Genomic DNA, 48,209 nt, shown 5'->3' with positions numbered 1-48,209 from the left:
TCACAAACACCGCAACAGCGGCAGCGAGGCCTGAAGTATCTCTCACTCGCAACAAAAGCTGTAGTTAGACTACATATGGTTATCCCGCAAATCATCGCAAGCCATTGATTTTCAATGATTCAATCCGATTACTTCGATGTTTTCCCTGTTGTTGAATCGGTCAATACGAATGTATATTGTCTACATACCGAGCGCCCCGTGCGCCGGCGAACAGACCCAAGACAGAGACAAGCAGCCAGGCCGGACGCCTGGCTGTGCAAAGGACAAAACGTGGCGGACGTAAAGCTGCAAGGCGTGAGCAAGGCCTATGGCGCGACTCGGATCCTGCATGGCATCGACCTGGATATCCGCGACGGCGAGTTCATGGTGTTTGTCGGCCCCTCAGGCTGCGGCAAGTCGACCTTGCTGCGCACCATCGCCGGCCTGGAAGACATCACCGGCGGCGAGATGCGCATCGGCGGCGTGCTCGTCAACGAGGTGCCGCCGGCCGAGCGCGGCATCGCGATGGTGTTCCAGTCCTATGCGCTGTACCCGCATATGAATCTGTACGACAACATGGCTTTCGGCCTGAAACTGGCCAAGGTGCCGCCCGCCGAGATCGATGCCGCAGTGCGCCATGCCGCGCGAATACTGCACATCGAGCATCTGCTGGAGCGCAAGCCCAAGGACCTGTCGGGCGGCCAGCGCCAGCGCGTCGCCATCGGCCGGGCCATCGTGCGCAAGCCCGAAGTCTTTCTGTTCGACGAACCGCTGTCCAACCTGGACGCTGCGCTGCGCGTGCGCATGCGCTATGAATTCGCCAAGCTGCACGAGGAACTGAAAACCACCATGGTCTATGTCACGCACGACCAGGTGGAGGCGATGACACTGGCGGACCGCATCGTGGTGTTGCAGGCCGGCCGCATCGAGCAGGTCGGAACGCCGCTGGAGCTGTACGAACATCCGGCCAATCTCTTCGTCGCCGGCTTCATCGGCAGCCCCAAGATGAACTTCATCGAGGCTGAACTGGTCGAGACCTTGGCCCAGCCGCCGGCACAGCGATCAGGCGACGACAGCACCTGCACCTCGACGCAGCAGGCTCTGCTGCGTCTGCGCGATGGCAGCCTGCTGTACGCCTTTGTCGATGCCTCGCGGGCGAAAGTCGGCGACAAGGTGACGCTGGGCGTGCGGCCCGAGCACATCCGGCTCGGCGGCGACGTCAACACGGTGAGCAGCAAGGTCAGCTTTGTCGAATGCCTGGGCAGCGCCACCTTTGCCTATTGCAACTTCCCCGGCACCGACGAGCCACTGACCTGCCAGTTCGAGGGCCGCAACGGCCATGACCGCGTGCGCAGCGGCGATGCGCTGCAGTTGCATATCCCCCCCGAAGCCGCCTATGTCTTCGATGCCCAGGGCCAGGCCATGCGCCGCCTGGCTGCGCCGGAGCTGGTGGCATGAGCAAGCTCGGCCTGACAAGCCTGCTGCTGGCCGGCCTGCTCAGCAGCGCCGCGCAGGCCCAGAGCACCGCGCCCAAGCTGCTGGTCTGGATCAATGGCGACAAGGCCTACAACGGACTGCAGAAGGTGGGCGACACCTTCGAAAAGCTGTCCGGCGTGCGGGTGGTGGTCGAGCATCCGGTCGACGCCACCGACAAGTTCCAGCAGGCAACCGGTGCCGGCAAGGGGCCGGACATCTTCTGCTGGCCGCACGACCGCGTCGGCGAATGGGCCAAGTCCGGACTGCTGACGCCACTGCGGCCCAGCAAGAAGCTGCTGGCGGAGAACGAGGCCACGGCCTGGCAGGCGCTGTCCTATCAGGGCCGCATCTGGGGCTACCCCATCGCGATCGAGACCACCGGGCTGATCTACAACAAGGCACTCGTCGACAAGCCGCCAGCCAGCTTCGACGAACTGCTGCAACTCGACAAGAAGCTGGCGGCCCAGGGCAAGCGCGCCATCCTGTGGGACTACAACAAGAGTTTCTTCAGCTGGCCGCTGCTGGCGGGCGCGGGCGGGCAGATCTTCGGCCGCAATGCGCAGGGCGATTTCGACCCGGCCCAGGTCGGCGTCAACAATGCCGGCGCGCTGGCCGGTGCCGAGATGATCCAGCGCCTGCTGCGAGACGGCCACATGCCCAAGGGCGCACGCTACGCCGAGATGGAAAGCGCCTTCGCGCGCGGCGAGGTGGCGATGATGATCTCCGGGCCCTGGGCCTGGGACAACGCGCGCCGCGCCAAGATCGACTTCGGCGTGGCGCCGATTCCCGCCGTGCTGCCCGGCAAGCCGTCCAAGCCCTTTGTCGGCGTACTGGGCTGCATGATTGCCGCGCCCTCCAAGCACAAGGACATCGCCCGCGAGTTCCTGGAGCAGCATCTGCTGCGCCCCGAGGCACTGAAGGTGCTGGACGCCGACGTGCCCATCGGCGTGCCGGCCAACAAGGCCTTCTACGCCGAGCTGGCGGTCAACCCGCTGATCAAGGCCAGCATGGAGAACGCCCGGCTGGGTGAACCGATTCCCAACATCCCCGAGGTCGGCCGTTTCTGGACCGCCATGGACGCCGCGCTGGAAGCCATCACCAACGGACTGCAGTCGCCCAAGGACGCGCTGAACGGCGCGGCCGCCCGCATGCAGCTCAAGCCATGAACGCCGCCACCGATTCCGCTCCGGCCCGCAGCGCGCCGCTGCGCAGCGCCTACGGGCGCCTGCCGGACACCCTGCCGCAGCGCCTGGGCCGCCTGCTGCGCTGGCCACTCACCGCTGCCGCCCTGCTGGGCGCGCTCTACCTGGTGTTTCTGGTCTATATGGCCGGCCAGACCAGCTGGGCGCTGGGCACGCTGACCTTGCTGGCCGCCGGTTTCTACGCCTATCTCAGCCGGGCCAGCTTTGCGCTGCGCTACCTGTTTCCCGGCATCGCCGGCATGCTCGTGTTCGTGGCGTTTCCGCTGGTCTATACGGCGCAGATCGGCTTCACGAACTATTCATCGGCCCATCTGCTCAGCGAGGAGCGCGCACGCGACTACCTGCTCGACCAGCATGAGGTGGTGGAAGCCCAGGTGCTGAGCTTCACGCTGCACGCCGATGCGGCCGATGCCACCCAATACCGCCTGCTGCTCAGCGACCCCGAGCTGGCGACGCCGCTGTGGCTTTCCCCTTCGCTGACACTGACGAGCAGCGCTCCGATCCGATTGACGATGCAGGCCGCTGCCGACGCCACGCCGCCGGCCGCTGACACGGCACTGCCGCTGCGCGAGTTGATCCGCCATCGCGACGCGCTGCGCGGGCTGACGCTGCAAGTGCCTGGCCATCCTGAGCTGCGCTATCTGGGCCTGCGCGAGTTCGGCCCGATCCAGCAGCACTGGCAAGCCGCGGCCGATGGCAGCCTGACGCGCCACAGCGATGGTCAGGTCTTCAGGCCGGACCGCGAGCGCGGCAATTTCAGCAGCGCCAGCGGCGAACTGCTGCAGCCCGGCTTCAAAGTGATGGTGGGCTGGCGCAACTACGCCCGCATGGTGCTGGACGCCGATTTCCGCGGCCCCTTCCTGGCCATCTTCAGCTGGACCGTGCTGTTCTCGGCCCTCACGGTGCTGTTCGCCACCGCAATCGGCATGCTGCTGGCCGTGCTGCTGAACTGGGAGGACCTGAAGTACCGCGCCACCTACCGCACCCTGCTGTTCCTGCCCTATGCAGTGCCGGGCTTCATCTCCATTCTGGTGTTCAAGGGTCTGTTCAACCAGAACTTCGGCGAGATCAACGCCATCCTGGACGCCTTGCTGGGCGTCAAGCCGGCCTGGTTCGCGGATCCGCTGCTGGCCAAGGTCATGCTGCTGATCGTCAATGTGTGGCTGGGCTATCCCTACATCATGATTCTGTGCGCCGGCCTGCTGAAGGCGATTCCGGCCGATCTGTATGAGGCCTCGGCCATAGCCGGCGCCGGTCCGCTGACGAACTTCTTCAAGATCACCGCGCCGTTGATCATCAAGCCGCTGGCGCCGCTGCTGGTCTCGGCCTTCGCCTTCAACTTCAACAACTTCGTGCTGATCGCGCTGCTCACCGACGGGCGCCCCGACTTCCTGAACACCAAGATTCCCGCCGGACAGACCGACATCCTGGTGTCCTACACCTACCGCATCGCCTTCAAGGATTCGGGCTCGGACTTCGGACTGGCCGCGGCAATCTCCACGCTGATCTTCTTCCTGGTGGCAGCCCTGTCGCTGCTGAATCTGCGCCTGATGCGCAAGACACAAGACTGAGACCCACACACCATGGCCATCGTTCGAGGCAAACAAGCTCGCTGGCGCGTCTTCGCCGCGCATGCGCTGCTATGGGCCTTTCTCGCGCTGACGCTGTTTCCGCTGCTGGCGGTGCTGTCGATCTCGCTGCGGCCCGGCAACTTCGCCACCGGCAGCCTGATCCCCACCGAGATCAGCCTGGAGCACTGGAAGCTGGCGCTGGGCATCCCCTATCAGGCCGAGGACGGCAGCTGGGTGCAGCCGCCCTTCCCGGTGCTGCTGTGGCTGTGGAACTCGGTCAAGATCGCTACCGTCTCGGCGCTGCTAATCGTCGCCATCTCGACCACCGCGGCCTATGCCTTCGCGCGGCTGCGCTTTCGCTTCAAGCTGCCCTTGCTGAACAGCATGCTGCTGCTGCAGATGTTTCCGCCGGTTCTGGCCCTGGTGGCCATCTACGCGATCTTCGAGACCCTGGGCACCCACCTGCCCTGGCTGGGCATCGAGACCCATGCCGGCCTGGTGCTGGCCTATCTGGGCGGCGTGGCCACGCACATCTGGACCATCAAGGGCTATTTCGAGACCATTCCGGTGGAGATCGAGGAATGCGCCAAGGTGGACGGCGCCACGCACTGGCAGGCCTTCCGCCGGGTGTTGCTGCCGATGGCCGTGCCCATCCTGATGGTGGTGTTCGTGCTGGCCTTCATCGGCACCATCATCGAGTACCCGGTGGCCTCGGTGCTGCTGCGCGAGGAGGCCAACCTGACGCTGGCGGTGGGCTCCAAGTACTTCCTGCACGACCAGCGTTTCCTGTGGGGCGACTTCGCCGCGGCGGCCGTCTTGTCGGGCCTGCCGATCACACTGGTTTTCTTGCTCGCGCAGCGCTGGATCGTCTCCGGGCTGACGGCCGGCGGCGTCAAGGGCTGAAGCGATGGTCTGTCGACTTTTTGCAGCCACGCTGCTGGGCCTGGCCCTCCTGCCCCAGGCCATGGCCCAATCCCAGGCCACCAACTGCAAGCCCAGCCCGCTGGGCGCACGCGAGCTCTACCTGCGCGGCACGATGAACGGCTGGGCGGCATTGGACGCCTATCGCTTCCAGTACCGCTGTGACCGCTACGAACTGCTCGTCGAACTGAAGGGCGAGCAGCGCTTCAAGGTGGCCGACGAGGACTGGTCGGCCGATGCCGACTTCGGCGGCAGCCTGCAAGGCCTGCAAGCCAAGGGCGGCGAGCTGAGCCAGCGCTTCGCTCCCGGCCACTACCGGCTGCAACTGCGCATGGACGACAAGCACAAGACAGCGCAGGCACTGAGCATCAGCGCCTGCCCGACAGCACCGCTGGGCGACACCACGCTCTACCTGCGCGGCACGATGAACAACTGGGCCGCCCTGGACGACTATGCCTTCCAGTACCGCTGCGATGCCTACGAACTGGACCTGCAGCTGAGCAGCGCGCATGAGTTCAAGATCGCCGACGCCGCCTGGAGCCCGGGGACGAGCTTCGCGGCCGCAAAAGGTGGCAACCACAGCCTGCGATTCGACGGTGCGCACACGCTGCGCATGGAGCTGGACGAGCGCAAGCGCCCTCGTCTCACGCTGCTGCCGCGTCGAGCCAGCGCCGCGGCCAGCACTATCAGCGACCCTTTGGCGCTGAGCGTGCACTACAACTCGCGGTCCGGCGCACACAAGGCGCCGTTCGGTGCGCAGCCCGCGGGCACGCGCTTCGACTTCATGCTCGACGCGCTGCCCGGCGTCGAGTCCGTCGAGCTGGTGATCGAGCGTCGCCGCCTTGAGGGCAACCAGGAGCTGCTCGAATACACCGAGCTGGCACGCCTTGCGATGCAACGCAGCACGGTGGGCGGGCGCGAGCAGTGGCGCGCGCAGCACCGCTTCAGCGAGCCGGCAATCTACGGCTACTACTTCGTCGTCAGCATCCAGGGTCGGCGCTACCTCTACCAGAACAACAAGGACAGCATCTACTGGACGCGCGAGAAGGGCTCGATGGGCACCGGCCTGATCGAGGAGCCGCCCGCAGATGCCAAGCGCATCCGCCGCTACCGCCAGACCATCCATGCGGCCGACTTCCAGGTGCCGAGCTGGGCGCGCGACATCGTCTACTACTACGTCTTCCCCGAGCGCTTCCGCAATGGTGAAAAGGGCAACGATCCGCGGCCCGGACGCGACCGGTACCAGCGCCACAGCGTCGAGCTGCACGAGCGCTGGAACGAGAAGCCCTTCAAGCCGGGCAGCGGTGACGGCTCGGACAGCGTCTTCAACAACGACTTCTTCGGCGGCGACCTGCAGGGCATCATCGACAAGCTGGATTACATCCGCGAGCTTGGCGCCAACACCCTGTACATGACGCCTGTATTCCGCGCCCCCAGCAATCACAAGTACGACACCGCGGACTTCAAGCAGATCGATCCCGCCTTCGGCAGCAACGCCGACTTCAAGCGCTTGACGCAGGAAGCGGCGAAGCGTGGCATCCGCGTGATTCCCGACAGCTCGCTCAATCACGTCGGCAGCGACTCGCCCTACTTCAACCGCTTCGGCAATTACCCGGCCGGCGGCGCGTTCGACGGCGGCCGACTCAACCCGGCATCACCCTACGCCAACTGGTTCAAGCTGGACCCGAGCCAGCCCAATCCCGAGGACCAGTACCAGGGCTGGGTCGGCGTGAAGGACCTGCCGGAACTGGACAAGCAGTCGAAGGCCTTCCGCGCCTTCGCCTATGGCGAGCCGGACTCGGTAATGAAGCATTGGCTGGACCAGGGCGCAGCCGGTTGGCGCATGGACGTGGCGCCCTGGGTGCCGGACGACTTCTGGCGCGAATGGCGCGCCGCGATCAAGGCCCACAAGCCCGACGCTCTGACGATCGCCGAGACCTGGTTCGACGCCAGCAAGTACTTCCTGGGCGACAGCTTCGACTCGACGATGAACTACATCTTCCGCAATACGGTGCTGGACTATGCAGCCGGCGGCGCGGCCGACAAGCTCTACGCCAATCTGGAACTGCTACGCGAGGCCTATCCGCCGCAGGCGCTGTACGCGCTGATGAACCTGCTGTCCAGCCACGACCAGCCGCGCGCGCTGCACCACTTCGGCCACCAGGACGACGCCAATGCCAAGACGCTCGCCGAGGCGAAGCAGCGCCTGCGCCTGGCGCTGCTGTTCCAGATGATCTATCCCGGTGCGCCAACCATCTACTACGGCGACGAGGTGGGTCTGGGCGGTGGCGACGACCCGGACAACCGCCGCACCTACCCCTGGGCCGATGAAGGAGGCCAACCCGACACGGCGCTTCTGGCCGACTTCAAGCGCCTGACGCAGATGCGCCAGAGCCACCCGGTGCTGCGCCACGGCAGCCTGCAAGCGCCCTTGTATCTGGATGCACATGTGATCGTGCTGGCCCGCCAGTCGGGCCAGAGCTGGGCGCTCACGGCGACCAACAACGCGACAACGACGCGACGCCTGCGGCTGGCCTTGCCCGAGGCGCTGCAGCAGGCCGAGTGGCGCGACGCGCTCGATGGCCGCGTGCTGCGGCCCGTGGACGGGCATCTGGAGCTGGAAGTCCCAGCCCTGTTCGGCCGCGTGCTGCTGTGGAACTGAGGCCGCTCGGGCGCAGCGGCCTCCGGGTGTCGGCCCTGGGCTTCGGCGCCATGCATGTGAACGACGAGCGCATCAGCGAAGCGGAGGCCGGCCACCTGCTCAATGCGGTGCTGGATCTGGGCGTGAACCTGATCGACACTGCCCGCAGCTACGGGCTCAGCGAAGAGCGCATCGGCCGCCACCTGGCCCACCGGCGCCAACAGTTTCTGCTGTCAACCAAGGTGGGCTACGGTGTCGAAGGCGTGCCCGACTGGAGCTATGACTGCATCGTCCTCGGCGTGGAACGGGCCTTGCGCCTGATGCACACCGACGTGATCGACATCGTGCATCTGCACTCCTGCCCGCTCAGCGTGCTGCAGCAGGGCGAGGTGACCCGCGCGCTGCTGGATTGCCAGCGCGGGGGCAAGCTGCGCGTGGCGGCCTACTCGGGCGACAACGCCGAGCTGGACTTCGCGCTGCAAAGCGGCGCCTTCGGCTCGGTGCAGACCTCGGTCAGCGTGTGCGACCAGGTCAACTTGAATGGCAGGCTGGGCCAGGCGCAGCGCCTGGGCATCGGTGTGCTGGCGAAGCGCCCGCTAGCCGGTTCGATCTGGCGCCAGCCGCAACGCCCGGCCGATGCGGCAGAAGCTGCGTACTGGGATCGTTGGCAACGCCTGGGTCTGCCAGCCACACTCCTGCAAGCCGCAGGAGAAAACGACTGGCCCGGCCTGGCGCTCCGCTTTGCCGCCCATGCGCCAGGCATCAGCAGCGTTTTGATGGGCACTGCCAGCTTGACACATCTGCGCGCCAACCTCGCCGCTGTCCGCCGCGGACCTTTGCCAGACGGTGTGCTGGCGCGACTGCATCGTGACCATAGCCCGGATTGGGCCGGCATGATCTAGGGCCCTGCGCCTCATGTTCCGGCACATGGGGCCGCGTCTTCTGCGGCATTCAGGCGCACGGACTGCTGCGCCTGCGCGACCTCTACAGCAGCTCATCGCCGCGCTGCGGCAGCCACCGCAGGCACAGCAGCGCCAAGCTGGCGCTCATCTGAAAAGTTCGTCTCGCTCAAGAAACTGCTGGCCCAATGAAAAAGGCCCCAGAGCGAATCTGCGGCCAAGGCTTCATCGAACCGGCCCTGCGGCCGGAGAAGCAGATCAGAACTTGTAGCTGGCACCCACAAGCACGGTGCGACCCCACTTCATGTACTCCAGCGGACGATCCTTGGTGCCAGCGTAGGTCTGGTACGCAGCGTCACCCAAGTTGTTCACCTGCAAGGTCAAGCCGAGGCCCTTCAAGCTGCCTTCGTTGAAGTTGTAGCCCACCTGCGCATCGGTGATGTTCTCGCCCACCACATAGCGCAGCGCACGCACGCCGTTGAAGTTGCCAATCTCACCGATGAAGTCCGAACGCTTGCGCTGGCTGATCCGGAACTCGAAGCCCTTGTTCTCGTAATAGAAGGTGAGATTGCTGACGCGCTTGGACAGGCCAGGCAGGGTGATTTCGCCGGAGCCGACGCTGCTGGCACTTTCCGGGTCACGGATCTTGATGCCACTGCTGGTGAAGCTTGCGCTGGCCTGGATGCCGAAGCCATTCAGAGCCGGCGACAACAGGGCGAACGGCAGCGAGGCCGACAACTCGACGCCAGACAGGCGGCCGCCCTTGCCATTCTCGGGCGCGGTATAGGTTCCGGTGGCCTGGAGCGGGATCGGCCGACCGTTGGCGCCCAGCACCGGGGTCACGTCACCGAGGTAGTTGGAGAAATCGTAGCCCGAGATTTTCTGGGTGTAGATGTAGGTCTTCAAGTCCTTGTGGAAGTAGGCCGCGGCCACATAGGCCTTGTTGCCAAAGTACTTTTCATAGGACAAATCGAAGGCCACAGCGCGCCAGGGATCAACCTTGGCATTGCCGCCGCTCGCGCCAGGTTCCCGGTTGCCCTGCGCGTTCGGCGTGTCGCCGACGCCGAACTCGATGGCTGAGCGCAGCTGGTCCACGCGCGGGCGGGCCACCTGCTTGGCCAGGCCCACACGCACCGCCTGGTCATTGGCTAGGCCAAAGACAAGGTTCATGCTGGGCAGCGCATCGGTGAAGGTCTTGCCGTCAGTGATCGGCTTGGGGTTGCCGCCATTGGTCAGGCGGATCGCGTCGGACGATTGGTCGACGTGCTGCAACTGCAGACCCACATTGCCTCGCACATCAACGCCACCCCACTTGGTGTCGATCTGACCCTTCACGAAGCCCGTGGTGATCTTCTCGTTGACGTCCCAGGACTTGGCGACCAGGTAGGCCGCGGAAGTCGAACTGGGTTCGAAGGTCATGTACTTGCCCACGGCGCCTGGCACATTCCAGGCCGGTATCTGGCCAACGCCAGCGAAGCTCAGATCGACCAGACCATACTGGAACTCCGACCCGATGGCAGTAATGCCCTGCGCACCGAGGTTGATGTTGCCTTCCGGTTGGCGTTTCTTCTTCGAGCGGTCAGCGTAGTTCACGCCGAAGTCGACGTCGGAGAACAGTCCGCGCACCAAGGCCGGTGCCGGCATAGTGCCTGCGAGCTTGAAGCTCTTCAGCTCGTCTTCAACGCTCGGCACCTTGCCGTAGCCAGAGCCGTATATGGTGCCGCGAAGCAGGAGCTTGCTCGGGTCTGAGTAGCTCTTCAGCGGATCCATCAGCGAGAAGCCGCCGGTGGCGTAGTTCAGCGTCAGGGTGTCCAGTTGCCCATTACCGGCGACAGGAGCGAGCTGCGTGTTGTTCTCGAGATTGAGTTCGTTCCGCTTGGCCTTCGAGAAGCTGACATCGGCGACGACAGTGAGGTCGCCGAAGGTGAACTTATTGTTCCAGCCGGCTGCGTCGATTGTGTCATCGCGCTTGTTGTACATGCCCCGCACCAGGGGGTACAGGTTGGCGACAACGCCACCGGTGAAGGTCTTGCTGCCGTTCACGACGGGCGAGGTGATGTTGATACGACCAAAACCGCCGTTGTAGTCGCCGAGATTGACCTCGAACTGGTTGGCGGTGTCCACCTGCTTGGCCGTCGTGTGATAGACGTCCAGCACGCTCGTCCATTCCTTGGACGCGCGCAGTTCCAGCGTACCCATCACGGCGTCGCGCTTGGTCACGCCGGTGCGACGCAAGGCCTTGATACCGTTTGAGTAGAAGGTACCTGCGGACAGGCCCGGGCGCCAGCCATCTCCGATGGCCTCCCAGGGCTCGTACAGGCCGACCTGATTCTCCTGCACCGGGGTTTCCTGGTGGGCGTAGCCCAGCACCCAGCCCACTTTGCGGTCGGCCGACTGGTCGATGTAGCTGGCGCTGAGGCGGTTGCCAGTGGCCTTGGCATCAGCCGCCGCGCCCAGCGAGTTGCGTTGGCCGCGCACATTGACGGCCACCACACGGTTGGCGAAGTTCAAGGGCCTCACGGTTTGCATGTCCAGCGTGCCGGACAAGCCCTGACCGATCAGGCCTGCATCCGGTGTCTTGTAGACGGTCACGCCACTCAGCAGCTCGGAGGGGTACTGGTCGAACTCGACACTGCGGTTGTCGCCTGTGCTGACCAGCTCACGGCCGTTCAGCAGACTGGTCGCGAAGTCGGGCGACAGGCCACGCACGCTGATGACCTGGGCACGGCCGGCGACCCGCTGGGCCGACAGGCCCGGCAAGCGCGCCAGCGATTCGGCGATGCTGTTGTCTGGCAGCTTGCCGATGTCTTCTGCCGAAATCGCCTCGACGATGGAGTCAGAGTTTTTCTTGACCGAAATGGCCGCTTCGATGCCCTTGCGGATGCCGGTCACGGTGACGGTGTCCAACGTGGTGGACTGCTGAGCCTGCGCGGCCTGAGCCGCAAGCAGCAACAGCACCGTGCAGCCGGCCGCGACCGGACTCATCTTGCCCACAGAAGCCCGCGCCACCTGGCGCACGTCGGACCTGAATTTGGAACTCTTCATTGCTTGTCTCCTACTTGATCTCTATCGCAGCCACACACGCTCTGGAGACCGGCTTTCCGGACCGGCCTACAGAAAATCTTCTGTTCTTGTCTTGATCAGGTTTGTACCAAAACTAGATTGTTTGCAACATCAGCCAAATCCCTAGTAATGACTTTTTTCACCGCTGAAAGTCATTCGGCTTTTGAAATACACAGGGCTTTTCATAGGCAAGATGACCACGATCGCCACTTGTTGCAGATTTCTTCGGCAGAACAATTAGTATCTAAACTACAACCATCCAGGACGCAGCGTCGCCGACAGCGTCAAGCCCGGTGCTGATCGATCGCCAGCGCCGCACCACCCAGCGCAGCCAGCGTGTCGGTGATCAAGGCTGTCGGGATCGATTGCAGATAGGGGCTCAGGCGCCCCTTGGCCTCAAAGCGCTGGCGGAAGTCCGACTCAAAGAAACGATTCGCAAGCCGCGGCACGATGCCGCCGCCGATGTAGACACCGCCACGTGCACCCAGCGTCAGCGCCACACTGCCGGCAAAGCCGCCCAGCAGCGCACAGAACACATCGAGCGTCTGGCTGCAGGTCTTGTCAGCGCCACTCAGGCCGAGTTCGACAATGCGCTCAGATGCCAGACAAGGCGAGGCGTGCCCGATCAGGGCCGCCACCGCCCCATGCAGCACCGGCAGCCCGATACCCGAGAGCAGACGCTCGGCAGACACATGCGCATGCTCACGCCGCACATGGGCCAGCAGCGCCGATTCGAAGTCGTCTGTGGGCGCCAGCGAGGCATGCCCGCCTTCCCCCGGCAAGGCCAGCCAGCCCTGAGCGGTCTGCACGACGCCCGCCACGCCGAGCCCGGTACCCGGACCAATCACCGCCAGCATGCCTGCGGGGTTCGGCAGCGGGCCATGAGCGTGCAGCTGCGAGGGTTGCAATCCGGGCAGGGACAGCGCCAGCGCCTCGAAGTCATTCAGCATCAACAGCAGGTCCAGGCCGAGTTGGCGCTGAACCTCGCTGCGCGAGAAGCGCCAGTTGCTGTTGATGAGATCAACCTCGTCGCCGGCCAAGGCGGTCGCAACGGCAAACGCGGCCCGCCTGGGCCAGCTAAAACCCGGCCCTAACTCAGCAGCCAGGCCATCAAGATAGGCTTGCGCCGCCTCGACCGGCCCGCCACAAGTCGCGACAGCCACCGTGCGGACATGGGAGACCCGTCCGGCCACCGCCCAGCCGAAGCGCGCGTTGCTGCCACCGATGTCAGCCACCAGACAGGGCGGCGGCGAAGCGTCCATGCGCTGCTGCTTCGCCATCTCGATACGCTCACTCGTCATGAATCAGCCTCCGCTTCAAGGCGCGGAACGGCGCGGAGCACCGCCATGCTCGGCTCAAGCGCTTCAGGGGCGTTGCAAAACTTCTCATTTCCATGCCATCAAGGTAGCAAAACTACATTTGAATGACAAGAGAGTCTTCACCAAAACTACATTTCCGCCGGCGTTCGGCACAGAACACTTGCTGAGGCAACCCCCTCCGCCTGCATGCGAGCGCATGCTGCGAAGCGGCGCACGGGGCCGCACCCGGGGGCTACACCGACTTGCTCTAGGGCTGTAGTGCAGCTACACAGCATTCCTGAAATGCCACGCTGGCGCCGCAACTGACGGTGACTCGCGGGCCGCATAATCGCGCGCAGCCAAGCCGCCGCCCCAGGGCCTCAGGACAAGAACCACTTATGCATCCTTTCGACAGCCCTCGCCTGATCGCCGACATCGGCGGCACCTATGCCCGTTTCGCGCTAGAAACGACGCAGGGCCAGTTCGAACACATCGCCTCGCTGCGTTGCGCCGACCATGCGGACTTCCATGCCGCCATCAAGGCCTACCTGGCCACCTTGCCCAAGGTGCAGATCCAGCATGCGGGCGTGGCGATCGCCAACCCGGTCGAAGGCGACCAGGTGCGCATGACCAACTACCACTGGCAGTTCTCCATCGAGGAGATGCGCCAGCGCTTGGGTCTGGACACGCTGGTGGTGGTCAACGACTTCACCGCGCTGGCCATGGCGCTGCCGCGGCTGTCGGCCCGTGATGTGCGCCAGATCGGCGGCGGCGCGGCCAATAAGCAAAGCGTGATCGGCCTGCTGGGCTCGGGCACCGGCCTGGGCGTCTCAGGCCTGATTCCGGCCGGCGAGGGCTGGATCGCGCTGGGCACCGAAGGCGGCCACACCAGTTTCTCGCCACGCGATGAACGAGAGATTGCCTTGCTGCGCTTTGCCTGGAAGCAGTTCCAGCATGTGTCCTTCGAACGCCTTCTGTCGGGCCCGGGCCTGGAATTGATCTACCGCGCGATGGCCGACTACGCCGGCCGCAGCGCCGAAGATCTGCAGGCGCCGGAGATCACCCAGCGAGCCCTGGACGGCAGCGACCCGGTCTGCGTCGACACGCTGGACCTGTTCTGCGTGCTGATGGGAACGGCCGCCGCCAACCTGGCCGTGACGCTCGGCGCGCTGGGTGGCATCTACATCGGCGGCGGCATCGTGCCGCGCCTGGGCAGCTATTTCGATCAGTCCAAGTTCCGCCAGCGCTTTGAGGAGAAGGGGCGCTTCAGCAGCTATCTGGCGGCCATCCCGACCTATGTCATCACGGCCGAACACGCCACCTTCATTGGCGCTTCGGCCATCCTGGAAGCGCAGCTGCGCAGCATCAACAGCGGGCCCGGTGCCGCCATCCTGAATCAGATCCGGCGCGCCCGCGAGCAGCTCTCGCCCGCCGAGCTGCGGGTGGCCGACCATGTGCTGGCGCATCCGCGTGCGGCACTCAATGCGCCGATCGCCGAGATCTCCCGCGCTGCGAATGTCAGCCAACCCACGGTGATCCGTTTCTGCCGCTCGCTGGGCTGCGAGGGCCTGTCGGACTTCAAGCTGCGCCTGGCTTCAGGGCTGACCGGCACGGTGCCGGTGACCCACACCCAGGTCACACAGGACGACTCGATGCTGGAGCTAGGCGCCAAGGTGCTCGGCAACACTGCCTCGGCCATCCTGCAGGTGCGCAGCGCGCTGAACCGCGACATGATCGACCGCGCCATCGAGCTGCTGCTGAAGGCGCGCCGCATCGAGTTCTTCGCAGTAGGCCACTACGGCGTGGTCGCCCAGGACGCGCAGTTCAAGTTCTTGCGCTTCGGCGTGCCCAGTGGCGCGCACACCGACCCGCGGCTGCAATCGCTGGCTGCCGCGGTGATGAGCAAGGACGATGTGGCCGTCATCATCAGCTCCGGCGGCAAGCTGCCCGAGCTGCTGGATGTGGCAGAGAAAGCCCGCGCGCGCGGCGCCTCGGTGGTCGCCATCACCGCCAGCCAGTCGCCACTGGCGCGCAAGGCCGACGCCACCCTGATCGTCGACCACGTCGAAGACGTTGCCACCCACCTGCCCATGGTCAGCCGCATCCTGCACCTGCTGGTGATCGACATCCTGGCTGTCGGCGTGGCCATGCGCCGCAATCCCGAAGTCATGCTGGACGGCATGCGTCAGGAGCTCGAGGAAGAAGCACCTGCCGCACCCGCCCCAGAGGGTGCCCGCGGTGCTCGCAGCGCAGCGCCGGGGGTCAGCCTGGCCGCACCGCTGGCCCGGCTGACCTCGCACAGCCGCTGAGCCACGGGCCAGCTGGAGAACCCTGCTCAGCCCGGCGTTTCGGTTAGGCGCTCTGCAGCGGCCGGGCCAGCGCCCGCATCGAACAAGCGCAGCTGGTTGCGCCCCGCGGCCTTGGACTGGTACATCGCCAGATCGGCCTGCTTGATCAGGTCTTCGCCGGACACGGCCTGCCCGCTGAACAGCGTCAGGCCCATGCTGGGAGTGCTGCTGTGCACCAGCCCGGCCAGATCGTAGGGCTCATTCAGCGCCGCCAGCATCTTCTGCCCGAGGCGCGTCAACTGGCCCACCGCCTCGCCAGTGTCGACGCTGAGCGACTCGACCAGCACGACGAACTCGTCACCGCCCAGCCGCGCGACGGTATCGGCCTCGCGCACGCAGCCCTGCAGACGCTGCGCCACCTGCTGCAGCAGCAGATCGCCCTTGTCATGCCCATGCGTGTCATTGAGCTGCTTGAAACGGTCCAGGTCGATAAACATCAGACCGGCGAAGCTCTTGCTGCGGGCACTGCTGGTTTGCGCCTGATGCAGACGATCCATCAGCAGGCGGCGGTTCGGCAGCTGCGTCAGGGCATCGAAAAACGCCAGGCTGCGGATCTTTTCCTCCGCCGCCTTGCGCTCCGATATGTCGTGCATGGTCGCCACATAGTGCGTCACATGCTTGCTGTCGCCCATCACCGCGGTGATGGTGATCGACTCCGGGTAGATCTCGCCATTCTTGCGCCGGTTCCAGAGCTCGCCTTTCCAGGCGCCGGTCGCCCGGATGCGCTCCCACATCGCCGCATAGAAGGCCGCGTCCTGCCGGCCCGAGCTACGCTCGCGCGGGTTCTTGCCGACGATCTCGGCCGCGGTATAGCCCGTGATTTCAGTGAAGGCGCGGTTGACGCGCAGGATGCAGCCCTCGGCATCGGTGACGAACATGCCTTCCTGGGTCTGGAATGCCGCCTCGGCAATGCGCAACTCCAGCTCGGCACGCTTGCGCGCCGAGATGTCGGAGAAGGTGACCACCGTGCCGCTGACCAACTCACCGTCGCGCACCGGATGGGCTGCGTACTCAACGGCAATCGCCTGCCCATTGCGGTGCCAGAACACCTCGTCATCGCGGCGGCAGGATTCACCGGACAGCGTCGCCAGGACAACCGGGCATTGCGCCGACGGATAGGGGCTGCCATCGGCGCGGTGATGGTGGATCAGCTCGTGGATGTCGCGACCGATCAGCTCCTCTACCCGATAGCCCAGCATGTGGGCACCGGCCTGATTGATGAAGGTGCAGTGGCCGGTGGTGTCAATGCCGTAGATGCCTTCGCCGGTGGAGTCCAGCAGCAGCAGCTTGTCGCGATTCAGGGCCTCGCGCTCGGCCTCTTCGCGCCGCCGCGCGCTAACGTCCTGCACGGTGCCGGCAAGGCTGATCGCTTTGCCCCGCGCGTCAAAGCTGACCCGCCCGCGCGCATGAACCCAGCATTCGCCAGCCAGGGGCAGCAGCAGGCGATGGTTGAAGTCATAGGCCCCCTCTGAGCGCAGGGCCTGCCGGTAGGCGGAAGTCGCCACCGCCCTGTCCTCAGGGTGGATCCGATCCAGGGCCCGCTGATAGATCTCGACAGCCGGGGTCTGCGGATCCAGCTCGAAGATGCGAAACGCTTCTTCGGACAGATGCAGCAGCCGGGTCTCGGGGTCCAGTTCCCAGCTGCCCAGGCAGGCAATGCGCTGCGCTTCCAGCATTCGATGATGGGCTTCGTGCAGGCGGGCCGCGATCTGCTGCCGCTGCTGCAATGAGCGCGCCAGCGCAGCCAGCGAGCCGACCACAAGCAGCGCCGCAAGCAGTCCGATCTGCAGCAGGTTCTGGCGGACGGACTTGATCTCGGCCCGCATCAGCACCGGCTCACGCGACACCAGCAAAAGCAAGGGAAAGCTGGCCAGCCAGCGATGGACCGTGCCGCGCTCGACCTGATCGAGCGGCGATGCCGCAAAGAGGAACCCAGTCGTCTGCTGCCGCAGCGCACGCAGCTGCAGCTCGTCGAGCTTGGCATGGCGATAGCGCTCGAGTTCGACGGTGCGGCTCAGCAAGGCCCCGCTGCTGGAGGCCACCGACACCAACGTGTCCGAAGCCAGGGTCAGGCCTTGCATGAAGCGCGTCAGCAGTTCGGGCCGCAAGCTCAGTTCCACGATGCCCTGGAAGCTGCCATCCGGCCCGAGCACCGGGCGCGACAGGCGCAGGATCCAGCGTCGGGTCTGCGGATCCAGCATCGGCTCTTCGATGTGCAACTGGTCGGCGCCGCCAGCGACGAAGGTCTTGTAGGCAGGCCGCTCCCCCAGCACCTGCAGCCCATCATGCGCGGGCAGGTCCGATAACACCACGCGCCCTTGATGATCGAGAACGGTGACATGCACCTCCTGGCCCGTCGAAACGTCCTGCCGGAGCAGCTCAACGCTTCGGGCCAGGTCTTCAGGGTGGTCCAGCGCTTCCGCGCGCAGGAACAGCAAGCCATGGTCCAGGTTCTGCAGCTGCCGCGTCAAAGTGACATCGATGAGTTCGGCCACATGCTGCAGTTCGCCCTTGAAATGGTTCAGGCGGTCTGATTCCACGCGCGCGGACTGCCAGGTGAGGGTCGCTACGACAAAGCCCATCAGCAGCAGGCCGACGAGCAACAGCTGGCGGGTCGCCGCGCCATCAGCCGACTGTGCCGCGAGGCGTGCCCAGAATCCTGCACTCGATGGCGTTCGATCTTCAGCGGTCATGCGCTTCCTGTGCCTGGCAACAAAATCATTCTAGGACCGGCGCCTCCGGCTGATGACTCGAACTGCGAGGGCTTCACCCGGAAGCCGAGGGTTATGGAGCATGGTCAAGCCCGATGCGCTGGCTAGCATGGGCCGATCCTCGTCATCCGGAGTACTGCATGCCCACACTCGTCGCCGACTTGCTGGATCTGCCTGGACTGCTTGGGCGCGAGGCCATGCTCGCCGCGCTGGATGCCGCCGCTGCACAAGCGCGCAGCAGCGGGCAGCCGCTGGCCACCTTGACGCTCGATGTCGATCATTTCAAGGACTATCAGGACCAGGCCGGTGGCGACAAGGCCCATGCGGTGCTGCAAAGCCTGGCCGAGTTGCTGATGCAGCACCGGCCGGCAGCCTCAACCCTGGTGCATATGGGCTCCGATGAATTCATGCTGCTGCTGCCCAGCCATGACCTGGCCGCCGCCCTGCTGGTGGCCGAGCGTCTGCGTGGCGAGGTGGCTAAGGCCTTCTCGACGCTGGGCCGCGGGCTGACGATCACCGTCGGTGTGGCCGCGTCGCCGGCCGGCGTGAACTGGAGCGCACGCACCTTGCTGGCGCTGACCGATGCCCGCATGACCTTTGCCAAGCGCCGCCTGCTGCCGCACCACAATCTGGTGTGGGCCGGCACCTTGCCCTCGGACTGGTATCTGCGCCTGGACATCGAACCGGGCATCTGGCCCTCGCTCTGAGTCCGGCAACCGTTCTGCGACCGTGCGATGCACGGCCGCAGCGGTCGGCAGGCCAGCCGAAAGCAGGCGATCCGCTTCCTAGAATCAGGCAGCCATGCGCCCCCTGCCCCTGATCGTCATTCTGCTGGTCCTGACCCATGTCGCCTTCAACGGCAGCCGGATCGCAGTCGCGCTGTATGCCATCCACCAGGGTGCCTCCACCTTCACCGTCGGCACGCTCGTTGCCTTGTATGCGCTCCTGCCGGCGCTCAGCTCGGTGGCTGCCGGCCGCTGGATCGACCGGCGCGGCATCCAGCGGCCGATGCTGCTGGGCACGCTGGGTGTGGGCCTGGGCACCATCGCGCCCTTTGCCATTCCCCATGTTGCGAGCCTGTATGTGACAGCGGTGCTGGTCGGCGTGTCCTTCATGCTGATCAATGTGGCGGCCTATCACGCGGTCGGCGAGATGAGCGCGCCCGAAGAGCGCACCGTCAACTTCAGCTATGTCGCTTTAGGCTTCTCGACCTCGGCCTTCGTCGCGCCGCTGCTGGTGGGCATGTCGATCGAGAGCCTGGGCTACCGCGCCTGCTTCCTGATCCTGGCGCTGTTCACCGTGATGCCCTTGCTGGCGCTGTGGGCCAAGCTGCTGCCCAATGGCGCCACGCGTGCCAAACAAGACCTGGCCCCAAAGGGCCATGTGTTCGAGCTGTTGCGCGACCCCGAGCTGCGCCGGCTCTTCATCGCCATGGCCATCCTGACGGTCGGTTGGGACATCTACAACTTCGCGATTCCGGTCTACGGGGCACAGATCGGCCTGCGGCCCTCGCAGATCGGCATCGTGATGGGCGCCTTCGCAGCGGCCACTTTCGCGGTGCGCCTGGCGATGCCCTTCTTTGCGCACCGCGTGCGGCCCTGGGGCCTGCTGATGGGTTCACTGGTGATCGCCGGTGCAGCCTATGTGGCTGTACCGTTCACGCACAGCGTCGGTGTGCTGATGGCCATCACCTTCGTGCTTGGCCTGGGACTGGGCGCCCCGCAGCCCATGGTGCTGACCCTGCTGCACCAGTCAGCGCCCGAAGGCCGCGCTGCCGAGGCGCTGGGCCTGCGCACCACGCTGATCAACACCAGCCAGACCGTGATGCCGCTGCTGTTCGGCGCCGTCGGCGCGGCGCTAGGCGTGGCGCCGCTGTTCTGGGCTATGGCCGCCACCATGCTGGCCGGTGCCGCCGGCGCACGTCGCCGCAGCTGAAAGTCACCCCCCGTTGGTGTGTCCAGAGCCGGCCACAGGGTCTGGGATACTGCCCGCACCTTTCAGCAAGGAGCAAGCCATGGCCCTGATGGATTTCATCAAGAAACAGTTCATCGACGTTCTGCAATGGACCGAGTCCGGCGACGGCACGCTGGCCTGGCGCTTTCCGATGGCGGGCATGGAAATCCAGAACGGCGCCTCGCTGACGGTGCGCGAGACGCAGGTCGCGGTCTTCGTCAACGAAGGCCAGGTGGCCGATGTGTTCGGCCCCGGCATGTACACGCTAACGACACAGACCCTGCCGGTGCTGACCTATCTGAAGAACTGGGACAAGCTGTTCGAGTCTCCGTTCAAGAGCGATGTCTACTTCTTCAGCACGCGCCAGCAGATCGACCAGCGCTGGGGCACGCCGCAGCCCATCACCATCCGCGACAAGGATTTCGGCGCGGTGCGGGTGCGCGCCTTCGGCAACTACGCCTGGCACATCGCCGATGCCAAGCAATTCCACAGCCAGATTGCCGGCACCCGCGAGACCTACACCGTGCAGGAACTCGAAGGCCAGCTGCGCGGCCTGATGCTGCAGCACATCGCTGATGCGGTGGCTGCCAGCGGCATTCCCTTCCTGGACCTGGCCGCCAACCAGATTGAGTTCGCCAAGCAGCTGCAGACCGCCACCGCGCCGGAGTTCGAAAAGCTGGGCCTGGCGCTGGACAGCGTCACGCTGCAAAGCGTCTCGCTGCCCGAGGAGCTGCAGAAGATCCTCGATCAGAAGATCGGCATGGGCATGATCGGCCAGAACATGGGCCAGTTCATGCAGTACCAGACCGCGCAAGCGCTGCCCAAGATGGCCGAGGGTGCAGCGTCCGGCGGCGGTGTGGCCGGCGATGCGATGGGCCTGGGGGCAGGTCTTGCGCTCGGCCAGGTGATGGCGCAGCAGCTGGGCCAGGGCCTGGGGGTCGGAGTGGGCACGGCGACCGCTGCCGCGCCAGCGCAGAGCCCCGAGCAGATCATGGCGATGCTGGAGAAGCTTGGTGATCTGAAAAGCAAGGGCATCCTGACCGACGAAGAGTTCGCGGCAAAAAAGGCCGAGCTCCTGAAGAAGCTGGGCTGATCCGGTCTTGAGCTCGAGCACCCAGCGCCGCTGGCAAGCGGCCTGTCCCAACTGCGGCGCGCCGGTCGAGTTCGCCTCGGCCGCGTCAGCCAGCACGGTCTGCAGTTTCTGCCGATCCACCCTGCTGCGCGAGGGGGAGGCGCTGCGCAAGATCGGCCAGAGTGCCGAGTTATTCGAGGACTACTCGCCGCTGCAACTCGGCGCCAACGGGCGCTATGCCGGCGAGGGCTTCAGCGTCGTCGGCCGGCTGCAGCTGCGCTATGCCGAGGGCGGCTGGAACGAATGGCACATCCTGTTCGACCAGGGCCGCAGCGCCTGGCTGTCGGAAGACAACGGTGCCTTCGTGATCGCATTCGAGGCGCCGCTCGCCGAAGCGCCGCCGGCGGCCGAAGCGCTGGTGGTGGGCGCACAGCAGATCGTCGCCGGCCTGCCCTGGCAGGTGGCTTCGAAGATCGAGGCCACGCTGCTGGCCGCCGAAGGCGAACTGCCGCATGCGCCCGAGCTGCTGAACAGCTTCTGGGTGGCCGACCTGCGCAACGCCCAGGACGAGGTCGCTACGCTGGACTACAGCCAGGCGGCAGCGCCCAGCTGGTCGGTGGGCCGCCCGGTGCAGTTGGCCGAGCTGGCCATGAGCGGCCTGCGCGAGGACAGCAGCAGGACGCTGGCCTCCAAGGCCAGGCCCTGCCCCAGCTGCGGCGCGGCCCTCACGCCGCGGCTGGAGAACAGCCAGTCCATCGTCTGCGAGCAATGCGATGCGGTGGTCGACATCTCCACCGAGCTCGGCGCTGACCTAAAGCATTTCGGCCAGATGAACGGCATGCAGCCGCAGATCCCGCTAGGCACGACAGGCCAGCTGGCCATCAGCGGCGGCGTGCCCAAGCCCTGGCAGGTGGTCGGCTATCTGGAACGCTGCGATCTGCCGGAAACTGCCGACGACGAGCAGACCTTCTGGCGCGAATACCTGCTGTTCAACAAGCTCGAAGGCTTTGCCTTTCTGGTTGATACCCAGGATGGCTGGAGCCTGGTGCGGCCACTGACCGGCGCGCCGCGCCCGGCCGGTGGCGGCGCGATGGAGTGGCAGGGCAAGACCTACCAGAAGCGCTGGACCTACACCGCCAAGGTGACCTATGTGCTGGGCGAGTTCTACTGGCGCATCAAGCGCGAGGAACGCGCCCTCGTCAGCGACTTCGAATCCAAGAGCGGCACCCGCACCGAGTTGCTCAGCCGCGAACAGACTGGCAACGAAGTGACCTGGAGCCAAGGGCGCACGCTGGATGCCTCCGAGGTGCAGCGCGCCTTCAAGCTCGCCGCCGATCAGACCGCAGCGCTGCAACGCGATGCCAAGAGCCTCAGCTTCGAGCCCGGCAAGCTGCTGCGCAATATCGTCATCGGCCTGCTGCTGATCGCGCTGCTGGTTGCGCTGCTGCGCGCCTGCAGCAAGGACGATTGCGAGCCGTACAAGAAGACCTATGGCGCGGCCAGCAGCGAATACCAGCAGTGCAAGCAGCGCAGCAGCGGCTCGGGTGTGCGCATCGGCTCGGGCGGTGGCTCCTACGGCGGCTACAGCAGCGGCGGCGGTGGACACAAGTGAACGAACGACCCCAATACTCTGAAGGAGAGCAGTGATGTACATCGAATGGCTCAATCCCGCCGTCGTGCTGGGCTCAATCCTGTATGCCGTGATCGGTGTGCTGGTGTTTTGGACCTCCTTCCTGATCGTCGACAAGCTGACGCCCTACAAGCTGTGGGAAGAAATCGTCGAGCACAAGAACGTGGCACTGGCCATCGTGGTGGGCGCCATGTGTATCGCCATCGGCCTGATCGTGGCCGCGGCGATCAAGGGCTGAACGGGTGAGCAAGCAGACGCTGCGCCAGCAGATCCGCGCCGAAGTGGCCGCGCTGCGGCCGCTCGATGCGCTGGAAGCTGCGCATCAGCAAGAGGCGCTGAACTGGATAGATAGTGGTGCCGAGCTCTGCCGCCTGGCCAAGCCGGCCACACCGCCGAGGCATCTGGTGTCCTACTTCGCCGTCGTCGACGAAGCACAGCGCCTGTTGCTGGTCGAACACCGCAAGGCGTTGTTGTGGCTACCACCGGGCGGCCATGTGGAGCCGGGCGAACACCCGCGCGACACGGTAGCACGCGAGATCGTCGAAGAGCTGGGCTTCGCGCCCCCCGAGCCCGTCGGCGCGCCGCTGTTCATCACCGCCACCGAGACCGTCGGGCTGACCGCCGGCCATACCGATATCTCGCTGTGGTACGTCGTGCGTGTCCCCAGCGGAAACCACATTGATTTCGACGCTGAGGAGTTCGCCTCGGTGCGCTGGTTCGACCAGAACGCACTGCCGCTGAGCCACAGCGACCCGCATCTGGCGCGCTTCTGCGCCAAGCTGCTGCAAGCCAGCGAGCAACGGGCTCTTGCCGCTGCCCTAGATTCCAATTGAACGAGCCCAGCGCCTCAGCGCCCGCACCGTCGCGCGCCTCCCTGCCCGAACTGCTGCTGCTCGGCAGTGTCTTCGTCATCGCCGCCTGCGGCCTGGTCTATGAACTGGCAGCCGGTGCGCTGGCCAGCTATCTGCTGGGAGACTCGGTGCTGCAGTTCAGCACCATCATCGGCGCCTATTTGTTTGCGATGGGACTGGGCTCCTGGCTGAGCCGCTATGTCGAGCGCCAGCTGATCGCGCAGTTCCTGAAGATCGAGTTGCTGGTGGGCGTGATCGGCGGGCTAATGCCGGCCGCGCTGTTCACCGCACACAGCCTGCTGCCGCCCGATCAGCTGGCCGGCTTTCGCGTGCTGCTCTACGGCCTGGTGCTCCTGGTGGGCGCGCTGGTGGGGCTGGAGATTCCGCTGGTGATGCGCATCCTGAAGGCCCACTTCAGCCAGCGCTACCGGCTGAGTGAGCTGGTCTCGCAGGTGCTGACCTTCGACTACCTGGGCGCACTGCTGGTGGCGGTGGCCTTCCCACTGCTGCTGGTGCCGCATCTGGGGCTGATACGCACCGGCGTGTTCTTCGGCCTGCTGAATGTGCTGGTGGCGATCTGGGCGCTGTGGCTGTTCCGCGCCGAGCTGCGCGCCTGGCGCAGCCTGGCCTGGGCCTGCGCCCTCAGCCTGGCGCTGCTGCTGGGGGCGATGTTCCAGGCCGAAACCTTGAGCACCTGGGCTGAAGACCGCTTCTATGGCGACCACATCGTGGTGCGCGAAAGCAGTGACTACCAGCGTGTGGTCGTGACCGACAGCCGCGCCGGCACGCGCCTGTTCCTGAACGGCAATCTGCAGTTCCACTCGCGCGACGAGTACCGCTATCACGAGTCACTGGTGCACCCGGCCATGGCGGCGCATGGCGCGCCCAAGCGCGTGCTGGTGCTGGGCGGCGGCGACGGCATGGCGGTGCGCGAGGTGCTGCGCTACCCCAGCATCGAGCAGGTCACGCTGGTGGAGCTGGATCCGCATATGACGCGACTCTTTGCCACGCTGCCGCTGCTGAGCCGACTCAACGGCGGCGCGCTGAAGAGCGACAAGCTGACGATCGTCAACACCGATGCCTTCGGCTGGCTCGAGCAATCGAAGGAGGTCTTCGACGTGATCGTGATCGACTTCCCCGACCCCAGCAATTTCGCGCTGGGCAAGCTCTACACCACCAGCTTCTACCAGTTGGTGGACCAGCATCTGTCAGCCGGCGGCTTTGCCGTGGTGCAGTCCACCTCGCCACTGGTGGCGCGCCGCAGTTTCTGGACCGTGGTGAACACCATCGAGGCGGTGGGACTGAGCACCACGCCCTACCACGCACATGTGCCCAGCTTCGGCGAGTGGGGCTTTGTGCTGGCCTCGCGCCGGCCCTGGAGCCCGCCGCGCCAGCTACCTGAAGGGCTGCGCTTTCTCAGCGTCGAAGGCCTGACGGCCATGACGCAGTTCCCGCCCGACATGGCTCGCCTGCCCACCCAGGTGAACCGCCTCTCCAACCAGGTGCTGGTGCAGGAGTTCGAGGCCGAGTGGGGCAAGCTGCACTGATGGCTCCCCAGCTGCGCAGGCGCGAACTGCTGTTGGCCGCTGCCGGGCTGCCGTTGGCGGGCTGCGAGGCGCCGCCAGCACCGCTGCAAGGCGGCTGGGTCGGCGCCAGTGCGGCGCGCGGTCACCGGCTGCGTCAAACGCCGCCAGCCTGGAGCGATGGCCCCATGCGGCGCACCGAGGTGCTGATCGTCGGCGGCGGCGTGTCAGGTCTTGCCTGCGCGCGGGCCTTGCAAGCGGGCGGCATCGATTGCGCGCTGCTGGAGCTGGAAGACCAAGCCGGCGGCAATGCCCGCGCGCATCAGGTCGGCGGCCAGCCCTGCCCGCTGGGCGCGCATTACCTGCCGCTGCCGGGCGCGGAGGCGCGCGAAGTGCAGCAGCTGCTGTTCGAGTTGGGCCTGGCGCGTACCGAGCTGGGCCGCACCGTTTTCGACGAGCGCCATCTCTGCCACAGCCCGCAGGAGCGCCTCTTCTATGAGGGCGAATGGGTGGAGGGCCTGCTGCCGCCCGCCGACGATCTGCCGCAGCGCCGGGCGCAATACCGGCGCTTTGCGATGCGGGTCAATCAGGCCCGGCGCGAGCTGGGCTTTGCCATGCCCAGCCGCCACGCGCGCTGGACAGCCGCGCATGCCGCGCTCGACGGCCAGACGATGGCGCAGTGGCTGCGGGCGCAGCAACTGGATGAAGCCGGCCTGCTCTGGTACCTCGACTACTGCTGCCGCGACGACTACGGCGCCGGCATCGCCGAAGTCTCCGCCTGGGCCGGCATTCAGTACTTTGCCAGCCGCCACGGCTTTCATGCGTCCGGCGATGCCGAAGGCGAGCGCGAGGCGGTGCTGACCTGGCCCGAGGGGAATGCCTGGCTGACGCAACGCATGGCGCAAGGCTTGCCAGCGCAGCTGTTCACCGGCCGCACTGTGCTGCGGGTGCGCGAGAGCCGGCATCAGGTCGAACTGCTGGCCTGGAACGAGGCCACACAAGCTCCCGAGCGCTGGAGTGCCAGCCAGCTGGTGCTGGCCACGCCGCTGTTCGTTGCGCTGCGCCTCCTGGAGGCCGTGCCACCGGCGCTGCAGGCCGCCGCGCAGGAGATCAGTTATGCGCCGTGGCTGGTCAGCAACCTCAGCCTCAAGTCCGCGCTGCTGGACCGACCCGGCGTCGGGCCAGCCTGGGACAGCGTGGCCTACGGCAGCCCGGCACTGGGCTATGTGGATGCGCGCCATCAGACGCTGGACCCGACACCCCGGCCGGGCCTGATCACACACTACTGGGCCCTGCCGCGCCAGCAGCGCGCGACGCTGCTGGGCGATGACTGGGCCGTGTGGGCGCAGGCCGTGATCGCCGAGCTGGCTCACACCCATGCCGATCTGCCACAGCAGCTGCAGCGCATCGACCTAGCGCGCTGGGGCCATGCGATGAGCATCCCGACGCCGGGCGTGCGCGGGTCAGCGGCGTTGGCCGCCTTGCGAGAGCAGCAGCAGGGTCGGCTGCATTTTGCACACAGCGATGTGGCCGGCTATTCGGTCTTTGAGGAAGCCTTCACACAGGGCGCCACCGTCGCGGCCCGCCTGGCCCGCGAGGTTCAGTCGCCGCGGCGCAAGAGCTGACGCTGCACACCCGTCGGTGCAAAAGCCTCGATGAGCTGCGCCATCAGCTGCTCGACGCGCGCGCTGTTGTCGCGACCCAGATTGCAGGCATAGACATCCAGCGTTACCGCGCCCAACTCGGGCCAGGTGTGCACCGCCAGATGTGATTCGGCCAGCAGCACCACGCCGGTGATGCCACTCTGCGCCGCGCCGGGCGCTGGCGTGAAGCGGTGGAACAGCTCGGCCACAGCTCCCAGCCCGGCGGCCTCGACAGCGTCGACACACAGAGCCTGCAGCGCTGCGACATCAGCCATCAACGGCTGGGCCGGATCGCAGCCGCGCAGGTCAGCCGTCAGGTGCAGTCCCTGCATGGCGTCGGCGGGCCACTCAGCCGCCAGTGACCGGCGGGAAGAAGGCGACTTCGGCGCCTTCGGGAATCAGCACGTCTTCCTTGGCGATCTGCTGGTTGAGCGCGCAGCGCAGCGCGCGCGCGCGGCTCAGCGCCGAGGCATGCGGCTCGCCGCGCGCCAGCAACTGGTCACGCAGGCCGCTCACGCTCATACCAGGCTGCCAGGCCAGGCTTTCGCTGGCGCCAAGCGCTTCGCGCAGCGAAGCAAAGTAACGCACGGTGATGGTCGTATGGCTCATGACAGCACTTCTGAAAACGGGATGAAGCTGACGCTGTCGCCCGGCGCGATGGGCGCGCCGGCGGGGTTGTCCACCAGCCCATCGGCCCAGACGGCCGAGCTCAGCACGCCCGAACTCTGGTTGGCGAACAGGTCCAGGCCGCCACCATCGTTCAAGCGCACACGCAGAAACTCGCGGCGCCGGTCGGGCTTGGGCCAGGCGAAATCGGCGCGCAGCGCAAAGCGGCGTGGCGTCAGACGCGTGGCTCCCTGCAGCCGCAGGATCACTGGACGCACCAGCAGCAGGAAGGTCACAAAGCTGGACACTGGGTTGCCCGGCAGGCCGACAAAGTGCGCCTGGCCGACGCGCCCGCAGGCCAGCGGCTTGCCCGGCTTGATCGCGATCTGCCACAGGTCCAGTTCGCCCTCGGCCTGCACGGCGGGGCGCAGATGGTCTTCCTCGCCGACCGAGACGCCGCCCGAGGTGATGATCAGATCCGCCTGGCTCGCGGCTTCGCGCAGCGCGGCGCGCGTGGCATCCAGCTGGTCGGGCACGATGCCCAGATCGACCACCTCGCAGCCCAGGCCTTGCAGCAGGCCGCGCAGCGTGAAGCGGTTGCTGTTGTAGATGGCGCCGGGCTTGAGCGGGTCGCCCGGCATGACCAGCTCATCGCCGGTGGAGAACAGCGCCACGCGCGGGCGGCGTGCCACCGTCAGCTGGGCGGCGCCGACCGTGGCAGCCAGACCCAGGGCCGCAGCGTCGAGCTTGTGGCCGGCGGCGAGCACGACCGAATCCCTGCGCACATCCTCGCCCTGGCGGCGAATCCACTGGCCGCTCTGCACCTCGGCGTTGACACGCACGCTGCCCAGCCCATCGCCGGGCACAGCCTCGCACTGCTCCTGCATCACCACTGCGTCGGCACCCACAGGGATCTGCGCGCCCGTGAAGATGCGCGCCGCCGTGCCCGGCTGGTGCAGCGCGCCCACCACGCCGGCAGGCACGCGCTGCGCCACCGGCAGCAAGGTGCCCGGCCTGGCCACATCGGCCGCACAGAGCGCGTAGCCGTCCATGCTGGTGTTGTCGGCCGGCGGCACATCCAGGGCCGACACCACATCAGCCGCCAGCACGCGGCCCAAGGCCTCGGCCGTGGGCAGGGTCTCGGCCTCACCCAGCGGCGCCACGCGCAACAGCAGACGCTCCAGAGCCTCATCCAGGCTCTGCATCGGCGGACGCCGTGGCGCGTCAGACATGGCTTCGGACGAAGTCCTTGACCTGCTGCACATCCACCGGCATCACCGTGACGCGCTTGGGCAGGGCTTCGATGTTTTCCAGGCCCGCCGGACGCGGCGGCTCGATGGCCAGCGCTTCCTGGATGGTGGCGGCGAACTTGGCTGGCAGTGCCGTCTCAAGCACCAGCATGGTGACACCTGCTTCGCGCTGCTCCAGCGCCACCTTCAAGCCGTCGGCCGTGTGGGTGTCGATCAACACGCCGTAGCTTGCATAGCAGCTGCGGATGGTGGCCAGGCGGTCGGCATGGGTGGAGCGGCCCGAGGCAAAACCGTAGCCGGCGATGCGGGCGAACTCCTCCGCGCTGATCTCGAAGCGACCTTGCTTGGCCACAGCCTCGCCGAACAGCGCCTTGGTGCGCGCGCCATCACGGCCCAGCAGGTCGAACACGAAGCGCTCGAAGTTGCTGGCCTTGGAGATGTCCATCGAGGGGCTGGAGGTCTCATGCGTCTCGGCCGAGCCGCGCACGCGATAGACGCCGCTGCGGAAGAACTCGTCGAGCACGTCGTTCTCGTTGGTGGCCACCACCAGTTTGGCTATCGGCAGGCCCATCATGCGCGCCACGTGGCCGGCGCAGACATTGCCGAAGTTGCCCGAAGGCACGCAGAAGCTGACCTTCTCGCTATTGGACTTCGTGGCCTGGAAGTAGCCGGCAAAGTAGTACACCACCTGCGCCAGCAGACGCGCCCAGTTGATCGAGTTGACGGTGCCGATCTTGTATCGACGCTTGAAGTCCAGATCATTGGACACCGCCTTGACGATGTCCTGGCAGTCATCGAACACGCCTTCGATGGCGATGTTGTGGATGTTGGCGTCCTGCAGGCTGAACATCTGCGCCTGCTGGAAGGGGCTCATGCGGCCATGCGGGCTGAGCATGAAGACGTTGACGCCCTGCTTCCCACGCATAGCGTACTCGGCCGCGCTGCCGGTGTCGCCCGAGGTCGCACCCAGGATGTTGAGCGTTTCGCCGCGGCGATTGAGCTCATACTCGAACAGCTGGCCCAGCAGCTGCATCGCCATGTCCTTGAAGGCCAGCGTGGGGCCGTTGGACAGGGCTTCGAGCGCCAGCCCCGACTCCAGCGTCTTCAGCGGCGTGATCTCGGGCGTGCCGAAGACCTCGGCCGTGTAAGTGCGGCGCGCGATGGCGCGCAGATCCCCGGCCGGGATGTCATCGATGTACAGGCTCAGGATCTCGAAGGCCAGGTCGGCATAGGCCAGACCGCGCCACTTCGAGAGCGTCGCATCGTCGACCTTTGGATATTGCAGCGGCAGGTAGAGGCCGCCGTCCGGCGCCAAGCCTTCGAGCAGGATCTCGCAGAAGCGGCGCTCAGTCTTGTCGCCGCGGGTGCTGACATAACGCATCAGGCCAGTTCCTCTTTGCGCAACTTGACGATGGGCGCCAGAACGGTCGGCAGCGCCTGCATCTGCGACAGCGCCTTGTTCATGCGGCCCTCGACGGTGTCATGGGTCAGGATGATCAGGTCGGTCTGCTTTTCGCCCTCGGCCGATTCACGCTGCAGCACGGCATCGATCGAGATGTCGTTCTCGGCCAGGATGGTGGTGATGCTGGACAGCACGCCAGCCTGGTCGGCCACGCACAGGCGCAGGTAGAAGGCGGTGACCACATCATCCATGGCCAGGATGGGCGTGTCGTTCATCGCATCCGGCTGGAAGGCCAGATGCGGCACACGGTGATCGGGGTCGGCGGTGTGCAGGCGGGTGATGTCCACCAAGTCAGCGATCACGGCCGAGGCGGTGGGCTCAGAACCAGCGCCCTTGCCATAGTACAGCGTGGTGCCCACGGCATCGCCCTGCACCACCACAGCATTCATCGCACCTTCGACGTTGGCGATCAGGCGCTGGCTCGGGATCAGCGTCGGGTGCACGCGCAACTCGATTCCATTCTCACGACGGCGCGCGATGCCCAGCAGCTTGATGCGATAGCCCAGCTGCTCGGCGTACTTGATGTCAGCCGCCTGCAGCTTGGTGATGCCTTCCACATGCGCCCTGTCGAACTGCACCGGGATGCCAAAGGCGATGGCCGACATGATGGTGGCCTTGTGCGCGGCGTCCACACCTTCGATATCGAAGGTCGGATCAGCCTCGGCATAGCCCAGGCGCTGCGCTTCCTTCAGCACCACGCCGAAGTCCAGGCCCTTGCCACGCATCTCCGACAGGATGAAGTTAGTGGTGCCGTTGATGATGCCGGCAATCCACTCGATGCGGTTTGCCGTCAGGCCTTCGCGCAGCGCCTTGATGATGGGGATGCCTCCGGCCACGGCCGCTTCGAACGCCACGATCACACCCTTGGCATGCGCAGCGGCGAAGATCTCGGTGCCATGCACGGCCAGCAGCGCCTTGTTGGCGGTGACCACATGCTTGCCGGCGGCAATCGCCTCCAGCACCAGCGCCTTGGCGATGCCATAGCCGCCAATCAGCTCGACGACGATGTCGATCTCGGGGTTGGCAATCACCTCGCGGGCATCGCTCACCACGACGGCGGCGTCGCCGACGATCTCGCGGGCGCGCTCGGTGTTCAGGTCGGCCACCATCGCAATCTCGATGCCACGGCCGGCACGGCCGCGGATCACATCCTGATTGCGGCGCAGCACATTGAAGGTGCCACTGCCCACGGTACCGATGCCCAACAGGCCGACTTTGATCGCTTTCATCTCGTACTCACTCACTCATGTCATCTTGAATTCCCGAGCGGCACCTGTCGAACTGGCTTTGCAAGGCCACCGGGTGCGCCCCCTAGAGGGGAAGCGCCGGAGGCGCTTCGGGGGTGGATCATTTCGTGTGGCGCTTGCGGTAATGCGCCAGGAAGCGCTCGATGCGGCCGATGGCATCACGGAGATCGTCCGTGTTCGGCAGAAACACCAGGCGGAAGTGATCGGGGGCTGTCCAGTTGAAGCCCGTCCCTTGCACGATCAGCACCTTTTCCTCGGCCAGCAGCTCGTAGGCGAACTGCTGGTCGTCCTCGATCGGGTAGATCTTGGGGTCCAGGCGGGGGAACATATACAAAGCAGCTTTCGGCTTGACCACGGTAACGCCGGGAATCTGCGTCAGCAACTCATAGGCGAGGTCGCGCTGGCGGCACAGGCGTCCACCGGGCGCGACCAGATCCTTGATGCTCTGGTAGCCGCCCAGCGCCGTCTGGATGGCCAGCTGGCCCGGCGTGTTGGCGCACAGGCGCATCGAGGCCAGCATGTTCAGGCCGGTGATGTAGTCCTTGGCGTGGCGCTTCTCGCCCGAGACGATCATCCATCCGGCACGGTAGCCGCAGGAACGATAGTTCTTCGACAGGCCGTTGAAGGTCAGGAACAGCACGTCGTCGGCCAGCGAGGCGATGCTGGTGTGGGTCTGACCGTCGTAAAGCGTCTTGTCGTAGATCTCGTCGGCCATAACGATCAGCTCGTTCTGGCGCGCGATCTCGACAATCTCCCGCAACACGCTCTCGGGGTAGAGCGCGCCGGTCGGGTTGTTCGGGTTGATGATGACGATGGCCTTGGTGCGGGGCGTGACCTTGCGCCGGATGTCCTCGATATCGGGCATCCAGTCGCTCTGCTCGTCGCACATATAGTGCACCGGCGTGCCGCCGGACAGCGCCACTGCGGCCGTATACAGCGGGTAGTCCGGCGCCGGCAGCAGCACCTCGTCACCGGTATCCAGCAAGGCGTTGAGCGCCATCACAATCAGCTCAGACGCGCCGTTGCCGAGATAGACATCGTCGACGGTGACGCCGCGGATGTTCTTTTCCTGGCAGTAGTGCACCACCGCCTTGCGGGGCGCGAACAGGCCCTTAGAGTCGGTATAGCCGGCCGTCGACGGCAGGTTTCGGATCATGTCCTGCACGATCTCGTCCGGCGGCTCCAGGCCGAACGCAGCGACATTGCCAATGTTCAGCTTGATGATCTTCTGTCCCTCTTCCTCCATCTGCCGCGCCTTGTCCAGAACAGGTCCACGGATGTCGTAGCAGACATTGGCGAGCTTGCTGGACTTGGCGATGGTCTTCAAGACGGACTCCGGATGGGGGATTAGGGCTGCGGTTATGCTGCGCCGCAAAACGCCGAATTTAAACACAGGGTCAGTGCCAGTCCGCCACGCCGCAAGCTCCGCGCCTTGCGTGGCGCCACGCCCGCAACACAGCGCATGAAGTTTCAACTCGATGAGCCGCAGGGCGGCAACAGCATTTCACGCCACGACGGCTCGCGCGTCTGGGTCAACGGACGTGTTCACACCAGCAGTCTGCTCGTACCCTGGCAAGGCGCAGTGCAAGCCTGGAACGTGTCGGCCTTCGAGACGCTCGATGAGGCGCACTTCGAGCAGATGCTTGCACTGAAGCCCGAGCTCGTGGTGTTCGGCAGCGGCAACAAGCTGAGGTTTGCACGGCCAGCGCTGTATCGCGGCCTGATCTCGGCCCGCATCGGCATCGAAACCATGGATCTGGCTGCGGCCTGTCGGACCTACAACGTGCTCTCCAGCGAAGGGCGCTCGGTTCTTGCGGCCTTGCTGATCGAGGCCTGAACACAGACGCTTCGCATCCCTCCAAAGGGCGACCCTGGGCTGGCCGGGGCGCCTTCGCGTTCAACGTATAATCCCGGGCTATGCCCAGCCGGGCACCCTCTCCTATAGAACGCCTCATGACGCCAGCGCTCAACAAACCCCTTCCGGAAATTGAAGCTCTCGCCACCGGCGGCTTGAAGTTCACACCGCATTCCTTCCTGGGTCAAGCCGTGGTGTTGTACTTCTATCCCAAGGACAACACGCCGGGTTGCACCACCGAAGCCATGCAGTTTCGCGACCGTCACAAGGACTTCGTGAAGGCCGGCGCCGTGGTGCTCGGCGTGTCGCGTGACAATATGGTGTCGCACGACAAGTTCAAGCAGACCCTTGAGCTTCCTTTCGAACTGATCGCCGACACCGAAGAGAAGCTTTGCCACATGTTCGGCGTGGTCAAGAACAAGATCATGTACGGCAAGAAGGTTAAGGGCATTGAGCGCTCGACCTTCCTGATCGACGCAGGCGGCGTGCTGCGCGCTGAATGGCGCGGCATCAAGGTGGCCGGCCATGTCGACGAAGTGCTGAAGGCCGTCAAGGCCCTGAAGAAGGAAGCGGCCTGAACGGCCCTTTCAGCCTCCAAATGCCTGGCGGGCGCAGCCCCGCAGTATCCACGCGAAGCTGGCTCGGAAGACCATCCCAGCCGGCTTTGTTGCATCTCCGCTGCGCACATCGGTCGCCATCGTCCGCCAGCACGCTTTGTGCATAATGAGTTCATGCCCCAGCGCCCTGCAGTCAGCCCCAGAAGCCGCAAAGTCGCCGTCTTTGCGGCTTTTTGCTTTTCAGGGCCTTCAGGGCGCGTTCTTCCGCCAACGACAGCGCAGTCCTGCGCCTTGACCGACGCCTCATGCCTCTGCCCAAGCCCCCGACCAAACGCGCCAGCCGCCTAGACGCTACTGCCTTTGCCGCGACGCCGGCCGTCAGCAAAGCCCCGACACCCCGCCCGGCAGCAGTACCATCGCCGGCGCCACTTGCAGAGGCAAGCAGCCGCTCCAGGCCGGTCAAGTCAGAGCGAAGCGCCACGGCCAAGCCCGTCACGCCAGCGCAGCTGGCCCAGACGGCATTTCCCGCGCGTCAGGCGAGCACGCCAGCCCCTGTGGCAGCAGCCACTGAGAAGCCCAAGGCAAAAGCCGCCAGAAGCAGCAAGCCCAGGAGCCTGGAGGCGCCCAAGCTTTTCGTGCTCGACACCAATGTGCTGATGCATGACCCGATGTGCCTGTTCCGCTTCGAGGAACACGACATCTATCTGCCCATGATCACGCTCGAAGAGCTGGACGGTCACAAGAAGGGCATGTCAGAAGTGGCGCGCAATGTGCGCCAGGTCAGCCGCGAACTCGACGCCCTGGCCGCCAGCCTGCAGAGCAGCACGCTCGAAGAGATGGCCAAGGGCCTGCCGCTGGCGCATACCGGCCACCGCGAAGCTGGCGGCAAGTTGTTCTTCCAGACCCAGCTGCTTGATACGCCGCTGCCCGTCGGGCTGCCGCAGGGCAAGGCAGACAACCAGATCCTCGGCGTCGTCCAGGCGCTCAAGAACCTTCAACCCGGCCGCGAGGTGGTGTTGGTGTCCAAGGACATCAATATGCGCATCAAGGCCCGTGCCCTGGGCCTGGCGGCTGAGGACTACCGCAACGACAAGGCCCTGGAAGACAGCGACCTGCTCTACACCGGCGTTCAGGCCCTGCCCGCCGATTTCTGGGAGCGCCATGGCAAGACCATGGAAAGCTGGCAGCAGGGCGGCACCACCTACTACCGCATCAGCGGTCCCTTGGTGCCCTCCTTGCTGGTGAACGAGTTCGTGTATCTGGAAGCACCCGGCTCGGCACCGCTGTATGCCAAGGTCACCGAGATCACAGGCAAGAGCGCGGTGCTGCGCACGCTGAAGGATTTCGGCCACCAGAAGAATTCCGTCTGGGGCGTCACCGCACGCAACCGCGAGCAGAACTTCGCGCTCAACCTGCTGACCGACCCGGATTGCGACTTCATCACGCTGACAGGCACCGCCGGCACCGGCAAGACCTTGATGACGCTGGCCGCCGGCCTGCAGCAGGTGCTGGACGAGCGCCGCTACAGCGAGATCATCGTCACCCGCGTCACCGTGCCGGTGGGTGAGGACATCGGCTTCTTGCCGGGTACCGAGGAAGAGAAGATGGGCCCGTGGATGGGCGCGCTGGACGACAACCTGGAAGTGCTGGCCCGTGGCGATGGCAGCGCCGGCGAATGGGGCCGCGCCGCGACCAATGATCTGGTGCGCAGCAAGATCAAGATCAAGAGCCTGAACTTCATGCGCGGCCGCACCTTCCTGAACAAGTACGTCATCATCGACGAGGCGCAGAACCTGACGCCCAAACAGATGAAGACCTTGATCACCCGAGCCGGCCCGGGCACCAAGATCGTCTGCCTGGGCAACCTGGCGCAGATCGACACGCCCTATCTGACCGAAGGCTCCTCGGGCCTGACCTTTGCCGTCGACCGTTTCAAGGGCTGGGCCCACAGCGGACATGTGACGCTCGCCCGTGGCGAACGCTCGCGTCTAGCGGACTTCGCTTCCGAAGTGCTGTGACGCTGTATGTCAGCGACCTGGACGGCACGCTGCTGGATCCGCAAGGGCAGCTCTCGGCGAGCACGCGCGCCGGCCTGACGCGGCTGCTCAGGGAGGGGCTCACCTTCACGGTGGCCAGCGCGCGCCATGTGGTGTCGATCCAGCGCCTGCTGGAAGGCCTGCCGCTGGCGCTGCCCGTGATCTCGTCCAATGGCGCCTACATCAGCGATATGGCCAGCGCCCGGCATGAGCTCGTCAACGCGATGGAGCCGGCCCTGGGCCAGGCCTTGTTCGCGCTGGTGCGCCAGCACGGCTTGATGCCCTTCATTGCCACCCACGGCAGCAAGGGTGACCAGCTGTTCTGGCACAGCACGCACAACGCCGGCCAGCAGAGCTTTGTCGATGAGCGCATCGCCAACGGCGACCCGCGCCTGCGCCAGAGCGCACGCTTGCAAGACGAATTGCGCGACCCGCTCGTGACCCTGGTGGTGGTCGACCGGCATGCGCCGCTGCAGGCGCTGCAGGCCGAGATCGAGACCTTGTGCGGCGATGCGGTACAGACGCATCTGAACGAAGACCTCTACCAGCCCGACTGGCCCTGGTTGACCGTTCACGACCGCCGCGCCAGCAAGGACCAGGCGATACGCACACTGGCCGAGCGCTACGGCCTGGCCGAACGCGAGATCGTCGTGTTCGGCGACCATGTCAACGATGTCTCGATGATGCGTGCCGCGCACCGCGGCATCGCGATGGGCAATGCGATCGACGCCGTCAAGGACGCGGCGCATGCGGTGATCGGCACGCACCATGAGGACAGCGTGCTGCGCTTCATCGAGCAAGACTGGCGTCGAGCCTGAGAGCGGCTCACAAAACCCTTCTGGCGTCGTTGCCCTGGCTGGCCGTACCTGCATGCACCGCCTGTGCCAGGAAGCCTAGCCAGAACCGCTTCGCTGGGTTTTGTGTGCCGCTCTGAGTTCAGTCGGGTGAGCTGGTGTCGCGCGCATCCGGACTGCCTTCGTGTCCGCGCAGCTGGTAGAAGATAAAGGCCGCCAGCGCGGCCATCGCACCGAGCGAACCAAAGGTGGCATGAAAAGCCGGCAGCAGCGCGCCGCCCAGGCCCTGATGCACCTGCGCCACCCCGGCGCCGCCTGAGTAGAGCAGCAGAAAGGCGCTTGATGTGGCCACGCCCAAGCTCATCGAGAGCTGCATCACCACCGCCAGCAGGCTGTTGCCGCTGCTCGCTGTGACGGCATCCAGATCGCCCAGCGTCAGTGTGTTCATCGCGGTGAACTGCAGGCTGTTGATCATGCCGAACAGCGCCAGGTGCAGGGCCAGCCACAGATGCGTGGTCTGCCGGTCGATCAACGCGAAGCTGGCGATCATCAGGCCCAGCAGCAGCGTGTTGACTACCAGCACGCGGCGATAGCCGGCGCGCCGGATCAACCGGATGGCCAGCGTCTTGCTAAGCATCGCCCCCAGCACGGTGGGCACCATCGAAAGGCCAGCCACGCTGGGGCTGTAGCCCAGGCCCAGCTGCAGAAACATCGGCATCAGAAAGGGCGTGGCGCCGCTGCCCAGGCGCGCAAACACATTGCCGATCAGCCCGATGCGGTAGGTCGGGATCGCGAACAGCGCGCGGCTGAACAGCGGTCGCTCGGCGCGCGCCGCATGCAGCCAGTAGGCCATCACGCAGGCCAGGCCGGCCACCAGCATCACCACGCAGACAGCCGGGCTGAGGATCGCTTCGCCAAAGCCCTGCAAGGCCAGCGACAGCAGCACCAGACCGAGGCTGAACAAGGCAAAGCCGCCCCAGTCAAACGGCGCCGGCGCGTCGCTGCGCAGTTGCGGCATGTGGCGCAGCGCCACCAGCACACCCACAAGGCCCACCGGCAGATTGATCAGGAAGATCCAGTGCCAGCTGGCGTACTGCACCAGCAAGCCGCCCAGGGCCGGACCTATCAGCGGGCCCAGCAGTCCGGGCAGCGCAATGAAGGTCATCACCGGCAGGAACTCGTCCTTCGGAAACACCCGCAGCACCGCCAGCCGGCCGACCGGCGTCAGCAAGGCGCCGCCGATGCCCTGCAGCACCCGCGCGGCCACCAGCGCCTTCAGCGACGGTGAGAGCGCGCAAGCCAGCGAGCCGAGCGTGAACAAAACGATGGCCCAGACGAACACGCGGCGCGTGCCGAAGCGGTCAGCCAGCCAGCCGGAGGCTGGAATCAGCAGCGCCACGGTGAGCAGATAGGCCACCACTGCAGCCTGCATGCGCAAGGGGTTTTCGCCCATGTCCGCCGCCATGCCAGGCAGCGCCGTATTCAGGATGGTGGTGTCCAGCGTCTGCATGAAGAAGGCCAGCGCCACCACCCAGGGCAGGACGCGGCGCGTTGCCGCATCGACGGGGGGACGCTCGTTCTCAGCCAGCATGGCTGCAGTATCGCGGCCGGCACGGCAAAGCGCCCGCAAGACCGAAGCCTTGCGGGCGCATGGTGAAACGAGCGAACGGCTGAAGCTGCCACCCGCGCGCCGTCAGCGCGCGACCGCACTCAGGGCGGCCGCCAAAAGCCAGCGAAGCGGTTCTGGCCAGGCGTCCTGGCGCAGGCAGTACATGCAGCAACGACGCCAGAAGGGTTTGTTTGCCGCCCTTACTTGCGCAGGTAGTCGAAGAAGGCCTTGTTGCTGGGCTCACGGCCCAGGAACTCGCGCACCAATTCCGGCGCCGGGCGCTGTCCGCCCTGGCCGAGGATGATGTTGCGGTAGCGAGCGCCGACGGCCTGTCCCAGCTTGTCCGCCTTGAACTCGCCGCGCAGGTCCATCGCCAGCACCAGGCTCCACAGATAGCCGTAGTAGCCGGCACCATAGCCACCCACCAGATGCCCGAAGCCAGCCGGGAACATCGTGCCCGGCACATGGCCCAGCGGCGTCGCGCCTTCCATGGCGGCCCACAGTCCCATGGGGTCAGGCTTGGCCGAGACGTGCAGGCGCAGGTCATAGCTGGCGTACAGATGCTGACGTCCGACCTGCGTGCCCTTGCCGTACTCGCGCGCTGCCACGGCCTGATCCACCATGGCATCCGGCACCGGCTTGCAGGTCGGGCAGACCTCGGCCATCAGCTTGAGCACCTGCTTGTCGTAGACCCAATCTTCCAGCATTTGCGACGGTGCCTCGACGAAGTCATGCATCACACTGGTTCCGCCCTGCGAGGCATAGCGCGTGGCCGACAGGTTGTTGTGCACCGCGTGGCCCAGCTCGTGCAGCAGGGTCTCGACCTCGTCCAGCGTCAGGCCCTTGCGGTCGAAGTTCACCACCAGCGCAGCAGTCGGCTTGCGGTCGATGCGGGTGCTGCTGGAGCGCAGCGGCCAGACCGCCGCATGGTTGTATTTGCCCTCGCGCGGATACAGGTCGACATACATCGTGGCCAGCGGCTTGCCCGTGGCGGCCTCGCTGACGGCAAAAGCCTGCACCTCCGGGTGCCAGGTCTGGGCCTTCACCGGCGTGTACTTCACACCCATCATCTTCTCGATCACTCGCATCGAGAACAGCAGGCTTTCCTGCGGCGGGAAGAACTCGCGGAAGGCGTCCTGATCGACTGAGAAGCGCTGTTTGCGGATGCGCTCGGCATAGAAGCTGGCATCCCAGCGCTCGACCTTGGTGGCCTCGACCGGCGTGCCCAGATGCTGGGCCTTGGCGGCGCGCAGCTCCAGCAGGTCGGCGCGTTCGCCCTCGATGACTGCGGCTTTGACCTCATCGAGGAACTTCATCGCCGTCGCGCCATCCTTGGCCATGCGGCGACGCAAGCTGAAATCCACATAGTCCTTGAAGCCGAACAGCGCCGCGTATTCCTGGCGCGCCTCCACCACCTCGGCCAACAGCTTCAGATTCGCTGCCCCACCCTCATTGGTCTTGGCCCGCCACATGCGCTCGCGCGCAGCGCCACTCTCGGCACTCTGCAGCACAGGCACATAACTCGGATAGTCAACACCCAGCACAACAAGGCCCTGTGCATCGCGTTTAGCGTCCTTCCAGACGCTGTCCGGCACACCCTTGAGCTCGGCCTCGGTGAAGCTCACCGTGACGGCGGCATCACGCACATTTTTCTCGAACTGCTGGCTCAGCTCGCTGGTCCTGTCAAGCAGCTGCTTGGCCCGGGCGCGCGCCTTGGGGGGCAGTGCCACGCCCGAATCCTCGAAGCCGGCCAGGCCGACACGCACCAGCTCGCGGTCGATATCGTCCCGCACCGGCGCGGCCTTCAGCGCGCGATAGAGTTTGGCGTTCTGCCCGAGCCGTGAACTGAAATCGGCCCAGCGAAGCGAGCAGGCCTGAGCCGCATCACGCACCGGCTTGTCGGGGTGGACGTTCAGCACGAATTCAATCGGGTACTGGGTGTCCTCGATGAAGGTGTAGAAGTCGTCATAGGCCGCCAACCAGCCGCCGTCGACCTTGCGCCTCTCGAGCTGCGCCACACGCTGCCCGGCGGCCTTCAGTCCGCTGTCGCAGGCGCTCTTGATGGCGGCAGCATCCTTGTACTGGGGAAAGGCCGGCGTCGGCAGTCCGGTGGCGGCCTGGGCCGTGAGCTGGCTCAGTGCCAGGAACAGGCTGCCGAGCAGAAGGGGCTGGTGATTCATGGGGTCTCCATCGCATTGCGGCCCCAACTCGAGTCTTGCAGGGCCAGTGCGCGCGATTGTGCCGCGCGGCGCCCGCCGCGCCAGCAGGTGCTGCGACAGACGGCGCGATACGCAGCATGAGCCACGGTCTGCCGCGCGAGCTGCGCGTGCCGTCGCATCGGAGTACGCCGGGCGCCGGGGTCAGGCCTTGAGAAGATCCTTGATCTGCTGCAGCGCGGTCGGGTCTTCGATGGTGGTCAGGTCGCCCGGATCGCGCGCCTCGCACACCGCCTGGATGGCCCGGCGCAGCAGCTTGCCCGATCGGGTCTTGGGCAGCACGCTGACGAAGCGCACGCGCGCCGGCCGCGCCACCGCGCCGAGCTGATCGTCGACGCGCTTCATGATCTCGCCTTCGAGCTTCAACGCGCCCTCGGGCGTCGCCGCAACTGACACATCCTTCAGCACAGCAAAAGCCATCGCCACCTGGCCCTTGAGTTGATCGGCCACGCCGACCACCGCCACTTCGGCCACGTTCGGATGGCTGGAGATGCTCTCCTCGATTTCCCGCGTGCCCAGCCGGTGGCCGGCCACATTGATCACGTCATCGGTGCGGCCGAGGATGAAGAAGTAGCCATCAGCGTCCTTCACGCCCCAGTCGAAGGTGCTGTACATGGTGCGGCCATGGATACCGGACCAGTAGGTCTTCACATAGCGCTCGTCGTCGCCCCAGATGGTCTGCAGGCAGCCCGGCGGCAGCGGGCCTTCAACCGCGATCACGCCCTTCTTGCCCGGCTCGGTGATCTCCTCGGCGGTGTTCTCGTCGATCAGGCGCACGTCGTAGCCGTAAACCGCCTTACCCGGAGAACCGAACTTGGTGGGCGCAGCCTCAACGCCGTTGCAGACTGCAAGGATGGGCCAGCCGGTTTCGGTCTGCCAGTAGTTGTCGATGATGGGCTTCTTGATTGCATTGGCTATCCAGCTGGCCGTCGGCTCGTCCAGCGGTTCGCCGGCCAGGAAGAGCGCGCGCAGGCTGCTGAGGTCGTACTTGGACAGAAAGGCCGGATCCTGCTTCTTCAGCACCCGCGCCGCGGTCGGCGCGCTGAACATCACGCTGACTTTGTACTTCTCGACCAGGCTCCACCAGATGCCGGCATCGGGGCGGATCGGCAGGCCCTCGTACATGAGGGTCGCCATGCCGGCGATCAGCGGGCCATAGATGATGTAGCTGTGGCCGACCACCCAGCCGATGTCCGAGGTGCTGAAGTAGGTCTCGCCCGGCTGGCCGCAGTAGATGTGCTTCATGCTCGCGGCCAGCGCGACGGCATAACCGCCGGTGTCGCGCTGCACGCCCTTGGGCTTGCCGGTGGTACCGCTGGTGTAGAGCGTGTAGCTCGGTGTGCTGGACTCCAGCCAGGTACAGGGCAAGCGGGCGTCCAGATGCTTGGCGCGCAGTGCGGCGTAGTCCAGGTCGCGCCCGGGCACGCGCGCCATTGGCGCCAGGCCGCGATCCACCATCAGAACGCCGGCCGGCTTGTGCTGCGCCAGCGTGATCGCCTCGTCCAGCAGATGCTTGTAGGGCACGACCTTGCCGCTGCGGCTGCCAGCATCGGCGCTGATGATCAGCTTGGGCGTCGCATCGTCGATGCGGCTGGCCAAGGAAACGCTGGCAAAGCCGCCGAACACCACCGAGTGGATGGCGCCGATCCGCGCGCAGGCCAGCATTGCGAAGGCCGCCTCGGGGATCATCGGCATATAGACCAGCACGCGGTCGCCCTGGCCCACGCCCTGCTCCAGCAGTATGGCGGCCATGCGCTCCACCTCGCGTTGCAACTCACCGAAGCTGTAGACGATCTCCTGATCGACCTCGGTCGAGACCCAGATCAGCGCGCGCTCGTCCGGGCGCTTGGCCGCGTGGCGATCCACCGCGTTGTGGCACAGATTGGTGCTGCCGCCGACAAACCACTTGGCAAACGGCGGCCGGCTGTAGTCGCAAACCTGAGTAAAGGGCTGATGCCAGTCGATCAGCTGCGCCTGTTCGGTCCAAAAAGCGTCAGGCTGCTCGATCGAGCGACGGTAGAACTCTGCGTAGCTGCTGCTCATGTCTCACACCTCTGCACCGGCCTTGGTGCCAATAATTATTCATGATGAATTCAAACCAGTGACATTTCATGCCTCTGGGCTGACGATAGCCTGACCTCGCTGCCGCCGCGATGCCGCTTCGCTGCCGCTGTAACCGATGCTTGCGCCAGAACAAGCACCTGAACAGAGGGTTGACCTGCAGGCTGTGGTCCAATCCGGGTATTCCCTTGCCGACCTGCACCCTGAAAACCCGGGCTTTCCCTCGACCACCGCGACCTTGCTTGACACTCCCGCCAGCCCCCATAGACACTCGCCGGCCATGTTTGCCGCCGGCCCACGCCCCCCAGCCATGAAGACCGTCCAGCATCCGCTGCGGGCCTGGCTGCTGGCGCTCGTCTTGAGCCTGGTCGGCGCTGGCGTGATGGCCGCACCGGGTGACACGGCGGCGGCTGCGCCTCAAGGCGCGGCCAGTGCGCCAGCCGCTGGCGGCGCCGACGCCGTCAGCAAGTTTCTGCGTGACCGGGGCCTGTGGTCACCGGGCGGTGCCCCGGGCGAGGTGGCCAACCAGGATCTTTTGAACCAGGTCCGTGACCATGCCTCGGAGATGGTGCTGTCTGCCATGAACTTCCTGGGCGTGCCCTACCGGCGCGGTGGCAACTCGGTGGAAACCGGCTTCGACTGCAGCGGCTTCACCCGCCATATCTTCGAGATGAGCCTGGGCCTGGTGCTGCCGCGCCGCGCCGACGAGCAGGCCAAGCTGTCGAGCCTGGTGACCATCAAGCGAGACGAGCTCAAGCCCGGCGACCTGGTGTTCTTCAACACCATGCGCCGGACCTTCTCACACGTGGGGATCTACGTGGGCGAGGGCAAGTTCATCCACGCGCCGCGCAGCGGCCAGAAGGTACGGGTCGAGGACATGCGCGAAGCCTACTGGGCCAAGCGCTTCACCGGCGCCCGGCGGGCCGCACTACCGGACAGCGCCGGCGCCATCGGTCAGTAGCTCGGTCAGTCAGCCAGCGCCACGCCCGCGGCGGCCAGATCCCAGGCTGCGTGGCCCACGGTCTTGAACAGCAGCGGCCTGCCGGGCGGCCTCTCCAGGGCATCCAGCAAGGGCTGCACAGCGGCCCAATCTACGCCGGCTTGAATCAGGTCACCAGCTTCCTGGCGCGCACCCTCCAGCGTGTCGACCACCAGGCTGCGCCGACGCACCAGCGCCGCCGGCACCTCCACCATCTGGGGCGTGAAGGCGCCGATCGCGACGATCAGCGTCGCATCGTCAATCTGCTCGGGCAGCACCGGCGCGCAGCTGGTGGTGGCGGTGATCACGGCCTGCGCGCCTTGCAGCGCGCTGGGAGCGTCGGCCGCCAGCTGCAAGTCCACGCCTTCGGCCTGCAATTCAGCGGCCAGCGCTTCGGCCCGCGCGGCGCTGCGGCTGCTCAAGGTGATCTGCGCGCCAAACAAGGCGTGGACGGCACGCGCATGCTCAGCCGCCTGCACACCGGCGCCGATCAGGGCCACGCGGCGGACGCTGCCCAACGGGACAAAACGTTGCAGGCCCAGCATCGACAGCGCCGCCGTGCGCCGTGCGGTAACGGTAGGACCGTCCAGCAGCGCCAGCAAGGCGCCATCGCGGGCATCGGTCACCAGCAGGCCGCCGCGTATCGCGGGCAGGCCCTGGGCCGGGTTGTTCGGGTGCACGGTCACCAGTTTGCTGATCGCCAGCCGCGCATTGACGGCGGGCATTACCAAGTAGCGGGCGCCACCGGGGAGCGCCAGCGAGTGCCGCTCGGGCGCCTGGATGGCGCCGGCCGCCAGGTCGCGCAGCGCGGCCTCAAGCGCCGGCAGCAGCGCCACATAAGGCAGGCGCTGCCGGGTCTGCGCTGCGTCGAGCTGCAGCATCAAGCGTGGGGGGCGATCAGAACGCGGCGATGCCGGTCTGCGCGCGGCCCAGGATCAGCGCGTGGATGTCGTGCGTGCCTTCGTAGGTGTTCACCACTTCCAGGTTCACCAGATGGCGGGCCACGCCGAACTCGTCGGAGATGCCGTTGCCGCCCATCATGTCGCGCGCCAGGCGGGCGATGTCCAGGGACTTGCCGCAGCTGTTGCGCTTCATGATCGAGGTGATCTCCACCGCGGCCGTGCCCTCGTCCTTCATGCGGCCCAGGCGCAGGCAGCCCTGCAGGCCCAGCGTGATCTCGGTCTGCATATCGGCCAGCTTCTTTTGAATCAACTGGTTGGCCGCCAGTGGCTTGCCGAACTGCTTGCGGTCCAGCGTGTACTGGCGGGCCTTGTGCCAGCAATCTTCCGCCGCACCCAGAGCGCCCCAGGCGATGCCATAGCGGGCGCTGTTCAGGCAGGTAAAGGGGCCCTTCAGGCCGCGCACCTCAGGGAAGGCGTTTTCCTCGGGGCAGAACACCTCGTCCATCACGATCTCGCCGGTGATGGAGGCACGCAAGCCCACCTTGCCGTGGATGGCAGGGGCGCTCAGGCCCTTCCAGCCCTTTTCCAGCACGAAGCCGCGGATCGAGCCTTCATCGTCCTTGGCCCAGACCACGAACACATCGGCGATGGGGCTGTTGCTGATCCACATCTTGGCGCCGCTCAAGCTGTAGCCGCCCGGCACCTTCTTGGCACGGGTGATCATCGAGCCGGGATCGGAGCCGTGGTTGGGCTCGGTCAGGCCGAAGCAGCCGATGTATTCGCCGGTGGCCAGTTTGGGCAGGTACTTCTGCTTGGTGGCCTCGTTGCCGAACTCGTTGATCGGCACCATCACCAGCGAGGACTGCACGCTCATCATCGAGCGGTAGCCCGAGTCCACGCGCTCCACCTCGCGGGCGATCAGACCGTAGCAGACGTAGTTCAGGCCGGAGCCGCCGTACTGCTCGGGAATGGTCGGGCCCAGCAGGCCCAGTTCGCCCATCTCGCGGAAGATGGCCGGGTCGGTCTTCTCATGACGGAAGGCTTCCAGCACGCGCGGCGCCAGGCGCTCCTGGCAGTAGACGCGTGCGGCATCGCGCACGGCGCGCTCGTCATCGCTGAGCTGCTGGTCCAGCAGCAGCGGGTCGTCCCAGTGGAAGCTTGCCTTGGTGGCCATGGTGAAGATCTCCTGCATGCGTGAATCTGTGGTGCCCGGCCCGCACAGATGAAAGCTGTTCGGACCGTAGCGCTGGCCTGGAGTATTCCGTGTGCGACGATTCGTGTCCAATTCGGAATTCCACTCCGACGATTCGCAACAACTATGAGTCTCGCCAGCCGCCTCGAATTCCGTCATCTGCGCTACTTCATTGCGTTGGCTGAGGAGTTGCACTACGGCCGCGCCGCGCAGCGCCTGGCAATCTCGCAGCCGCCGCTGTCGGTCGCCATCCAGCAGCTTGAGGCAAATGTCGGCGCGCGCCTGTTCGACCGCGACAGCAAGGGCGTGCGCCTGACGCCCGCGGGCGAGGCGTTCCGGCTCAGCGCCCAGTCCTTGCTCAGCCGCGCCGAGGACGCCTGCGCACTGGCCCGCGAGGTACAGGCCGGCGAAGTGGGCCGACTGCGCCTGGGCTTTGTCGGCTCCACCCTCTTCCATGGTCTGGCCGGCTGGCTGCAGGACTTCCAGTCTCGCTATCCGAAGGTGGAAGTCGTCGTCGTGGAGTTGAACTCGCAGGACCAGATCGAGGCCCTGCTGCACGAGGAGCTGGACCTGGCACTGCTGCACACCGACCGCCTGCCGCCCGGGCTGGACAGCCGGCCCCTCTACAGCGAGCCCTTCCTGGCCTGTCTGCCTGCCAACCACAAGATGGCTGCCAAGCGCCAGGTGGCGCTGGCAGCCTTGAGCGACCAGCCCTTCATCCTGTTCTCGCGCAAAGGCTCGCCGGATTACCACGCCCGCATCATCGAGATGTGCCGCAAGCAGGGCTTCTACCCGCGCCTGCAGCACGAGGGCCGGCACTGGCTCTCGGTCGTCTCGCTGGTGGGCCAGGGCCTGGGAGTCTCCATCGTGCCGGCCGCCTTCAAGCAGGCCGGCATCCAGGGCGCGGTGTTCAAGCCGCTGGCGGAATCCATCGAGGCCTCGGCGGTGTTTGCCGCCTGGCGGAGGGATTCAGCACCGGCACTGCGGGATGCCTTTCTGGCGGCACGGCCGGGCAGCTGATCCAAGGTCGCGGGGGTGCGGGCCGCCGCAAGCCCCTGTCAGTTCCCTGCAGGCTGACGTTTCCAGTTGCGCTTCCCGGCTTTGCGACAATGCCTCCCCATGCTTGATGTCGTCGTCTTGTTTTTCGCCCTGGGGGTTTTCGCGCGCTTGGTCAAAAGTGATCTGCGCCTGCCCGAAGCCCTGTATGAAACCCTCACCATCTATCTGCTGCTCGCCATCGGGCTCAAGGGCGGGCTGGAACTCAGTCGCCAGCCGCTGATGGACCTTTTGCCCCAGGTGCTGGCGGTGGTCATCCTGGGTGCCCTGGTGCCATTGGTGGTCACGCCTCTGCTGCGCCTGGCCGGCCTCAAGCCTGTGGATGCGGCAGGCCTGGCCGCCCATTACGGCTCGGTCAGCGTGGTGACCTTCGCCGTGGCCCTGACCGCGGTGCAGCGCGCCGGCCTGCCGTATGAGTCGCATGCGGCGCTGTGGGTTGCAGTGATGGAGGCACCAGGCCTGGTGGTGGGCATCGTGCTGGCCCGTCTGGCCCTCAAGCGCGCTGATGCCGGCAGCGGCTCGCGCATACGCTGGGGCTTGCTGGCCCATGAGGTGCTGCTGGGCAAGAGCGTGCTGCTGCTGATGGGCGGCCTGATGATCGGTGCAGTGGCTGGCGACGCCGGCGTGGCCCCGATCAAGGCCGTCTTCCTCGATCCCTTCAAGGGTGTGCTGGCGCTGTTCCTGCTGGAGCTGGGCCTGGTCGCGGGTGGCCAACTGGGCGCGCTCAAGCGCCACGGCATCAAGCTGGTGCTGGTGGGCTGCGCCTTGCCCCCGGTGCTGGCCTTGGCCGGCGCGGCCACCGGCATGCTGCTAGGACTGCAGGTCGGTGGCGTGGCCCTGCTGGCCACACTGGCTGCCAGTGCCAGCTATATCGCCGCCCCGGCTGCACTGCGCGTGGCCGTGCCGCAGGCCAATACCGGCCTGTCCATCGCCTGTGCACTGGGCGTGACCTTCCCCTTCAATCTGCTGGTGGGCATTCCGCTGTACCTGCATCTGGCGCCCTACTTCACGCGATGAACAACAAGCACCACCCCAAGACCAAACTCACGCTGGTGGCCGAGGCTGCCCTGGAGCCCCGGCTGCTGGCCGAGCTGAAGCGCCATCGGGCCCATGTCTGGACCATCAGCGAGATACGCGGTGCGTTTCCGGAAGGAGAGCGCGACGGCGACTGGGAGGCCAACCGCACCATCGAGATCAAGGTGATCTGCGAGCCGGCAGTGGCTGAGGCCATCGCCGACGCCGTGCTGGCCAAGTACGCCGCGGACTACAGCGTGGTGATGTATTTCAGCGCGGTGAGCGTGCTGCGCGCGGAGCGCTACTGAGCATGCCGGCGTCAAGGACAGTGATCTTGCCATTTTTTGCCAAGACTTCTATCCTGAGAGCATGAGCACGATGAACATCTCCCTGCCCGACAGCCTGAAGTCCTTTGTGGACGAACAGGTCAGCCAGCGCGGCTACGGCACGAGCAGCGAATATGTTCGCGAGCTGATTCGCAAGGACCAGGACCGACTGCAGCTGCGCGGCCTGCTGATGGCCGGCGCCGCGTCGGCACCCGCCGCCGTGGCCGACGCGGCCTACTTCGACAGCCTGCGCCAGCGCGTGCAAG

General features: G+C 65.9%; 38 protein-coding genes. 24 read left to right on the top strand and 14 right to left on the bottom strand.

What is annotated here, in order from left to right; translation table 11 throughout:
- Positions 1-270 precede the first annotated feature (270 nt).
- Genes ACIQ67_RS07955 through ACIQ67_RS07930 form a run of 6 tightly spaced genes read left to right on the top strand, consistent with a single transcriptional unit; the run spans position 271 to position 8,692 of the window.
- Positions 271-1,437 carry an ABC transporter ATP-binding protein gene (locus ACIQ67_RS07955; RefSeq protein WP_397533827.1) on the top strand — a complete coding sequence of 389 codons (1,167 nt, stop codon included), beginning with the start codon at positions 271-273 and terminating at the stop codon, positions 1,435-1,437.
- Positions 1,434-2,621: a maltose/maltodextrin ABC transporter substrate-binding protein MalE gene (malE, locus tag ACIQ67_RS07950; protein WP_397533826.1), complete on the top strand. Its 1,188-nt coding sequence runs from the start codon at positions 1,434-1,436 to the stop codon at positions 2,619-2,621. The genes ACIQ67_RS07955 and malE overlap by 4 nt, the downstream gene beginning before the upstream one ends.
- Positions 2,618-4,228 (top strand): maltose ABC transporter permease MalF, encoded by a 1,611-nt coding sequence (gene malF, locus ACIQ67_RS07945; protein WP_397533825.1) that lies wholly within the window; start codon positions 2,618-2,620, stop codon positions 4,226-4,228. The genes malE and malF overlap by 4 nt, the downstream gene beginning before the upstream one ends.
- Positions 4,229-4,240: 12 nt before the next feature.
- On the top strand, positions 4,241-5,131 hold the full coding sequence (gene malG / locus ACIQ67_RS07940) for a maltose ABC transporter permease MalG (RefSeq protein ID WP_397533824.1): 891 nt from the start codon (positions 4,241-4,243) through the stop codon (positions 5,129-5,131).
- Positions 5,132-5,135: 4 nt separating this feature from the next.
- Entirely contained in the window at positions 5,136-7,811 is a 2,676-nt protein-coding gene (locus ACIQ67_RS07935) for an alpha-amylase family glycosyl hydrolase (protein ID WP_397533823.1), read from the top strand.
- Positions 7,712-8,692: an aldo/keto reductase gene (locus ACIQ67_RS07930; protein WP_397533822.1), complete on the top strand. Its 981-nt coding sequence runs from the start codon at positions 7,712-7,714 to the stop codon at positions 8,690-8,692. Before ACIQ67_RS07935 ends, ACIQ67_RS07930 begins: the two co-directional genes overlap by 100 nt.
- A gap of 255 nt (positions 8,693-8,947) precedes the next feature.
- Here ACIQ67_RS07930 and ACIQ67_RS07925 read toward each other — a convergent pair whose 3' ends face one another.
- Positions 8,948-11,734 carry a TonB-dependent receptor gene (locus ACIQ67_RS07925; RefSeq protein WP_397533821.1) on the bottom strand — a complete coding sequence of 929 codons (2,787 nt, stop codon included), beginning with the start codon at positions 11,732-11,734 and terminating at the stop codon, positions 8,948-8,950.
- Between the two features lie 302 nt (positions 11,735-12,036).
- Positions 12,037-13,053: a glucokinase gene (gene glk / locus ACIQ67_RS07920; protein WP_397533820.1), complete on the bottom strand. Its 1,017-nt coding sequence runs from the start codon at positions 13,051-13,053 to the stop codon at positions 12,037-12,039.
- 395 nt (positions 13,054-13,448) lie between these two features.
- Here glk and ACIQ67_RS07915 point away from each other — a divergent pair, with 395 nt between their 5' ends.
- Positions 13,449-15,359, top strand: a complete 1,911-nt coding sequence (locus tag ACIQ67_RS07915; protein ID WP_397533819.1) for a glucokinase — start codon at positions 13,449-13,451, stop codon at positions 15,357-15,359.
- 26 nt (positions 15,360-15,385) lie between these two features.
- Here ACIQ67_RS07915 and ACIQ67_RS07910 read toward each other — a convergent pair whose 3' ends face one another.
- Complete coding sequence (locus ACIQ67_RS07910) at positions 15,386-18,091, bottom strand: diguanylate cyclase domain-containing protein (protein ID WP_397533818.1); 2,706 nt, start codon at positions 18,089-18,091, stop codon at positions 15,386-15,388.
- Positions 18,092-18,249: 158 nt separating this feature from the next.
- Between ACIQ67_RS07910 and ACIQ67_RS07905 the strand changes: the two genes are divergently transcribed.
- The 8 genes from ACIQ67_RS07905 to ACIQ67_RS07870 all read left to right on the top strand — a co-directional run bounded on the left by ACIQ67_RS07905 (position 18,250) and on the right by ACIQ67_RS07870 (position 26,763).
- A complete protein-coding gene (locus tag ACIQ67_RS07905; RefSeq protein WP_397533817.1) occupies positions 18,250-18,816 on the top strand; it encodes a GGDEF domain-containing protein in 567 nt (188 codons plus the stop codon).
- Positions 18,817-18,910: 94 nt separating this feature from the next.
- Positions 18,911-20,044, top strand: coding sequence for an MFS transporter (locus ACIQ67_RS07900; RefSeq protein WP_397533816.1), 1,134 nt, complete (start codon positions 18,911-18,913; stop codon positions 20,042-20,044).
- A gap of 79 nt (positions 20,045-20,123) precedes the next feature.
- On the top strand, positions 20,124-21,155 hold the full coding sequence (locus tag ACIQ67_RS07895; RefSeq protein ID WP_397533815.1) for an SPFH domain-containing protein: 1,032 nt from the start codon (positions 20,124-20,126) through the stop codon (positions 21,153-21,155).
- Between the two features lie 7 nt (positions 21,156-21,162).
- A complete protein-coding gene (locus tag ACIQ67_RS07890) occupies positions 21,163-22,746 on the top strand; it encodes a DUF4178 domain-containing protein (protein ID WP_397533814.1) in 1,584 nt (527 codons plus the stop codon).
- Positions 22,747-22,780: 34 nt separating this feature from the next.
- Positions 22,781-23,002 (top strand): DUF350 domain-containing protein, encoded by a 222-nt coding sequence (locus ACIQ67_RS07885; RefSeq protein WP_397533813.1) that lies wholly within the window; start codon positions 22,781-22,783, stop codon positions 23,000-23,002.
- A 4-nt stretch (positions 23,003-23,006) separates the two neighbouring features.
- Complete coding sequence (locus ACIQ67_RS07880; protein WP_397533812.1) at positions 23,007-23,597, top strand: NUDIX domain-containing protein; 591 nt, start codon at positions 23,007-23,009, stop codon at positions 23,595-23,597.
- Positions 23,594-25,162, top strand: a complete 1,569-nt coding sequence (locus ACIQ67_RS07875) for a polyamine aminopropyltransferase (protein ID WP_397533811.1) — start codon at positions 23,594-23,596, stop codon at positions 25,160-25,162. Before ACIQ67_RS07880 ends, ACIQ67_RS07875 begins: the two co-directional genes overlap by 4 nt.
- Positions 25,162-26,763, top strand: coding sequence for a flavin monoamine oxidase family protein (locus ACIQ67_RS07870; protein ID WP_397533810.1), 1,602 nt, complete (start codon positions 25,162-25,164; stop codon positions 26,761-26,763). Before ACIQ67_RS07875 ends, ACIQ67_RS07870 begins: the two co-directional genes overlap by 1 nt.
- Here the strand turns inward: ACIQ67_RS07870 and speD are convergent.
- The 6 genes from speD to ACIQ67_RS07840 form a co-directional block, all read right to left on the bottom strand.
- Complete coding sequence (speD, locus tag ACIQ67_RS07865; protein WP_397533809.1) at positions 26,739-27,113, bottom strand: adenosylmethionine decarboxylase; 375 nt, start codon at positions 27,111-27,113, stop codon at positions 26,739-26,741. The two genes, ACIQ67_RS07870 and speD, sit on opposite strands and share 25 nt — an antisense overlap.
- 16 nt (positions 27,114-27,129) lie before the next feature.
- On the bottom strand, positions 27,130-27,390 hold the full coding sequence (locus ACIQ67_RS07860) for a MoaD/ThiS family protein (RefSeq protein WP_397533808.1): 261 nt from the start codon (positions 27,388-27,390) through the stop codon (positions 27,130-27,132).
- Positions 27,387-28,619 carry a gephyrin-like molybdotransferase Glp gene (gene glp, locus ACIQ67_RS07855; protein WP_397533807.1) on the bottom strand — a complete coding sequence of 411 codons (1,233 nt, stop codon included), beginning with the start codon at positions 28,617-28,619 and terminating at the stop codon, positions 27,387-27,389. The genes ACIQ67_RS07860 and glp overlap by 4 nt, the downstream gene beginning before the upstream one ends.
- The gene (gene thrC, locus ACIQ67_RS07850) at positions 28,612-30,018 is read right to left on the bottom strand and encodes a threonine synthase (RefSeq protein ID WP_397533806.1); all 1,407 of its coding nucleotides are present in this window, start codon (positions 30,016-30,018) and stop codon (positions 28,612-28,614) included. Before thrC ends, glp begins: the two co-directional genes overlap by 8 nt.
- Positions 30,018-31,328 (bottom strand): homoserine dehydrogenase, encoded by a 1,311-nt coding sequence (locus ACIQ67_RS07845; protein ID WP_397533805.1) that lies wholly within the window; start codon positions 31,326-31,328, stop codon positions 30,018-30,020. The genes thrC and ACIQ67_RS07845 overlap by 1 nt, the downstream gene beginning before the upstream one ends.
- Before the next feature lie 118 nt (positions 31,329-31,446).
- Complete coding sequence (locus ACIQ67_RS07840) at positions 31,447-32,673, bottom strand: pyridoxal phosphate-dependent aminotransferase (protein ID WP_397533804.1); 1,227 nt, start codon at positions 32,671-32,673, stop codon at positions 31,447-31,449.
- Positions 32,674-32,808: 135 nt separating this feature from the next.
- Between ACIQ67_RS07840 and ACIQ67_RS07835 the strand changes: the two genes are divergently transcribed.
- The 4 genes from ACIQ67_RS07835 to ACIQ67_RS07820 all read left to right on the top strand — a co-directional run bounded on the left by ACIQ67_RS07835 (position 32,809) and on the right by ACIQ67_RS07820 (position 36,612).
- Positions 32,809-33,183, top strand: a complete 375-nt coding sequence (locus ACIQ67_RS07835; RefSeq protein WP_397533803.1) for an Mth938-like domain-containing protein — start codon at positions 32,809-32,811, stop codon at positions 33,181-33,183.
- A 116-nt stretch (positions 33,184-33,299) separates the two neighbouring features.
- A complete protein-coding gene (locus tag ACIQ67_RS07830; protein ID WP_397533802.1) occupies positions 33,300-33,779 on the top strand; it encodes a peroxiredoxin in 480 nt (159 codons plus the stop codon).
- A gap of 284 nt (positions 33,780-34,063) precedes the next feature.
- Entirely contained in the window at positions 34,064-35,776 is a 1,713-nt protein-coding gene (locus ACIQ67_RS07825; protein WP_397533801.1) for a PhoH family protein, read from the top strand.
- A complete protein-coding gene (locus ACIQ67_RS07820; RefSeq protein ID WP_397533800.1) occupies positions 35,773-36,612 on the top strand; it encodes an HAD family hydrolase in 840 nt (279 codons plus the stop codon). Before ACIQ67_RS07825 ends, ACIQ67_RS07820 begins: the two co-directional genes overlap by 4 nt.
- A gap of 118 nt (positions 36,613-36,730) precedes the next feature.
- On the opposite strand, the gene mdtD is transcribed toward ACIQ67_RS07820, so the two are convergent.
- The 3 genes from mdtD to ACIQ67_RS07805 all read right to left on the bottom strand — a co-directional run bounded on the left by mdtD (position 36,731) and on the right by ACIQ67_RS07805 (position 42,456).
- Positions 36,731-38,179: a multidrug transporter subunit MdtD gene (gene mdtD, locus ACIQ67_RS07815; protein ID WP_397533799.1), complete on the bottom strand. Its 1,449-nt coding sequence runs from the start codon at positions 38,177-38,179 to the stop codon at positions 36,731-36,733.
- 218 nt (positions 38,180-38,397) lie between these two features.
- Positions 38,398-40,377: a M3 family metallopeptidase gene (locus tag ACIQ67_RS07810; RefSeq protein WP_397533798.1), complete on the bottom strand. Its 1,980-nt coding sequence runs from the start codon at positions 40,375-40,377 to the stop codon at positions 38,398-38,400.
- A 180-nt stretch (positions 40,378-40,557) separates the two neighbouring features.
- The gene (locus ACIQ67_RS07805) at positions 40,558-42,456 is read right to left on the bottom strand and encodes a propionate--CoA ligase (RefSeq protein ID WP_397533797.1); all 1,899 of its coding nucleotides are present in this window, start codon (positions 42,454-42,456) and stop codon (positions 40,558-40,560) included.
- A 328-nt stretch (positions 42,457-42,784) separates the two neighbouring features.
- Here ACIQ67_RS07805 and ACIQ67_RS07800 point away from each other — a divergent pair, with 328 nt between their 5' ends.
- Positions 42,785-43,435, top strand: a complete 651-nt coding sequence (locus ACIQ67_RS07800) for a C40 family peptidase (protein WP_397533796.1) — start codon at positions 42,785-42,787, stop codon at positions 43,433-43,435.
- Between the two features lie 5 nt (positions 43,436-43,440).
- On the opposite strand, the gene ACIQ67_RS07795 is transcribed toward ACIQ67_RS07800, so the two are convergent.
- Together ACIQ67_RS07795 and ACIQ67_RS07790 are read right to left on the bottom strand one after the other, a co-directional pair.
- Positions 43,441-44,334, bottom strand: coding sequence for a delta(1)-pyrroline-2-carboxylate reductase family protein (locus tag ACIQ67_RS07795; RefSeq protein WP_397533795.1), 894 nt, complete (start codon positions 44,332-44,334; stop codon positions 43,441-43,443).
- A gap of 16 nt (positions 44,335-44,350) precedes the next feature.
- Entirely contained in the window at positions 44,351-45,529 is a 1,179-nt protein-coding gene (locus ACIQ67_RS07790; RefSeq protein WP_397533794.1) for an acyl-CoA dehydrogenase, read from the bottom strand.
- Between the two features lie 144 nt (positions 45,530-45,673).
- On the opposite strand from ACIQ67_RS07790, the gene ACIQ67_RS07785 reads away from it, so the two are divergent.
- From ACIQ67_RS07785 to ACIQ67_RS07770, 4 genes are all read left to right on the top strand, one after another.
- Positions 45,674-46,567 (top strand): LysR family transcriptional regulator, encoded by an 894-nt coding sequence (locus ACIQ67_RS07785; RefSeq protein WP_397533793.1) that lies wholly within the window; start codon positions 45,674-45,676, stop codon positions 46,565-46,567.
- A 99-nt stretch (positions 46,568-46,666) separates the two neighbouring features.
- Positions 46,667-47,620: a sodium-dependent bicarbonate transport family permease gene (locus tag ACIQ67_RS07780; RefSeq protein ID WP_397533792.1), complete on the top strand. Its 954-nt coding sequence runs from the start codon at positions 46,667-46,669 to the stop codon at positions 47,618-47,620.
- Complete coding sequence (locus tag ACIQ67_RS07775) at positions 47,617-47,925, top strand: P-II family nitrogen regulator (RefSeq protein WP_397533791.1); 309 nt, start codon at positions 47,617-47,619, stop codon at positions 47,923-47,925. Before ACIQ67_RS07780 ends, ACIQ67_RS07775 begins: the two co-directional genes overlap by 4 nt.
- 61 nt (positions 47,926-47,986) lie before the next feature.
- On the top strand, positions 47,987-48,209 hold a 223-nt coding region (locus ACIQ67_RS07770; protein WP_397533790.1), incomplete at its 3' end, for a type II toxin-antitoxin system ParD family antitoxin.

This window comes from Roseateles sp. (assembly GCF_044373315.1).
Classification (GTDB): domain Bacteria; phylum Pseudomonadota; class Gammaproteobacteria; order Burkholderiales; family Burkholderiaceae_C; genus JACDQM01.
The sequence above is the reverse complement of the archived record's forward strand: the minus strand, read 5'-3'. Positions and strand labels throughout refer to the sequence as shown.

Excerpts from the sequence above, each read along its gene's own strand:
- malE (WP_397533826.1), top strand. The coding sequence starts at position 1,434 with ATGAGCAAGCTCGGCCTGACAAGCCTGCTGCTGGCCGGCCTGCTCAGC.
- malF (WP_397533825.1), top strand. The coding sequence starts at position 2,618 with ATGAACGCCGCCACCGATTCCGCTCCGGCCCGCAGCGCGCCGCTGCGC.
- malG (WP_397533824.1), top strand. The coding sequence starts at position 4,241 with ATGGCCATCGTTCGAGGCAAACAAGCTCGCTGGCGCGTCTTCGCCGCG.
- ACIQ67_RS07935 (WP_397533823.1), top strand. The coding sequence starts at position 5,136 with ATGGTCTGTCGACTTTTTGCAGCCACGCTGCTGGGCCTGGCCCTCCTG.
- ACIQ67_RS07925 (WP_397533821.1), bottom strand. The coding sequence starts at position 11,734 with ATGAAGAGTTCCAAATTCAGGTCCGACGTGCGCCAGGTGGCGCGGGCT.
- glk (WP_397533820.1), bottom strand. The coding sequence starts at position 13,053 with ATGACGAGTGAGCGTATCGAGATGGCGAAGCAGCAGCGCATGGACGCT.
- ACIQ67_RS07915 (WP_397533819.1), top strand. The coding sequence starts at position 13,449 with ATGCATCCTTTCGACAGCCCTCGCCTGATCGCCGACATCGGCGGCACC.
- ACIQ67_RS07910 (WP_397533818.1), bottom strand. The coding sequence starts at position 18,091 with ATGACCGCTGAAGATCGAACGCCATCGAGTGCAGGATTCTGGGCACGC.
- ACIQ67_RS07905 (WP_397533817.1), top strand. The coding sequence starts at position 18,250 with ATGCCCACACTCGTCGCCGACTTGCTGGATCTGCCTGGACTGCTTGGG.
- ACIQ67_RS07900 (WP_397533816.1), top strand. The coding sequence starts at position 18,911 with ATGCGCCCCCTGCCCCTGATCGTCATTCTGCTGGTCCTGACCCATGTC.
- ACIQ67_RS07895 (WP_397533815.1), top strand. The coding sequence starts at position 20,124 with ATGGCCCTGATGGATTTCATCAAGAAACAGTTCATCGACGTTCTGCAA.
- ACIQ67_RS07885 (WP_397533813.1), top strand. The coding sequence starts at position 22,781 with ATGTACATCGAATGGCTCAATCCCGCCGTCGTGCTGGGCTCAATCCTG.
- ACIQ67_RS07870 (WP_397533810.1), top strand. The coding sequence starts at position 25,162 with ATGGCTCCCCAGCTGCGCAGGCGCGAACTGCTGTTGGCCGCTGCCGGG.
- speD (WP_397533809.1), bottom strand. The coding sequence starts at position 27,113 with ATGCAGGGACTGCACCTGACGGCTGACCTGCGCGGCTGCGATCCGGCC.
- ACIQ67_RS07860 (WP_397533808.1), bottom strand. The coding sequence starts at position 27,390 with ATGAGCCATACGACCATCACCGTGCGTTACTTTGCTTCGCTGCGCGAA.
- glp (WP_397533807.1), bottom strand. The coding sequence starts at position 28,619 with ATGTCTGACGCGCCACGGCGTCCGCCGATGCAGAGCCTGGATGAGGCT.
- thrC (WP_397533806.1), bottom strand. The coding sequence starts at position 30,018 with ATGCGTTATGTCAGCACCCGCGGCGACAAGACTGAGCGCCGCTTCTGC.
- ACIQ67_RS07845 (WP_397533805.1), bottom strand. The coding sequence starts at position 31,328 with ATGAAAGCGATCAAAGTCGGCCTGTTGGGCATCGGTACCGTGGGCAGT.
- ACIQ67_RS07835 (WP_397533803.1), top strand. The coding sequence starts at position 32,809 with ATGAAGTTTCAACTCGATGAGCCGCAGGGCGGCAACAGCATTTCACGC.
- ACIQ67_RS07830 (WP_397533802.1), top strand. The coding sequence starts at position 33,300 with ATGACGCCAGCGCTCAACAAACCCCTTCCGGAAATTGAAGCTCTCGCC.
- ACIQ67_RS07825 (WP_397533801.1), top strand. The coding sequence starts at position 34,064 with ATGCCTCTGCCCAAGCCCCCGACCAAACGCGCCAGCCGCCTAGACGCT.
- mdtD (WP_397533799.1), bottom strand. The coding sequence starts at position 38,179 with ATGCTGGCTGAGAACGAGCGTCCCCCCGTCGATGCGGCAACGCGCCGC.
- ACIQ67_RS07810 (WP_397533798.1), bottom strand. The coding sequence starts at position 40,377 with ATGAATCACCAGCCCCTTCTGCTCGGCAGCCTGTTCCTGGCACTGAGC.
- ACIQ67_RS07805 (WP_397533797.1), bottom strand. The coding sequence starts at position 42,456 with ATGAGCAGCAGCTACGCAGAGTTCTACCGTCGCTCGATCGAGCAGCCT.
- ACIQ67_RS07800 (WP_397533796.1), top strand. The coding sequence starts at position 42,785 with ATGAAGACCGTCCAGCATCCGCTGCGGGCCTGGCTGCTGGCGCTCGTC.
- ACIQ67_RS07795 (WP_397533795.1), bottom strand. The coding sequence starts at position 44,334 with ATGCTGCAGCTCGACGCAGCGCAGACCCGGCAGCGCCTGCCTTATGTG.
- ACIQ67_RS07790 (WP_397533794.1), bottom strand. The coding sequence starts at position 45,529 with ATGGCCACCAAGGCAAGCTTCCACTGGGACGACCCGCTGCTGCTGGAC.
- ACIQ67_RS07785 (WP_397533793.1), top strand. The coding sequence starts at position 45,674 with ATGAGTCTCGCCAGCCGCCTCGAATTCCGTCATCTGCGCTACTTCATT.
- ACIQ67_RS07780 (WP_397533792.1), top strand. The coding sequence starts at position 46,667 with ATGCTTGATGTCGTCGTCTTGTTTTTCGCCCTGGGGGTTTTCGCGCGC.
- ACIQ67_RS07775 (WP_397533791.1), top strand. The coding sequence starts at position 47,617 with ATGAACAACAAGCACCACCCCAAGACCAAACTCACGCTGGTGGCCGAG.